The 57,671-nt window shown below is 27.5% G+C and carries 58 protein-coding genes, 2 tRNA genes and 3 pseudogenes (1 of these 63 running past the window's edge); 53 read left to right on the forward strand and 10 right to left on the reverse strand.

Annotated elements, in window-relative coordinates; translation table 11 throughout:
- Positions 1–351 precede the first annotated feature (351 nt).
- Positions 352–2,393: pseudogene (locus tag BN899_RS20765) on the forward strand (urocanate hydratase).
- Between the two features lie 283 nt (positions 2,394–2,676).
- Here BN899_RS20765 and BN899_RS05165 read toward each other — a convergent pair.
- A complete protein-coding gene (locus BN899_RS05165; protein WP_042273471.1) occupies positions 2,677–3,306 on the reverse strand; it encodes a GNAT family N-acetyltransferase in 630 nt (209 codons plus the stop codon).
- 95 nt (positions 3,307–3,401) lie between these two features.
- Here BN899_RS05165 and BN899_RS05170 point away from each other — a divergent pair, with 95 nt between their 5' ends.
- From BN899_RS05170 to BN899_RS05195, 6 genes are all read left to right on the forward strand, one after another.
- Positions 3,402–4,211 carry a MerR family transcriptional regulator gene (locus tag BN899_RS05170; protein WP_242824084.1) on the forward strand — a complete coding sequence of 270 codons (810 nt, stop codon included), beginning with the start codon at positions 3,402–3,404 and terminating at the stop codon, positions 4,209–4,211.
- A gap of 86 nt (positions 4,212–4,297) precedes the next feature.
- The gene (gene htpG, locus BN899_RS05175; protein WP_042273472.1) at positions 4,298–6,151 is read left to right on the forward strand and encodes a molecular chaperone HtpG; all 1,854 of its coding nucleotides are present in this window, start codon (positions 4,298–4,300) and stop codon (positions 6,149–6,151) included.
- Positions 6,152–6,383: 232 nt separating this feature from the next.
- Positions 6,384–7,013 (forward strand): hypothetical protein, encoded by a 630-nt coding sequence (locus tag BN899_RS05180; RefSeq protein WP_042273473.1) that lies wholly within the window; start codon positions 6,384–6,386, stop codon positions 7,011–7,013.
- A 12-nt stretch (positions 7,014–7,025) separates the two neighbouring features.
- Positions 7,026–7,559: a DUF4878 domain-containing protein gene (locus tag BN899_RS05185; protein WP_042273474.1), complete on the forward strand. Its 534-nt coding sequence runs from the start codon at positions 7,026–7,028 to the stop codon at positions 7,557–7,559.
- 175 nt (positions 7,560–7,734) lie between these two features.
- Positions 7,735–7,935 (forward strand): cold-shock protein, encoded by a 201-nt coding sequence (locus BN899_RS05190; RefSeq protein ID WP_042273475.1) that lies wholly within the window; start codon positions 7,735–7,737, stop codon positions 7,933–7,935.
- 138 nt (positions 7,936–8,073) lie between these two features.
- Positions 8,074–8,406 (forward strand): hypothetical protein, encoded by a 333-nt coding sequence (locus BN899_RS05195; protein ID WP_042273476.1) that lies wholly within the window; start codon positions 8,074–8,076, stop codon positions 8,404–8,406.
- A gap of 132 nt (positions 8,407–8,538) precedes the next feature.
- Here the strand turns inward: BN899_RS05195 and BN899_RS05200 are convergent, their stop codons facing one another.
- Positions 8,539–9,906 (reverse strand): MATE family efflux transporter, encoded by a 1,368-nt coding sequence (locus BN899_RS05200; protein ID WP_042273477.1) that lies wholly within the window; start codon positions 9,904–9,906, stop codon positions 8,539–8,541.
- A gap of 298 nt (positions 9,907–10,204) precedes the next feature.
- Here BN899_RS05200 and BN899_RS05205 point away from each other — a divergent pair, with 298 nt between their 5' ends.
- From BN899_RS05205 to BN899_RS05250, 10 genes are all read left to right on the forward strand, one after another.
- On the forward strand, positions 10,205–11,218 hold the full coding sequence (locus BN899_RS05205; RefSeq protein WP_242824085.1) for a LacI family DNA-binding transcriptional regulator: 1,014 nt from the start codon (positions 10,205–10,207) through the stop codon (positions 11,216–11,218).
- Between the two features lie 32 nt (positions 11,219–11,250).
- Positions 11,251–12,162, forward strand: coding sequence for a ribokinase (rbsK, locus tag BN899_RS05210; RefSeq protein WP_042273479.1), 912 nt, complete (start codon positions 11,251–11,253; stop codon positions 12,160–12,162).
- A gap of 3 nt (positions 12,163–12,165) precedes the next feature.
- Positions 12,166–12,561: a D-ribose pyranase gene (gene rbsD / locus BN899_RS05215; RefSeq protein WP_042273480.1), complete on the forward strand. Its 396-nt coding sequence runs from the start codon at positions 12,166–12,168 to the stop codon at positions 12,559–12,561.
- A gap of 21 nt (positions 12,562–12,582) precedes the next feature.
- Positions 12,583–14,067, forward strand: a complete 1,485-nt coding sequence (gene rbsA / locus BN899_RS05220) for a ribose ABC transporter ATP-binding protein RbsA (RefSeq protein ID WP_042273481.1) — start codon at positions 12,583–12,585, stop codon at positions 14,065–14,067.
- 11 nt (positions 14,068–14,078) lie between these two features.
- Positions 14,079–15,050 carry a ribose ABC transporter permease gene (gene rbsC / locus BN899_RS05225; protein ID WP_042273482.1) on the forward strand — a complete coding sequence of 324 codons (972 nt, stop codon included), beginning with the start codon at positions 14,079–14,081 and terminating at the stop codon, positions 15,048–15,050.
- 1 nt (position 15,051) lies between these two features.
- A complete protein-coding gene (gene rbsB, locus BN899_RS05230) occupies positions 15,052–15,948 on the forward strand; it encodes a ribose ABC transporter substrate-binding protein RbsB (protein ID WP_042273483.1) in 897 nt (298 codons plus the stop codon).
- A gap of 221 nt (positions 15,949–16,169) precedes the next feature.
- Positions 16,170–16,406 (forward strand): YgjV family protein, encoded by a 237-nt coding sequence (locus BN899_RS05235; protein ID WP_042273484.1) that lies wholly within the window; start codon positions 16,170–16,172, stop codon positions 16,404–16,406.
- Between the two features lie 118 nt (positions 16,407–16,524).
- On the forward strand, positions 16,525–16,776 hold the full coding sequence (locus tag BN899_RS05240; RefSeq protein WP_042273486.1) for an RING finger protein: 252 nt from the start codon (positions 16,525–16,527) through the stop codon (positions 16,774–16,776).
- Positions 16,777–17,066: 290 nt separating this feature from the next.
- Positions 17,067–17,981 carry an ABC transporter ATP-binding protein gene (locus BN899_RS05245; protein WP_042273487.1) on the forward strand — a complete coding sequence of 305 codons (915 nt, stop codon included), beginning with the start codon at positions 17,067–17,069 and terminating at the stop codon, positions 17,979–17,981.
- Positions 17,981–19,231 (forward strand): ABC transporter permease, encoded by a 1,251-nt coding sequence (locus BN899_RS05250; RefSeq protein WP_042273488.1) that lies wholly within the window; start codon positions 17,981–17,983, stop codon positions 19,229–19,231. Before BN899_RS05245 ends, BN899_RS05250 begins: the two co-directional genes overlap by 1 nt.
- Positions 19,232–19,277: 46 nt before the next feature.
- Here BN899_RS05250 and gltS read toward each other — a convergent pair whose 3' ends face one another.
- Positions 19,278–20,537, reverse strand: coding sequence for a sodium/glutamate symporter (gene gltS / locus BN899_RS05255; RefSeq protein ID WP_330362455.1), 1,260 nt, complete (start codon positions 20,535–20,537; stop codon positions 19,278–19,280).
- A 509-nt stretch (positions 20,538–21,046) separates the two neighbouring features.
- On the opposite strand from gltS, the gene BN899_RS05260 reads away from it, so the two are divergent.
- The 9 genes and pseudogenes from BN899_RS05260 (at position 21,047) to BN899_RS05300 (ending at position 31,321) form a co-directional block, all read left to right on the forward strand.
- Positions 21,047–21,607, forward strand: coding sequence for a TetR-like C-terminal domain-containing protein (locus tag BN899_RS05260; RefSeq protein ID WP_042273489.1), 561 nt, complete (start codon positions 21,047–21,049; stop codon positions 21,605–21,607).
- Between the two features lie 208 nt (positions 21,608–21,815).
- Positions 21,816–23,584: pseudogene (locus BN899_RS05265) on the forward strand (oleate hydratase).
- A gap of 129 nt (positions 23,585–23,713) precedes the next feature.
- On the forward strand, positions 23,714–24,613 hold the full coding sequence (locus tag BN899_RS05270; RefSeq protein ID WP_042273490.1) for an AraC family transcriptional regulator: 900 nt from the start codon (positions 23,714–23,716) through the stop codon (positions 24,611–24,613).
- Between the two features lie 253 nt (positions 24,614–24,866).
- Complete coding sequence (locus BN899_RS05275; protein ID WP_042273491.1) at positions 24,867–27,194, forward strand: FtsX-like permease family protein; 2,328 nt, start codon at positions 24,867–24,869, stop codon at positions 27,192–27,194.
- Positions 27,195–27,205: 11 nt separating this feature from the next.
- On the forward strand, positions 27,206–27,961 hold the full coding sequence (locus tag BN899_RS05280; RefSeq protein ID WP_042273492.1) for an ABC transporter ATP-binding protein: 756 nt from the start codon (positions 27,206–27,208) through the stop codon (positions 27,959–27,961).
- A gap of 28 nt (positions 27,962–27,989) precedes the next feature.
- Positions 27,990–28,676 (forward strand): response regulator transcription factor, encoded by a 687-nt coding sequence (locus BN899_RS05285; RefSeq protein ID WP_042273493.1) that lies wholly within the window; start codon positions 27,990–27,992, stop codon positions 28,674–28,676.
- Positions 28,658–30,064: a HAMP domain-containing sensor histidine kinase gene (locus tag BN899_RS05290; protein WP_042273494.1), complete on the forward strand. Its 1,407-nt coding sequence runs from the start codon at positions 28,658–28,660 to the stop codon at positions 30,062–30,064. The genes BN899_RS05285 and BN899_RS05290 overlap by 19 nt, the downstream gene beginning before the upstream one ends.
- Before the next feature lie 90 nt (positions 30,065–30,154).
- Entirely contained in the window at positions 30,155–30,583 is a 429-nt protein-coding gene (locus BN899_RS05295) for an Rrf2 family transcriptional regulator (protein ID WP_042273496.1), read from the forward strand.
- Between the two features lie 114 nt (positions 30,584–30,697).
- Positions 30,698–31,321: a DsbA family protein gene (locus BN899_RS05300; protein ID WP_042273497.1), complete on the forward strand. Its 624-nt coding sequence runs from the start codon at positions 30,698–30,700 to the stop codon at positions 31,319–31,321.
- A gap of 313 nt (positions 31,322–31,634) precedes the next feature.
- Here the strand turns inward: BN899_RS05300 and spoVAE are convergent, their stop codons facing one another.
- From spoVAE to BN899_RS05325, 5 genes are all read right to left on the reverse strand, one after another.
- Positions 31,635–31,988 carry a stage V sporulation protein AE gene (gene spoVAE, locus BN899_RS05305; protein WP_042273498.1) on the reverse strand — a complete coding sequence of 118 codons (354 nt, stop codon included), beginning with the start codon at positions 31,986–31,988 and terminating at the stop codon, positions 31,635–31,637.
- A 22-nt stretch (positions 31,989–32,010) separates the two neighbouring features.
- The gene (gene spoVAD / locus BN899_RS05310; protein WP_042273500.1) at positions 32,011–33,012 is read right to left on the reverse strand and encodes a stage V sporulation protein AD; all 1,002 of its coding nucleotides are present in this window, start codon (positions 33,010–33,012) and stop codon (positions 32,011–32,013) included.
- On the reverse strand, positions 33,013–33,468 hold the full coding sequence (gene spoVAC, locus BN899_RS05315; RefSeq protein WP_330362458.1) for a stage V sporulation protein AC: 456 nt from the start codon (positions 33,466–33,468) through the stop codon (positions 33,013–33,015).
- Positions 33,469–33,504: 36 nt separating this feature from the next.
- Entirely contained in the window at positions 33,505–34,125 is a 621-nt protein-coding gene (locus BN899_RS05320; protein WP_330362459.1) for a DUF421 domain-containing protein, read from the reverse strand.
- 252 nt (positions 34,126–34,377) lie between these two features.
- Complete coding sequence (locus BN899_RS05325; protein ID WP_042273504.1) at positions 34,378–34,584, reverse strand: DUF1657 domain-containing protein; 207 nt, start codon at positions 34,582–34,584, stop codon at positions 34,378–34,380.
- A 186-nt stretch (positions 34,585–34,770) separates the two neighbouring features.
- Between BN899_RS05325 and BN899_RS05330 the strand changes: the two genes are divergently transcribed.
- From BN899_RS05330 to hydF, 6 genes and pseudogenes are all read left to right on the forward strand, one after another.
- Positions 34,771–34,974, forward strand: a complete 204-nt coding sequence (locus BN899_RS05330; RefSeq protein WP_042273505.1) for a DUF1657 domain-containing protein — start codon at positions 34,771–34,773, stop codon at positions 34,972–34,974.
- Between the two features lie 411 nt (positions 34,975–35,385).
- Positions 35,386–36,189: a hypothetical protein gene (locus BN899_RS05335; protein WP_042273506.1), complete on the forward strand. Its 804-nt coding sequence runs from the start codon at positions 35,386–35,388 to the stop codon at positions 36,187–36,189.
- Between the two features lie 121 nt (positions 36,190–36,310).
- Positions 36,311–37,126, forward strand: a complete 816-nt coding sequence (locus BN899_RS05340; protein WP_042273507.1) for a hypothetical protein — start codon at positions 36,311–36,313, stop codon at positions 37,124–37,126.
- 223 nt (positions 37,127–37,349) lie between these two features.
- Positions 37,350–38,405: a [FeFe] hydrogenase H-cluster radical SAM maturase HydE gene (hydE, locus tag BN899_RS05345; protein WP_042273510.1), complete on the forward strand. Its 1,056-nt coding sequence runs from the start codon at positions 37,350–37,352 to the stop codon at positions 38,403–38,405.
- 3 nt (positions 38,406–38,408) lie between these two features.
- A pseudogene (gene hydG, locus BN899_RS05350) lies at positions 38,409–39,784 on the forward strand ([FeFe] hydrogenase H-cluster radical SAM maturase HydG).
- A gap of 10 nt (positions 39,785–39,794) precedes the next feature.
- Entirely contained in the window at positions 39,795–40,982 is a 1,188-nt protein-coding gene (hydF, locus tag BN899_RS05355) for a [FeFe] hydrogenase H-cluster maturation GTPase HydF (protein ID WP_042273511.1), read from the forward strand.
- 73 nt (positions 40,983–41,055) lie between these two features.
- Here hydF and BN899_RS05360 read toward each other — a convergent pair whose 3' ends face one another.
- Positions 41,056–41,310 (reverse strand): (2Fe-2S)-binding protein, encoded by a 255-nt coding sequence (locus BN899_RS05360; protein ID WP_052356643.1) that lies wholly within the window; start codon positions 41,308–41,310, stop codon positions 41,056–41,058.
- 187 nt (positions 41,311–41,497) lie between these two features.
- On the opposite strand from BN899_RS05360, the gene BN899_RS05365 reads away from it, so the two are divergent.
- The 15 genes from BN899_RS05365 to BN899_RS19615 all read left to right on the forward strand — a co-directional run bounded on the left by BN899_RS05365 (position 41,498) and on the right by BN899_RS19615 (position 54,230).
- Entirely contained in the window at positions 41,498–41,923 is a 426-nt protein-coding gene (locus tag BN899_RS05365) for a hypothetical protein (protein ID WP_042273514.1), read from the forward strand.
- A 164-nt stretch (positions 41,924–42,087) separates the two neighbouring features.
- The gene (locus tag BN899_RS05370; protein ID WP_042273515.1) at positions 42,088–42,699 is read left to right on the forward strand and encodes a hypothetical protein; all 612 of its coding nucleotides are present in this window, start codon (positions 42,088–42,090) and stop codon (positions 42,697–42,699) included.
- A gap of 109 nt (positions 42,700–42,808) precedes the next feature.
- Positions 42,809–43,051: a hypothetical protein gene (locus BN899_RS05375; RefSeq protein ID WP_042273517.1), complete on the forward strand. Its 243-nt coding sequence runs from the start codon at positions 42,809–42,811 to the stop codon at positions 43,049–43,051.
- Between the two features lie 190 nt (positions 43,052–43,241).
- A complete protein-coding gene (locus BN899_RS19605) occupies positions 43,242–43,850 on the forward strand; it encodes a family 20 glycosylhydrolase (RefSeq protein WP_242824086.1) in 609 nt (202 codons plus the stop codon).
- Positions 43,851–43,855: 5 nt separating this feature from the next.
- Positions 43,856–45,127: a hypothetical protein gene (locus tag BN899_RS05380; protein WP_242824087.1), complete on the forward strand. Its 1,272-nt coding sequence runs from the start codon at positions 43,856–43,858 to the stop codon at positions 45,125–45,127.
- 131 nt (positions 45,128–45,258) lie between these two features.
- Entirely contained in the window at positions 45,259–46,020 is a 762-nt protein-coding gene (locus tag BN899_RS05385; protein ID WP_042273518.1) for a hypothetical protein, read from the forward strand.
- Positions 46,020–46,280: a hypothetical protein gene (locus BN899_RS19610; RefSeq protein WP_242824088.1), complete on the forward strand. Its 261-nt coding sequence runs from the start codon at positions 46,020–46,022 to the stop codon at positions 46,278–46,280. Before BN899_RS05385 ends, BN899_RS19610 begins: the two co-directional genes overlap by 1 nt.
- A 23-nt stretch (positions 46,281–46,303) precedes the next feature.
- Positions 46,304–48,130, forward strand: a complete 1,827-nt coding sequence (locus BN899_RS05390) for a family 2 glycosyl transferase (protein ID WP_242824089.1) — start codon at positions 46,304–46,306, stop codon at positions 48,128–48,130.
- Positions 48,131–48,148: 18 nt separating this feature from the next.
- Positions 48,149–49,282, forward strand: coding sequence for a HEAT repeat domain-containing protein (locus tag BN899_RS05395; RefSeq protein WP_042273520.1), 1,134 nt, complete (start codon positions 48,149–48,151; stop codon positions 49,280–49,282).
- Positions 49,283–49,295: 13 nt separating this feature from the next.
- Complete coding sequence (locus BN899_RS05400; RefSeq protein WP_052356644.1) at positions 49,296–50,696, forward strand: glycosyltransferase family 2 protein; 1,401 nt, start codon at positions 49,296–49,298, stop codon at positions 50,694–50,696.
- A 125-nt stretch (positions 50,697–50,821) separates the two neighbouring features.
- On the forward strand, positions 50,822–51,178 hold the full coding sequence (locus tag BN899_RS05405; RefSeq protein WP_042273522.1) for a GntR family transcriptional regulator: 357 nt from the start codon (positions 50,822–50,824) through the stop codon (positions 51,176–51,178).
- An 11-nt stretch (positions 51,179–51,189) separates the two neighbouring features.
- Positions 51,190–51,882: an ABC transporter ATP-binding protein gene (locus tag BN899_RS05410; protein WP_042273525.1), complete on the forward strand. Its 693-nt coding sequence runs from the start codon at positions 51,190–51,192 to the stop codon at positions 51,880–51,882.
- The gene (locus tag BN899_RS05415) at positions 51,875–52,699 is read left to right on the forward strand and encodes a hypothetical protein (protein ID WP_042273527.1); all 825 of its coding nucleotides are present in this window, start codon (positions 51,875–51,877) and stop codon (positions 52,697–52,699) included. Before BN899_RS05410 ends, BN899_RS05415 begins: the two co-directional genes overlap by 8 nt.
- 10 nt (positions 52,700–52,709) lie before the next feature.
- Positions 52,710–53,567 carry a hypothetical protein gene (locus tag BN899_RS05420; RefSeq protein WP_042273530.1) on the forward strand — a complete coding sequence of 286 codons (858 nt, stop codon included), beginning with the start codon at positions 52,710–52,712 and terminating at the stop codon, positions 53,565–53,567.
- Positions 53,568–53,996: 429 nt separating this feature from the next.
- On the forward strand, positions 53,997–54,230 hold the full coding sequence (locus tag BN899_RS19615; RefSeq protein WP_242824090.1) for a hypothetical protein: 234 nt from the start codon (positions 53,997–53,999) through the stop codon (positions 54,228–54,230).
- Positions 54,231–54,387: 157 nt separating this feature from the next.
- Here BN899_RS19615 and BN899_RS19620 read toward each other — a convergent pair whose 3' ends face one another.
- Positions 54,388–54,729, reverse strand: coding sequence for a hypothetical protein (locus BN899_RS19620; protein ID WP_242824091.1), 342 nt, complete (start codon positions 54,727–54,729; stop codon positions 54,388–54,390).
- A 356-nt stretch (positions 54,730–55,085) separates the two neighbouring features.
- On the opposite strand from BN899_RS19620, the gene BN899_RS05430 reads away from it, so the two are divergent.
- The 6 genes from BN899_RS05430 to BN899_RS19265 form a co-directional block, all read left to right on the forward strand.
- Positions 55,086–55,174: transfer RNA gene (locus tag BN899_RS05430), tRNA-Ser, on the forward strand.
- Between the two features lie 3 nt (positions 55,175–55,177).
- A tRNA-Phe gene (locus tag BN899_RS05435) sits at positions 55,178–55,253 on the forward strand.
- A 137-nt stretch (positions 55,254–55,390) separates the two neighbouring features.
- Positions 55,391–56,308, forward strand: coding sequence for a PfkB family carbohydrate kinase (locus BN899_RS05440; RefSeq protein WP_042273531.1), 918 nt, complete (start codon positions 55,391–55,393; stop codon positions 56,306–56,308).
- Positions 56,309–56,506: 198 nt separating this feature from the next.
- On the forward strand, positions 56,507–56,986 hold the full coding sequence (locus BN899_RS05445; protein WP_042273534.1) for an LURP-one-related/scramblase family protein: 480 nt from the start codon (positions 56,507–56,509) through the stop codon (positions 56,984–56,986).
- Positions 56,987–57,086: 100 nt separating this feature from the next.
- Entirely contained in the window at positions 57,087–57,404 is a 318-nt protein-coding gene (gene trxA, locus BN899_RS05450; protein WP_042273535.1) for a thioredoxin, read from the forward strand.
- 160 nt (positions 57,405–57,564) lie between these two features.
- On the forward strand, positions 57,565–57,671 hold the 5' portion of the coding sequence (locus BN899_RS19265) for a hypothetical protein (protein WP_042273536.1). It continues 100 nt past the right edge of the window; 107 of the gene's 207 nt are visible here — the first part of the coding sequence; the start codon lies at positions 57,565–57,567; its stop codon lies beyond the right edge, outside the window.

Here is a 57,671-nt window from a genome sequence, read left to right on the forward strand (position 1 = left end):
AAAAGGATAAAATTTATACATAACTGTATAAAATTTATCCTTTTTTTACGCTCTTATATATTGCTTTTTTTTATTAATGTATTATTTTTTTTACTTATGGAGTATTTTTAATTTCTATATATATATAACATGAGCGAAGAGGGGGATTGTATAAGTTGCACCGATATTTAAGCGACTGTGTCGGCTCTATGAGCAAAGCGAATTTTGCGAATGCCTGGAAGAAAGCTTATATAATTAATCATCGAGCGGCCCATATTATATATAAATTAAAAAACGGAATCTGGCATGAATGTTGCTTATATAAAAGATGTATTAGTTGAATGTAAAATATAAAATTAGGGGGATTTTATTATGGAGATGGTATTAAATAAAATAAACAAAGATATTAAGGAATCAATGAGCATTAAAATAACTCATATTCCAAAAGAAGTACCAAAATTTATAGAAGGAATAAGAAGAGCACCTAAAAGGGATGCAAAATTATCAGAAAGTGATATAAAACTAGCTTTAAAAAATGCTTTAAGATACATACCAGAGGAATACCATGAGGAATTAGCTCCAGAATTTTTAGAAGAATTAATGACTATGGGAAGAATATACGGATATAGATTTAGACCAGAAGGAAATTTAAAAGGAAAAAATTTCGAAGAATATGAAGGTAGATGTACAGAGGGTAAAGCTTTCCAAACAATGATTGATAACAATTTAGATTTTGATATAGCGCTATATCCTTATGAACTTGTTACATACGGTGAAACAGGGCAAGTATTCCAAAACTGGATGCAATATATAGTAGTAAAAGAATATTTAAAAGTACTAACAGAAGATCAAACTTTAGTTATACAATCTGGCCATCCACTAGGATTATTTAAATCAAAGCCTGATGCACCAAGAGTAATAATAACAAATGGATTAATGATAGGAATGTTTGATAATTTAGAAGATTGGAAAAGGGCAGCTGCAATAGGTGTATCTAACTATGGTCAAATGACTGCTGGTGGATGGATGTACATAGGACCTCAAGGTATAGTTCATGGTACTTATTCAACATTATTAAATGCAGGAAGATTAGTTCTTGGAGTTGACCAACACTCAGACTTAAAGGAAAATTATTTGTAACATCAGGACTAGGTGGAATGAGTGGTGCTCAAGGAAAAGCGGCAGAAATAGCAGGTGCAGTTGGTATAATAGCTGAAGTTGATTATTCAAGAATAGAAACTAGACATTCTCAAGGATGGGTAAGTGAGGTAGCTAGAACTTCTGAAGAAGCTTATGCATTAGCTAAAGAATATGTTAAAAAGGGAGAACCTTGTGCAATAGCATACCATGGTAATATTGTAGACTTACTAGATTATGCAGTAGAAAATAATGTTCATATAGATTTATTATCAGATCAAACATCATGCCATGCAGTTTACGATGGAGGATATTGCCCTCAAGGAATTAACTTTGAAGAAAGAACTAGATTATTATCAGAAAACAAAGATGAATTTATAAAATTAGTAGATAAAACTTTAATTAAGCACTTTGACTTAATCAAAGAATTACACAATAGAGGTGTTTACTTCTTTGATTATGGAAACAGCTTTATGAAGGCAGTATACGATGCAGGATGTATGGAAATATCTAAAAATGGTGTAGATGAAAAGGATGGATTTATATTCCCATCGTATGTTGAAGATATATTAGGACCACAATTATTTGACTATGGATATGGACCATTTAGATGGGTTTGCTTATCAGGAAAAGAAGAAGATTTAGAAAAAACAGATAAAGCAGCAATGGAGATAATAGACCCGAATAGAAGATATCAAGATAGAGACAACTGGGCATGGATAAGAGATGCAAAGAAAAATGCTTTAGTAGTTGGAACTCAAGCAAGAATACTTTATCAAGATGCAATGGGAAGAACAAATATAGCTCTTAAATTTAACGATATGGTAAGAAAAGGTGAAATAGGTCCAGTAATGCTAGGAAGAGACCACCATGATGTTTCAGGTACAGATTCTCCATTTAGAGAAACATCAAATATTAAAGATGGAAGTAATATAATGGCTGATATGGCTACTCACTGTTTTGCAGGTAACTGTGCAAGAGGAATGAGTTTAGTAGCTCTTCATAATGGTGGAGGAGTTGGTATAGGGAAATCTATCAATGGAGGCTTTGGTATGGTACTAGATGGCTCTCAAAGAGTAGATGATATACTAAGAACTTCTATGCCATGGGATGTGATGAATGGAGTTGCAAGACGTGCATGGGCAAGAAATGAAAATTCTATAAGTACAGTTATAGAATACAACAAAATGTGCGAAGGTAAAGACCATATAACTCTTCCATATATAGTTGATGAGCAATTATTAAATGAGGTTATGGAAAAAAACATTTCTAAATAAGGCTTACGCAAATTCAAGAAAGATTATAATCCTGGAAGTTGTCCAAGTGAAAATTTACAATTTATAATGCAATTAGGTTAAGTATTAAATTTAGTGATAAAAATAGGAGTTAATTAACTCCTATTTTTATATTGAAGGAAATTATATTTTATCCGGTTTGTGGATAAATATAATTTCCAACCGATAAGCTTGAGCAACGGACCTGATTTGTAGGTCGTTGGAGACATGAAGTGCAGCGCCCACGCAGTGGCTAAAGCAAAGCGAATTTTTTATCACTAATATATTAAAAGTCATATCTATATAAAAACACATTAAGATGGCTTTTTATATTATCAAGATACACAGCTTTTTCATTAACCAATTTATATCCTTGACTATCATAAAATCCATAATTACATCTATCATCAGTATATAAATATAAAGACTTAACATCCATACTTTTCATATACTCATTTAAATATTTAACCAAAGTCTTTCCTACACCAAGACCTCTGCTTTCTTTACTTACAATAAATAAATTAATGCATCCTTGAAATTCATCTTCAAACCCATCTATAAGCTCTTTATAAGCAGATATAACTTTTGAAAACTCATTTAATTCCTTTATATTTTTATAATCAGATAAAATTAAATCTACATCATCAGCATTATCAAATAAATCCTTAGAGTCACATTTTAAATTATTTTTATCAGATTTAGCACCACCTAAGATAAATCCAATAACTTTACTATCCTTTTCACATATCTTACTAAAGGAGCTTTCTAAAATACAATTTTGTAGATAACTACCTAACACAACATCTAATAAATTCTTATCTTCAATAAATTTATCAAATCCAAATGCATTACCTATAAATTCTTTCATGCAATTATAATCTTCTTTTAATATTTCTCTGTAAACAACTTGACTCATAATATTTTTCTCCTTCAAAACTATATTTAAATACCTTATAATAAATGTAAAGTGTGCTCTAAGGGGAGAGTCAATAAAAAAATAAAATATAGGATGTGATTAATATTAAGAATATATTTTCTATTGGTGAGGTTTCTAAAATCAAAGATATAACTATAAAGGCACTGAGATATTATCATAAGGTAGGAATCCTTATTCCAAAGTATATAGATGAAAATAGTGGATACAGGTACTATACAATTGATCAATTTATTTCTATAGATATTATAAAAGGTTGTAGAGAATTAGGTACAAGCATATCAGAATTACAAGAGATATTCAAAGAGTGTGATACTGATAAGTTATTAGAGTTTTTACAGCTTAAAAAACAAGAGGCAAAAGATAATATATGTAAAATGGAAAATATAATTAAACATATTGATGATTTAAGCTTAACTATAAAAGATTCAAAAGAGATTATAAAAGAAAGTGATATAAAAATTAAGTATTTTAATAAGCGTCATATAGTTGCAATAAAATGTGAAGAGGCGGGCAACTTAAATGAGTTAATATATTATTCAGATTTAGATAAAATTATTAGTGATTATAATATAGAAACATCTATAAATAGAGGTATAATATATAAATTAAACTCATCAGAAGAAGTAGAGCCACAGTATGTATTTGATGTAGTAAAAGATATTAGTAAAATAAAAGATAAAAGTAATATAAAGACATTGCCAAGTGGCGATTATATTACATTAATTTATAATAAAGAAAATATTGATGAAAAAAGAAAAGAGTTACTAGATTATATAAAAGAAAATAATATAAAAGTTGAAAATATAATTGAGACAGAAATATTTAATGATATATTCAATACAGATGATTTTAGTTGTCAAATTCAAATTCTTATAAAAAATTAGCACTCGATACTTGACAGTGCTAATAAAATGATTAAAATAATAAATATAGAAAAAATTTATTAAAAATAAACTTAGGAGGAGATAAAATGGAAAATAAAAAAGGCAATATATCAATACATACAGAGAACATATTCCCTATAATAAAGAAATGGTTATACTCTGACAAAGACATATTTTTAAGAGAGCTTATAAGTAATGGATGCGATGCAATAAACAAGCACAAAAAATTAATTTCTTTAGGGGAAATATCAGACAATAAAGATAATGACTACAAAATAAATGTAGTTATAGATAAAGAAAATCAAACACTTATATTTGAAGACAATGGTATAGGTATGACTGAGGAAGAAGTAGAAAAGTATATAAATCAAGTTGCTTTTTCTGGAGCTGAAGATTTTGTAAATAAGTACAAAGAAAAAATAAGTGAAGAAAATGATATAATAGGTCACTTTGGATTAGGTTTCTATTCAGCATTTATGGTATCTAAAAAAGTTCAAATAGATACATTATCATATAAAGAAAATGCTGAGGCTGTAAGATGGATAAGTGAAGGACAAACAGAATATGAAATAAGTCACAGTGATACTAAAACTACAAGAGGTACAACGATAACACTATACTTAGATGATGATAGTAAGGAATTTTTAGAAGAGTATACTGTAAGAAGTATAATTGACAAGTACTGTTCATTCTTACCAGTTGATATATACTTAAAAGTTAGTGGGAAAGAAGAAGAGGATTTAAAACCTATAAATGATACAAAGCCTTTATGGACAAAATCACCAAAGGATTGTACAGATGAGGAATACAAAGAGTTTTACAGAAAAGTATTTAAAACATTTGACGAACCATTATTCTGGATACACTTAAACGTTGATTATCCATTTAACTTAAAGGGAATATTATACTTCCCTAAATTAAAAAATGAGTTTGAACTTATAGAAGGTAAAGTGAAATTATACAACAATCAAGTGTTTGTTGCAGATAATATAAAGGAAGTTATACCAGAGTTTTTATTACTGCTTAAAGGTGTAATAGATTGCCCAGATTTACCTTTAAATGTATCTAGAAGCTTCTTACAAAATGATAAAGATGTAAGCAAAATATCTAAGCATATAGTTAAGAAAGTTTCAGATAAACTAAAATCATTATACAAAAATGAAAAAGAAAACTATGAAAAATTCTGGGATGATATACAAGTATTTATAAAGTTTGGATGCTTAAAAGATGAAGGATTCTACGATAGAATAAAAGATATTATATTATTTAAAAATATTGATGATAAATACTTAACACTTAATGAGTATCTAGAAAGCTGTAGGGAAAAGCATGAAAACAAAGTATTTTATATAAGTGATAAAAATCAACAATCTCAATATATAAAATTATTTAAAGATTATGGGTTAGATGCAATAACTTTAGATACTAGTATAGATAATCACTTTATATCATTTATTGAATATAAAAATCCACAAGTTAAGTTTAAAAGAATAGATGCAGATTTATCAGATGTATTAAAAGATAAAAATGAAGATGAAAATAAAGAAGAAAAAACTGTTATAGAAAATCTATTTAAAAATTTAGTTAGTGATAAAGTAAAAAATTACTCAGTAGAGAGCTTAAAGAGTGAAGATACTACAGCTATAATATTAGTATCAGAAGAATCAAGAAGAATGGCTGAAATGAAATCACAATTTGCAGGAATGGATTTTGGGATGAATTTTGAAGAAGAAAAGACTTTAGTTATAAATAATAATAGTCCAATAGTTAAAAAGTTAGTTGATTTAAAAGATGATGAAAGTAAAAAAGAACAATTATCTTTAATATGTAATCAAATAGTAGATATAGCCCTACTTTCAAATAAAGAATTAGATTCAAAAGAACTAGATGAGTTTATAAAAAGAAACAATAAACTTATAAGTATGGTAATGGATTTATAAAAAAATGTACCCTAGTGTTTATAATATATAAATGCTAGGGTATTTTTTGTATACAAGAAGATTAAATGTAAAAATATGGAATAAAATGTAGAAAAATAACAATATATACCATTTTATATTAAAAATATTTTAAATTAAATAAAAAATACTAAAAATACGCAAGTTTCGACAAAATATTACAAAATGATTATGATATATTACTTAAGGATAAAAGTTGAGGGAGGCATTTAATATGAGCTATCGTAAGAATGATTATGAGATGAATTATGTTAAGGAGGATATTGAGCAGAGTTTTTTTAAAAGGAATAAAAAAGTGATTATAGCAATTATAGTATCATTTTCATTAGGGATTATGGGAGGATCATCTATCGGAATAGATGAAGAAGAACATAACGAAGTTAAGTCTCAATTAGAAAATAAATCTAAAGAATTAGAAACTGCAAATGCTAAAGTATCAGAGTTAGAAATCAAAGTTCAAGAAGCTAAACCATACTTCGATATGAGTAGTGCTGAACAAGAAGCTATGAAAATAGAAGTAGCTAAAAAAGAAGAAGAAAATAAGAAAGAGCAAGAAAGAATAGCTGAAGAAAAAAGATTAGCTGCATTAGAAGCAAGAACAAAAACATTAAAAAATGGAAACTTCGTAGCAGGTAAAGACTTTGACTCAGGCACATATGATATAGTAGCTGTTGCAGGTGGAGGAAATGTATCTGGAGGAAGTATATTCAAGGGTGGAATAAATGCAATAATGGGACCCGCAGATGATGGGTTTTACCAAAAAGAATATAAAAACATAGTATTTAAAGATGGTGAAAGCTTAAAAGTAAGTAATGTTACTATAAAGCTTATACCAGCTGAATAGGAGGATAAATAAATGAAAAATAAATTAAAATTAATGATGATGGCTATGATTACAGTATTTGTAAGTGTGGGATGTTCAAGTGAAACTCCTACTGATGTTGTAAATAATTATTTCGATGAAATAAAAAAAGGATCAAATGCACAGGTTAGTGAATTATTCATGAACTCATTAGATAATGATACAGATGGCAAAGAAAATGAAGAAGAATCTACTGAGATTGCTGAAGCTATGAAGATATATTTCTCTAAAATAAATGTAGATGTATTATCTGAATCAGTTGAAAAAGACAGTGCTAGTGTAGAAGTTGAATTAACTGGATTAAACTTTGCTAAGATCACATTAGCAGTATTTGAAGAAAGTTTATCTAAAATGTTTGAAGTTCAAGAAAATGATGTTGAAAACTTAGATAGCGAATTCTTAGCAAAAACTAAATCAGCTACAGTAGAAACTAGAAAAGGAACTATAAACTTAACAAAATCAGATGATAAGTGGAAGATAAAAGAAGATTTAAGTTTAACTAATTTAATGCTTGGAAGTGTAGAATAATAAAAAACTTGTTAGTTAATTTAAATCATTGGAATATCAGTGTTTAAGCATGTTTTAATATATACATTAAGAAACAATTAAAAATAAAGGTATCTTTTTAAAGTAATAAGGTGTATACTTATAAGTGTAGTAAATAAAAAGAAAGCCTTTTATAAAAGGTATGGAGAATTTTAAAATGAATAATGGAACAGTAAAATGGTTTAACAACGAAAAAGGATTTGGATTTATATCAGTAGAAGGTGGAGATGATGTATTCGCACATTTCTCAGCTATACAAACTGATGGATTTAAATCATTAGAAGAAGGACAAAAAGTAAGCTTTAATATAGTTGAAGGTGCTAGAGGACCTCAAGCTGAAAACATAACTATATTATAATATAGATTAGAAAAAGACCGAATGGTCTTTTTTTAATACCATTATGGCAAATATATTAAGTGTTAAATAAAAATATAAGAGCTAGTTTTATATTTAAATTAGAGATTTGAAATATAGATTAATATAGGAGGTATAAGTATGAAAGTGTTGAAAAGAGGACTAAAAAAAGAAGACATAGTTAACGTTAAAAGATATAATAAATGGTATATAGTAACAGAAGATGATGTAAGAATACTTGTAAATGAAACTTCGAGAACTGATCAAGACGATGACTCAAATAAGGTAGACTGGAAAAATAGCAAGGCGTACATATCTATGGGTAACTTTGAATCTAGTAAAAAATTTTACGAAAAGAATAAAGAATTAGAGCTAAAGTTATATATCAAAGCAGATATTGGAACTTTATACAATGAATACAAAGTAAATGATTGGAGTTTAACTGAAAGAGGAATAGAAGTAGATTTAGTATAAATAAAATAGATGAAAATATTAATACATATAAAACGTTAAGTATAAAATATACTTTATTTTTTTATGCTTACATTTAAGCTAAAAGCTCTTTTAATCAACCTAAGATTAAAAGAGCTTTTATTTTAAATATTATTAAATTTCCTTAGATACACCAATAGAATAACTTCCCTGTGGATCTAACATTGCATTTATTTTCTTTAAATAATCAAGTATTAAAGGAACAGCAGCAGCAATCCAAGCCATTGGACCTGCTAAACAAATACCAGTATAACCTATTAAAGCAGGTAGTGTAAAAGCAACTACAGTTCTAGCAACTAATTCAGCAACACCAGCCATCATAGGAACAAAAGTATGCCCCATTCCTTGTAATGTATTTCTGTATATAAATATTAAACTAAGTGGTATAAAGAAAAATGCCACTGTAGAAAGATATTTCTTAGCATAAGCTATAACATTTGGGTCAGCATCTGATACAAACATGTTAATAAACATTTCACCAAAGAATATAAGTACAAATGCAGCAACAATACCTATAATTATGTTAATTATAGTACATTTTTTAACACCTTCTTTAATACGTTCAATGTTTCCTGCACCAAGGTTTTGTGCTGAATAAGTAGCCATAGTAACACCAAATGTAACACTAGGTTGCATAACAAGTTGTTCAACTCTAGAAGCTGCAGTATGAGCCGCAACAACAGTTGAACCAAATGCATTAACAGCACCTTGTAATATTATTGCACCAATAGCAGTTATTGAAAATTGAAGAGCCATTGGAACTCCTATTCTTAAATGTTGTTTAATATATTCATTTTCAAACTTAAAGTGCTCCTTTTTTAGATGTAGTATAGGGAATTTCTTTGCAGTATATATAAAGCATAATAATCCTGAAACTCCTTGCGATATAACAGTAGCAAAGGCAGCTCCAGAAACTCCCATTTTAAAATTAACGATAAATACTAAGTCTAGCACTATATTTAGAATCGATGAAACTATTAAAAAGTATAAAGGCGTTTTACTATCTCCAAGGGCACGTAAAATACCTGATATCATATTATAGAAAAATGTTGCTGCAGTTCCAGCAAAAATTACTGTAATATAAGTTGCTGCATCATTTATAATATCATTTGGAGTATTCATTAAACGAAGTAGTGGTTTAGCTGCAAATACACTTATAATAGTAATAATAATTGCTAAAACAGTAGATAGTACAATTGAACTAGCTACAGCTTTTTTTAGCCCTTCTTCATCATTAGCACCAAATTTCTGAGAAACTAAAACAGAAAATCCTGAAGCCAACCCTAAAACAAATCCAATTATTAAAAATGTCATTGAACCTGTAGAACCAACTGCAGCAAGTGCTTTTACTCCAAGAAACCTTCCTACGATTATTGTATCAACCATACTGTAAAATTGCTGAAAAATATTCCCTATTAATAAAGGAATTGAAAAAAGTAAAATAAGTTTTACTGGATTTCCAGTAGTCATGTCTTTAGTCATATAATCTCCTTTCTGATAAATAAAATATATCCATCTAAATAGAATAACATGGTTTGTATCTCTATACAACAACTTATGTGTTTCATATTAAAAATGTACGCCTAATATTAAATAAATATATTTTTTTATATTAAAACGATTATTATGATGATTTAAATTAAGCAATTTATATTATAAATTAATAAAATCGAGAAAACGTTTTTTGAAAGTTGTTGATTTAATTTAAAAGCCATGATATTATTTAGGTAACCGGTAAAGTAAAACGGTTTCCTAAACCGGTTACTTTAAAAGAGGAGAGATGAAATTGTCAGTAACAATAAAAGATATCGCAAACTTAGCAGGTGTATCAAAAACAACTGTTTCAAAAGTCATAAATAATAAAGATGAAAGTATAAGTAAAGCTACTAAAGATAAAATATTAAAAATTATGAAAGAGCAAAACTATGTTCCAAATAAACTTGCTCAAGGGTTAGTAACTAAAAGAACAAAAACAATAGGTCTTTTAATACCAGATATTAGAAACCCATTTTTTACAGATATATCAAGAGGGGCAGAAGATTATGCTCGTAAAGAAGGCTACAATATAATATTTTGTAGTACAGATGAAGATTATGAAAGAGAAGTTGAGTGTATAGAAATGATATGTGAAAAAATGGTAGATGGAATAATATTTGCACCATCTTCAAATACATCAAATAAAGATGATAGATATAAAAATTTAAATACACCAATGGTATTAGTAGATAAAAATTTAGATATATCAAATTCAAAAGGATTAGTAAAAGTAGATAATAAAAATGGCACTTATGAGGCTACTAAACACCTTATAAATAAAGGCCACAAAGAAATACTTTATCTTAGTGGTCCTTTGAAAAATGATATAACAAGAGATAGATTAAATGGATATTTAAGAGCTTTAGAAAAAAACAATGTAAACTTAAATGAAGATTATATAGTAGAAGGTAAATACAAGTATGAATGGTCATATGAATTTATAAAAAATATGAAAGAAATAAATTATACTGCAATATGCTGTGCCAATGACTTGATGGCAATAGGTGCTATACAGGCATTAAGAGAAAGAGGACTTAATGTTCCAAATGATATAAGTGTAGTAGGATTTGACGATATTCAAACCGCAAAACTAATAGACCCATCTCTTACTACTGTAAGGCAACCTGCTTATGAAATGGGTGAAAAGGCTAGTGAAATACTTATAGATTATTTAAAAAATAAGGATAAAGATTCTGTTGGCACAATAACATTTAAGCCAGAACTTATAGTAAGAAACTCAACAAAATCAATAGAATAAAATTTTTAATCTAATATAAAGGGGAGACATATATGAAAAAGATATGTGTTATAGGAAGTCTTAATATGGACTTAGTTGTTAATGTAGATGAAATGCCAAAGAAAGGTCAAACATTAATAGGAAGTAGCTTTAGAGAAGTTCCAGGTGGAAAAGGTGCTAACCAAGCAGTAGCTATAGCTAGACTTGGTGGAGATATATGCATGATTGGAAAAATAGGTAATGATAGTTTTGGTAAAATACTATTAAACCAATTAAAAGAAGATAATGTTAAGACTGATTATATAAAAGAAGAAAACTGTTCATCAGGTGTTGCTATTATAACAGTAGATAAAAATGCTGAAAACTCAATAGTAGTAGCACCAGGTGCAAACTTTAAACTTCTAAAAGAAGATATAGATAAATGTATAGATGGTATAAATAATAGCGATATAGTAGTAGTTCAACTTGAAACCCCAATAGATACTATAAGATACTCACTGCAAAAAGCAAAAGAGCTAGAAAAGTATACAATACTTAATCCAGCACCGGCAGTTAAATTAGATGATAGTATAATTAAAAATGTTGATTTACTAACTCCTAATGAAACAGAACTTGAAATATTAAGTGGGATAAGTATAAAAAATGAAGAAGATATAAAAATAGCAGCTAGGACTATGATAGAAAAAGGAGTAAAAGAACTTATAGTAACACTAGGTTCTAAAGGAAGCCTTTATATAAACAAAGATGAATTTAAGTTTAAAAAATCATATAAAGTAAATGCAATAGATACAACAGCAGCAGGAGATAGTTATACAGGAGCATTAGCAGTAGCATTTTCAAAGGATAAAAGTATAGATAAAGCTATGGACTTTGCATCAAAAGTAGGGGCTTTAACTGTTATGAAAAAAGGTGCACAGACATCACTTCCAAAAATAGAAGATGTTATAAATTTCAAGGGGGAATAGCATATGAAAAAAGCAACTTTAATAAATAGTGAAATATCTTATGAAATTTCTAAAATGGGTCATACAGATTCTATAACAATATGTGATAGTGGTCTTCCAATACCCAGTAGAGTAAAAAGAATTGACTTAAGCTTAAAAAAGGGATTACCAACTTTCTTAGATACATTAGATACAGTACTTACTGAATTATGTGTTGAAGAGATTATAATAGCGAAAGAATTAATAAGTGCAAGTAATGATTTGTACTTAGAAATAGTTAAAAGATTTGAAAATACAAAAATAACAATAGTTTCTCATGAAGAGTTTAAAGAAATGACTACTTCATCTAAAGCAATAATTAGAACTGGAGAATATACTCCATATGCAAATATAATACTAAAATCTGGTGTAGTGTTCTAAATTCTAGAAGGAGTGAAGATTATGCAAAAACCAATATTGCAAATGAAAGGTATTGTAAAAGAATTCCCAGGAGTTAAGGCATTAGATGGGGTAAATCTAGAGATTTATGAAGGTAAAATTATGGGGCTTATGGGTGAAAATGGAGCAGGTAAATCTACACTTATGAAAATATTAAGTGGTGTTTATAAAAAAGACGGTGGAGAAATTTATTATAAAGGAAAGCTAGAAGATATAAAAGGAACTAAAGATGCTCAAAACAAGGGAATAGCTATAATACATCAAGAGCTAAACTTAATAAATGACCTTACTATAGGAGAAAATATCTTCTTAGGAAGAGAACCTAGAGGTTCTTTTGGAAGAATAAACTTTCCTAAGTTACATGAAGATGCAGGTAATATTTTAAAAAAATTAAATGTAGAGTGTAGTTCAAGGCAATTATTAGGAGACTTAAGCATAGGTCAACAGCAAATGATTGAAATAGCAAAGGCACTATCTTTAAATGCTAAAATAATAATAATGGATGAACCAACAGATGCACTAACGGACAAAGAAACAGAAAGTTTATTTAAAGTTATAAATGAGCTTAAAGAAGAAGGAAAATCAATAGTTTATATATCACATAGATTAAAAGAAATATTTGAACTTTGTGATTATATAACTGTACTTAGAGACGGAAAATATGCAGGTCAGGAAAATGTTTGCAATATTAATGAAGATAAGATGATAGAAATGATGGTTGGAAGAAAGCTGACAGAACAATTTCCAAAGGTAGAAGTAGATAAGAGTGAAGTAATACTTGAAGTTAAAAATTTAAAAAATAAATATGTAAATGATATAAGTTTTAATGTTAAAGGTGGAGAAATAGTAGGAATATCAGGTCTTATGGGAGCAAAAAGAACTGAACTCGCAAAGACAATATATGGATATTATAAAAAAGAAAGCGGAGAAATTTACGTAAAAGGAAGAAAAATCGAAAATAAGTCGGCTAAAGATGGCCTTAAAAATAAAATTGCATACGTATCAGAAGATAGAAAAGGAGATGGATTAATACTTGGGCTATCTGTAAGAGAAAATATGAGTATATCTTCTTTAGACAAAGTATCATCAAAATTTAGAGTTAATAAAGCAAAAGAATTAGAAGAAGTAAAAAGTTATATAAAGAAAATGAACATAAAAACGCCAAGTGAAAATCAAATAATAAAAAATCTAAGTGGCGGTAATCAGCAAAAGGTAGCAATAGGTAAAGCCTTAATGACAAAACCAGAAGTATTAATACTAGATGAACCTACAAGAGGAGTAGACGTAGGAGCTAAAAAAGAAATCTATGACCTTATAAATGAATTTAAAAAAGAAGGTAAAGCAGTTATTATGATATCTTCTGAGATGCCTGAAATATTAGGTATGAGCGATAGAATATTAGTACTTAGTGAAGGTAATTTAACAGGAGAATTTGATAGAGAAAATGTAACTCAAGAAATGATACTAAAAAGTGCTGTAAATAACTAGGAGGGAAAATTATGCAAAATTCAGTAGTTAAAAATAAAGAGAATAATAACTTTAAAAAATTGCTTGTAGAATATAAGTCGCTTGTTGGACTACTAGTTCTTATATTTATAGTTTCTTTATTTAGTCCATCATTTTTAACAGTAAATAATATTTTAAATGTGCTTAGACAAACATCTATAAATGCAGTAATAGCAGCTGGTATGACTTTTGTTATATTAACGGGAGGAATAGATTTATCAGTTGGTTCTATACTTGGATTTAGTGGAGCAGTAGCGGCTTATTTATTAGCTTCAGGTCAAAATATATTAATAGCAATAATAGCAGCTTTATTAATAGGTGGTGTAGTTGGATTTATAAATGGAATGTTAATAAGTAAAGGAAAACTACAACCATTTATAGCAACACTTGCAAGTATGACAGTGCTTAGAGGAGCTACTTTAGTGTTTACAGATGGAAAACCAATAACTATAGGAACTAATGAAGCAGCATTAGCTTTTGGTAAAATTGGTGGAGGCAGCATATTAGGTATACCTACTCCAGCATTTATAATGATAGTAGTATTTATAGTTTGTTATTATATACTTCATCAAACTAAGGTAGGTAGATATACTTACGCTTTAGGTGGAAATGAAGAAGCAACTAAATTATCAGGTCTTAACACAGATAAAATAAAAGTATTTGCTTATACTGTAAGTGGAGTACTAGCTGCACTTGCAGGGATAATAATAACATCTAGATTATTTTCAGCACAACCAAATGCAGGAACTGGATATGAATTAGATGCAATAGCAGCAGTAGTTTTAGGTGGAACTAGCTTAACTGGTGGTAAAGGGAAAATAAGTGGAACAATAATAGGTGCTTTAATAATCGGAATATTAAGTAACGCACTTAATTTATTAGATGTATCATCATATTTCCAAATGATAGCTAAAGGTATAGTTATATTAATAGCTGTTCTTTTAGATAGAAAAGGGGATAAGTAATATGAAAAAATTATTAAGTATGTCAATGGTATTGATATTAAGTATAACTATGCTAACAGGATGTTCTTCAAGTAATTCAAAGGAAGTTAAAATAGGTTTAATAGTATCAACTCTTAATAATCCATTCTTCGTTAAATTAAAAGAAGGAGCAGAAGCTAAGGCCAAGGAATTAGGATATGAACTTATGATAATGGATTCTCAAAACGATCCAGCTAAAGAAGTTTCAAATATGGAAGATATGACAAGTAAAGGTGCATCAATAGTTTTATTAAATCCTGTTGATTCAGATGCGGCAATTGCAGCAATACAGGTTGCAAATAATTTAAAAACACCAGTTATAACATTAGATAGAATATCAAATGTAGGTAAAGTTGAAACTCATATAGCATCTGATAACATAGCTGGAGGTAAATTAGCAGGAGAATATATAGTTGAAAAATTAGGTAAAGAAGGTAATGTAGTGGAACTTGAAGGAATAGCAGGTTCGTCAGCTGCAAGAGATAGAGGAGAAGGATTTAAGCAAGGTATAAATGGAAGTAAACTTAATGTTGTATCAAGACAATCAGCTGATTTTGATAGAACAAAAGGTTTAACAGTTATGGAAAACATATTACAAGGAAACAAAGATATAAAAGCTGTATTTGCACAAAATGATGAAATGGCTCTAGGAGCTCAAAAAGCTTTAGAAGATGCAAATATGAAAGATGTAATAGTAGTTGGATTTGATGCTACAGATGATGCTGTAAATGCAGTTGAAGAAGGAAAACTAGGAGCAACAGTAGCTCAACAACCAGATATAATAGGATCTTTAGGAGTAGAAACAGCAGTAAAATTATTAAATGGAGAAAAAGTTGATGAGTTTATACCTGTAGACTTACAATTAATAACTAAAAAATAGATTAGTATAAATAATATATTATTACTAAAAGTGCCTCAAAATGATTTTTATCATTATTTGAGGCACTTTTTTGTTAATTTAACTATTAAAAGTACTTTATAGTTTATACCATACGTATTTATTATAAAAATTAACATATATTAGTATATAAATACATAAATAAAATATAGCTATAATTGTCAAAACTAGATATGTAAAAAAATATAAAAGGAGAATTTACTATGTTTAGTGTTAATCCTGTTGAATGGATCGGATATGCTGCATCTATATTAATTGTAATATCATTAATGATGACATCAATTATAAAGCTGAGAATAATAAACTCTTTAGGATGCTTTTTCTTTGTTGTATATGGGATGTATGTAAAAGCATATCCTGTTGCAATATCTAATGCAGTTATTATTTTAATAAATATATACAGTTTATATAATTTGAAAAAAGAAGGTAATAAAAAATAAACTAATGACATCTATTTAATATAGGTGTCATTAGTTTGTGAGTCTAAATAGATTATATAGATTTTATATAAGTTTATATGTATAATAAGTAGATAAGACATAAATTTAAGGAGAACAAATGATAAAAAGAGAATTTGAGATAAATGATATAGCATACCTTGCTAAAGATAGAAGAATAAAGGTACATGTAGATGGAAGTGATACTTACACTAAAAATATATCTTTAAAAGCTGGAGATGCTGTTAAAATACTAGACTTTTATGAAATAGAGAAGTACGGATATTCATATGAAGCGGAATTTAAAAAAGATGGGACATCATACATTATAAGAAAACACTTAAGTCAATCAGATTTAAGACCTAAAAAATAAATGTAATGAAACTATAAGGCTAGATAGAAGTTATAAAAACTCTATCTAGCCTATTTACGTTAGATATTAGTGAAGCACAAACTTACCTCAATTATTTTGACATAAAAAATGATTATATTGATATTCTATGTTTTAATAACGCTATTAGAATAGAAAAACATTAGATTTACTAGAAGATGATTTGATAAATCTAATAAGTAGTATGATAAAAGAATGTGATGTGAAATAGTTGAAATATAAATGTTGTTAATGTACTATATAATAGATAAATTAAAAAAAAGGGGAAAAATATGAGGTTAGAAGTAAAGGGTTTAAGAAAAAGTTTTTCAGGAAATGAAGTATTACATGGAATATCTTTTTCAGTTGAAAGCGGAAAGGCGCTTGGATTATTAGGAAGAAATGGAGCAGGAAAAACTACAACAATTCGTATATTAATGGATGTTTTTAAAGCTGATTCAGGAGAAATTCTAATCAATGGAAAGAGGTTTGAACCAAGAGATTATCAAATAGGGTATCTACCAGAAGAGAGAGGTTTATACCCTAAGAAGAAAGTTACAGAACAGATAGTTTATTTGGCACAGTTAAGAGGCGTACCAACTAAGAAGGCAAAAGAAAGTACAAAGATATGGCTTGAAAAGTTAGGTATAGAGGAATATGCAAATAGAACATTAGATAGTTTATCAAAAGGAAATCAGCAAAAGGTCCAATTAGCACAAACCTTAGTATGTGATCCAGAAATAGTTATACTTGATGAACCATTTAGTGGGCTAGACCCAGTTAATGCACAAATGCTTAAAGATACTGTCAGAGAATTAATAAGTCAAAATAAACTAGTTATATTCTCTAGCCATCAAATGAGTTATGTTGAAGAATTTTGTGAGGAAATAGCTATAGTAAATAAGGGTGAGATTGTATTAAGTGGAAATCTTAAAGAAATAAAAAAAGAATTTGGTGACAATAGATTAATATTAAGTGCAAATAACTTAACATTAAATGATTTAGAATCTATATGCAAAGAGAAGTTTAATGATTTAGTAATTGTAAATGAAGTTAAAAAGGATTATTTAATATTAGAGTTATTTAATAATGCAACGAAAAATCAATTATTAGAAAACATATTAAAAGAAAATATAGATATAGAAAAGTTTTCTATATATGAACCTGACTTAACAGACATATTTGTAAAGAAAGTAGGTGAAGAATAATGAAAAAATTTCTTACTGTATTAAAATTTGAGCTTGGGAATTATTTTCAAAAAAAATCTTTTATAATTAGCACTGTAATAATTGCATTAGTAACTATTATTGGTTTATCATTACCTAACTTTATAGATATGTCATCTATATTACCAGGCCAAGATAAAAATGAAACTAAAGTAGAAGCGTTTACAGAAGAAGATAAAACTAAGTTTGCAATATATGATGAAAAGAATATTATTTCTAGTAAAGAAAAGTTAAACGCTTATTTTCCAAACTCAACTTGGGAAGTGGTAAAAAATCAAGATGAATTAAATAAGTTAGTTGAAAACCAAGATGTAGAAGCAGGTTTCAATATTAAAAGTTTAACTGAGTATGATTATGTTGTTCAAAATACTAAGTTTAATGATGAAAATAAATACATATTTGATGAACTTTTGAAAAAAGAGTATAGAGAAAATAAAATTACTAGTGAAGGAATAGATTTCAATAAGGTAGATACAATTTATAATACTCAAATATCTTCCAATGTTGAAATACTAGGCAAAGATAGTGCAAATAATTATTTTTATGCGTATATATTGATTTTCATTATATATATGATGATTATAATGTATGGTCAATTAATTGCTATGGGGATAACAGCAGAAAAAAGCAATAGAGCAATAGAAGTATTAGTTACAAGCACGAGTACGAATAATTTAATATTTGGTAAAGTTATTGCAGGTGCAATAGCAAGTATAGCACAAGTTGCAGTAATAATGTCATCAGCACTTATTGCATATAAGGTAAATAGTGAAGCATGGAATGGAATGTTAGATAATATATTTAAAATTCCTTCAGAATTAATAGTTACATTTGCTATATTTGGAATATTAGGTTACCTATTCTATTCATTCATATTTGGAGCATTAGGAGCTCTAGTATCAAAAACAGAAGAAATAGGAACAAGTGTTGGTCCTATAATGATGATATTTATGGTAGTATTCTTTATTAGTATGTATGGATTAACTAATGGAGATAGTACACTAATAAAGGTTTGTTCATATATACCTTTTGCATCTCCAATGACAATGATAGTAAGAGTTGCAACAGGAACTGTTACATCAATGGAATTCATAATATCTGCATTAATTTTAATAGTATCAACAGTATTATCAGGAATGGGTGGTGCTAAGATATACAGAATGGCTACGTTAATGTATGGCAATCCTATAAAATTGAGAAATGCGTTAAAATGGCTTAAAAGAGAAAAGTAAGAAAAAACTAAACTCACGATAGTTATTATCGTGAGTTTTTATATATTTACAATAGATTCATAAAGGTTGTTATAACTGCTGAGTTGAAAAATTCTATAAATAATGCTCCAACTAGTGGTAATATGAAGAATGCACTAGGGGCTGGACCATATTTAGAAGCTACAGATTCCATATTTGCTATTCCATTTGGAGTAGCTCCCATACCAAATCCACAGTGCCCTGATGCAAGTACTGCTGCTGTATAATCTTTTCCCATAACTCTAAATGTAATAAAGGAAGCAAACAGTATCATTAATAATGTTTGTAAAGTTAGTAGTATTAATATAGGTATAGCTAGGTCTACAAGCTCCCATAACTTTAAGCTACACATAGCCATTGATAAAAATAATGATAAACATATTGAACCTAAGCTTTCTAATTCATTGCTCGCTATTGGCCATATTCCTTTTGAATCTGAAATATTTCTCATAATAGCAGCTACTATCATAGCACCTATATAAGATGGCATTGTTATACCTATGCCTGAAAATAAGCTTGATACTATAGTACCAAGTCCCATAGCTATTATTATTTGCATAACTGAACTTGTTAATTTACTTTCTGAAAGTTTTCCTATAGATATCTCATCATATGATATCTCATCACATGATACTTCTTCATATGTATCTGTTGACATTATCTCTTCTTTTATTTTTATTTCCTCTGGTTGAAGTTTATATTTTTGAACTAATCTATTTGCAAGAGGACCACCTATAATACTTCCAGATACTAATCCGAATGTAGCACAAGCCATAGCTATACTAAGAGCACCTTCGAGTCCATTTGCTTCCATAAGAGGTCCAAATGCACCAGAAGCTCCATGGCCGCCTGTCATAGAAACAGAACCTGCAATCAATCCTAGTAGTGGGTCTACACCTATTGCCTTAGCAGATAAAATGCCTACTATATTTTGAGCTAATACCAACATTACTGCTACAATTAAAAACTTAATTACTTGTGTTCCGCCTTTCTTTAAAACTTGCAGACTTGCAGTAAATCCAACTGTTGTAAAGAAGGCTGTCATTAATATATTTTGTAAAGTTGTATCAAATATTATAGTAATTATTCCTGTTTGCCTTAATATAAATGCTATTATTGCAAAAGAAAACCCTCCTACAACTGGAGCTGGTATACAGTACTTATTTAATACATAAATTTTATTTTTTATAAAAGATCCTATTAAAAGCACAATGGTAGTAAATGCGATGCTTTGAATTATGTCTAAATTTAGTGTTATCATTTCTAATTCGCTTGAAAATTGCAACATAAATTTATTCCTCCTTAATATGATTTTAAATTTTATAATGAATAATATTTATATTTCGTTTCTTTTAAAAAAATTTTCTGATAATTTAAAATAAAAAAATATTATTTTATAAATATATAGTTTGCTAAAATAGTCTCATATAATTTCACACTTATAGTCTGATTTAGCGGACGATTGCTTGCTTTTATAAATAAAGTTGTTGCCATTTTCTTTTCCTCCTGTTTATTATACTTATATTTTTATATGATAGATAGTTTATTATAACTATTATTCTATTTTACGAATTTTATATATTTAATAATAAAAGCAACATAGTCAATTTGATTAAGCATATTCCCTATACTACAATAGAATTTTAACAAAGTCAACCTAAGTTATTTTTACGCTAGGATATTTTATAGGTGAATCTATAGGTTAGCGCATAATACCATATTGGAAAATATGATATAATAATATTATTGTAATAGTTGAGTCAAAGAAGATATTTTTAAAGTAATGGGGGGATACATATGTCTCAAATGACTAAAAAATCATTTGCTGCTTCGCTGAAAAAAATGCTAGCACAAAAACCGTTAGAAAAAATAAAAGTTATAGACATCACAGAAGATTGTGAAGTAAATAGACAGACATTTTATTATCATTTCAAGGATATTTATGATTTACTAGAGTGGGTTTATACAAATGAAGCAACAAGAGCTTTGGACGGTAAAAAGACATATGACACTTGGCAACAGGGATTCACACAAATATTTGACTATATATTAGAGAATAAATCTTTTGTATTAAATACATTCAATTCTGTAAGTAGAGAATATCTAGAACGTTACTTATATAATGAAACACATTTGCTTTTAATGGGAGTAGTAGAAGAAAAGGCAAAAGGTATACCGGTTAGGGAAAAGGATAAAGAATTTATCGCAGATTTTTATAAGTATGCATTTGTAGGGCTTTTGCTTGATTGGATTAAAAAAGGAATGAAAGAAAAGCCGGCAGATATTATTAGTAGATTGAATACATTGATTTGTGGAAACATTGAACAGGCTTTAGAGCAATATAGGACAGATAAATAGAGATATTATAAAAATAAATAGAAAATATAAATTAGACAAATATTATTATTTGTCTAATTTTTTTACACATTTATAGTTATGCTTAAAATTTTTACATAGTTTAAACATTGTCTATATAAGAAAGTATTAAATCGGAATATGATATTAATAAATAAATTACTAAAGCTTTTATAATAACTAAGCTTTAAAGTATAGGGGATGATTTTACATGTATTATAGTAATGGGAATTATGAAGCATTTGCACGTCCACAAAAGCCTGAAGGTGTAGATAGAAAATCAGCATACATAGTTGGAGCTGGTTTAGCATCTTTATCTGCTGCATGCTTTTTAGTTCGTGATGGACAAATGAAAGGCGAACACATTCATATCTTAGAAGAAATGGATATAGCAGGTGGTGCTTGTGATGGAATTAATGACCCTCAAAAAGGATTTATTATTCGTGGTGGGCGTGAAATGGAAAATCATTTTGAATGCTTATGGGATTTATTTAGATCAATACCTTCAATAGAGACTGAAGGAGTTTCTGTATTAGATGAATATTATTGGTTAAATAAAAAAGATCCAAATTATTCTTTAATGAGAGCTACAGTTAACCGTGGAGAAGATGCTCACACAGACGGAAAGTTTACATTAACAGATAAAGCATCTATGGAAATAGTAAAATTATTTATGACAAGAGATGAAGATTTATATGATAAAAAAATTGAAGATGTATTTACAGAAGAATTCTTTGAATCAAACTTCTGGCTATATTGGAGAACTATGTTTGCTTTTGAAGAGTGGCATAGTGCACTTGAAATGAAGCTTTATATTCAAAGATTTATTCATCATATTGGTGGACTTCCTGATTTTTCAGCTTTAAAATTTACAAAATACAACCAATATGAATCATTGATTTTACCAATGATTAAATATCTAGAGTCTAATGGCGTTGACTTTCAGTATAATACAACTGTTACCAATGTAATTTTTGAAATAACAGAAGATAAAAAAGTAGCAAAACAAATTATTTGTACCAAAGATGGAAAAGAAGAAACTATTGATTTAGTAGAAGATGATTTAGTATTTGTTACAAATGGTAGCTGTACAGAAAATTCAACTTTAGGTGATGATAATCATGCACCAGCTTTAAACACTAGTGAAGGAGGTTGTTGGAGACTCTGGAGAAATATAGCAGCACAAGATCCTTCTTTTGGTAGACCTGATAAATTCTGTACTAATATAAATAAAACTAATTGGGAATCTGCTACTGTAACTACTTTAGATAACAGAATTCCTCCATATATAGAAAAAGTATGTAAACGTAATCCATTTAGTGGAAAAGTTGTTACAGGAGGTATTATTACAGCTAAAGACTCATCTTGGTTAATGAGTTATACTTTAAATAGACAACCACACTTTAAAGAGCAACCAGATAATCAACTTGTTGTATGGGTTTATGGATTATTTACTGATGTAGATGGAGATTTTATAAAAAACCAATGAGAGAGTGTACGGGTTATGAAATCACTCAAGAATGGCTGTATCATTTAGGAGTTCCAGTAGATCAAATTCCTGATATGGCAAAGAATTCTGCTCGTTGTATTCCTTGTATGATGCCATATATTACTTCATTCTTTATGCCGAGAACATCTGGAGATAGACCAAAAGTAGTACCAGAGAAATGTGTTAACTTTGCATTTATAGGTCAATTTGCAGATACTGTTCGTGATACTGTATTTACAACAGAGTATTCTGTAAGAACAGCTATGGAATCTGTATATACATTACTTGATATTGACCGTGGAGTTCCTGAAGTATTTGGTTCTTGCTATGATATTAGAGTGTTGCTTGATTCAACTTCTAAGATGATGGATGGTAAAAAATTAACAGATGTTAAACTACCATTAGCAACTAGAGTTAAATTAAAATCAGCTATGAAAGAAATTTCAGGAACTATAGTTGAGGAATTATTAGAAAGATATAATTTAATATAATTTAATGTAAAAGATTTAGCTTATTAAATTAAGCTAAATCTTTTTTTATTACTTAGCAATTTAGGAACAATATAACGTTAATTTAGTTGATATACTTTAATTATCACGTGATGAAAGTAGGGATATAAATTGAATTATAGTAAAGTGATATCACAATGTATTGAATTTATTGAAGAAAATATAAAAAGCGATTTGACCCCAGAATTAATAGCTAGTGAATGTGGATATTCAACTTTTCATTTTTGTAGAATGTTTAATGTTCATCAAGGTATAAGTTTGATGGAGTATGTAAAGAAAAGACGGTTATCACTTGCAACTACAAGGCTATTTGAGGGATACAAAATAATAGATATAGCTTTGGAGTATGGATTTGATACACATAATGGATTTTCAAAAGCGTTTAAAAAAGAGTATGGATTTAGCCCAACACAATATATAAAGCGTATGGAAGGCTATTACTCTAAAGAATCAATATATAAAATTGGAGGTTATATTATGAATCCTGTTATTGTAAAAAAACCTGCATTTAAAGTTGCAGGATATGGTATAAAGACTAATATTTCTAATGGAAATTACACTAAAGATGTTGCTTCATTTTGGAGTAATTATAATGGGGAAAATTTAGAAAGTAAAATGTATAAAGGTTTAGAACCTAAAAAGCATGGTGAAGTTGGATTGTGCATACCATCTAACAATGAAAATGGAGAAACTATATATCTTCTTGGGGTAATAGTTGATGATTTTGAATGTGTTACAGATGATATGATGACAGTAGATGTACCTGAAGCGACTTACGCAGTATTTACAACTTTACCAGTAGATACTACAAATGATTTAGAACAAAAGGAGTTTGTTAATATAATAAAGGAAACTTGGAAATATATATTTGAAGAGTGGTTTAAAGATAGTAAATATATATATGATGAAAGTAAAATGGATTTTGAGTTTTATGATGAAAGATGCCACTCAAGAAAAGATACTGTTATGGAGATTTATATTCCAGTATTAGAAAAGGAAATTGATAAATAAAAATACTTTTCTTAGAGTAAGTTATAAAGAACTATACAATAAGTAAGGGATAAAAATGTATGTAAAAAAGCACTAATCTTTATAAGATTGAGTGCTTTTTTATTTTTAATAATTAAACTAATAGAAATAATTAAAAAATTAATTTACAATAAAAATAATTTAGTGTTAAATAAAAATGTAAGAATTCATTAAGAATTTGAAAAAAATATATTAACAATTAATCTGTACTATATAAAGTAAGGAGGAGATGAAAATGTGGAAAAAGAAAATCAAACAAAAAAAGATTCAATTTATTTTGGTAGCCATTATTTTAATGGTGTCATCATCGATATTTGCAATATCTATAAGCCTTACAAGTACAGTTGAAAAATATACAAATGAATATTACAAAGGAGAAAATATAAAAGATATTGTAGTTCAAACATACAACAAAGATATAATTTCAAAAATAGAAGACTTTATAAAAGAAAAAGAACCTAATGAAAAGGATGTAAGATATTCAAGTTGCTTAATAGTAGATAGGCAAGTATTTTTAGGAAGTAAAAACCTTGATTTAAGTATGGCAAGTTTGCTAACTTTTGAGGATAATAAAAAACATCCTTGGGATGTAGTAATAACAGAAGGTGAAAAAAAATCTAAACCAAGCAAGGGAACTGTGTGGGTACCTAATTTAATAGCAGATTCTAAGAACTTAAAAATAGGAGATAAATTAAGAATAAAAGATGGCAATGATTATAAGTCTTTAACAATATCAGCACTAGTAAATGAGTCTTTAATTCCAAACTCAATGGTTGGAGCTACTAATTTATATATAAACAAAGATGATTATAAGAACTTTAACAATCTTGTAAAATCTGAGTTTATTGGATATAACTCATCAAAAGAAGAAGATGATGCAACTAAAGAATTAAGTACTTACCTAGGAGATTCATTTGAGGGTGTAATGTACGATAAGTGGGTAATTAATTTTGTAGCAAATTCTACAAGTATGATTACCGGTGGAATAGGAATGAGCACGGCACTTTTAATATTTATCATATCAATAGTAATAATAAGATTTGTTTTATGGAACAACATACTAAAGGAGTATAAATCCATAGGAGTATATAAATCTCTAGGATTTACTTCAAAGCAAATAAGAAATATATACTTAAAAAGCTATGGAATAGTTGGTGTTTTAGCTATTACAATTGGAAGTTTTCTAAGTATAGGTTTTGTAAACTACATGGTAAAGCTATCAGTTAAGTATATTGGTATATATGAAGGTAATGTAAATAACCTTCCATTTATATTCTTAACAATATCTATAATGAGTTTGATATTAATATTAAATATATACTTACTACTTAGAAGAATAAATAAGATAAAACCAGTAGAAGCATTTAGAGTGGGAGTAACTTCATCTAAGGAAAAGTTTAAAAAGTCAGTTATTAAAGATGCTTCAGTACCATTTACTATGGCTATAAATGATATTTTCAAATATAAAAAGCAAAACTTAATTATGGGAACTGTACTTTCTCTTGTAATGTATTTATCAGCTTTTATAGTTAGTGGAAATTACTCAATGGAAAATGTAGCCTATAATTCATGGAATGTATTTGGAACAATTCAAGGAGATATGGCACTGGATTTCCCAACAGGAGATGAGTCTTATAGTAAAGCATTAGAAGAACTAAAAAAAGACTCTAGGATATTAGGAGTAAGAGAATGTTCATTTGATGTAGGTAAGGTTGTATACTTAGACATAGCTAAATATAATATAAAAAATGCTCAAGCCATTACTACATTAGTAGACAATTATGATAATGATGAAGACTTTAATGTATCAATTAAAGAAGGAAGAAATCCAAAATCGAAAAATGAGATTGCTCTAACAGACCAAATATTAAAAGATGCTAACTTAGATGTTGGAGATTATATAAATGTAAAAGTATTAGGTGAAGAAAAGCCATTACTAATAACAGGAAGCTATACAAGTATGATGTCAAATAACTATTCTATGAGAATGACTTTAGACATAGTGCCTAATGATTTGAGAAATAGTCTTGTTAACTTAAATCTTAATGTAACTTTAAAAAATAAAAATGATTATGAAAGTGTTAAAAAAGACTATAAGGAAAAGTATGAAGTAGCAAGCATAGACATAGCGCCTAGTTTAATTATTCAAACTGCTAAATCAGTTGTTGAGACTATTACTCCAGTAACTAAGGTTATTCTTTGTGGGATACTGATATTTAGTGTTTTAAATATAGTAAATCTTATAATGATGAACAATGCTGATAACAGAAGAAATAATGCTATTATGAAATCCCTAGGATTTTCAAATAAATACATTATAAATAGAACTCTATATAGAGTTATTATACTTACAGCTATATCATCACTAGTTGGGTTTACATTAAATTTAGCTATATCAAAGAGTATATTTAAGGTAGCTATGTCAGGACTAGATGGATTAATGATTCCATATAATTTAGTTTCAATTACAATAATAGTTATTGCAACAATAACTATTTTAACAACAATAATATCAATGCTTAGTATAAAAAATATATCCACAATAGAGCTTATGGAAGAATAGGAGGAAAGGTTATGGAAAGCATTATAAAAGCAAGAGGACTTTGCAAATCATTTATTTTAGGTAAAACAGCAAACAATGTGTTAAAAAATATAAATTTAGATATATATGAAGGTGATTTTACTGTAATAATGGGAAGTTCTGGTTCTGGAAAATCAACACTTTTATATTCTATAAGTACTATGGATAATCCAAGTTCAGGTAGTGTAGAGCTTTTAGGCAAGGATATAACCAATTTAAGTGAAAAAGAAGCAACTAGTATTAGAAATAAAGATATATCATTTGTATTCCAGAGTATAAACCTACTTCATGACTTAACTGTAAAAGAAAATATTACTTACACAGGTTTTCTAAATAATAAGGATAAGAAAAGTGTAAATAAAAAGGCAGATGAGTTAATAAATAGATTAGAATTAAAAGATATAGAAAATAAATATCCTTCAGAAATATCAGGAGGACAACAGCAAAGAGTTGCAATTGCAAGATCTTTAATAAACAATCCAAAGGTAATCTTTGGAGATGAACCAACAGGAGCACTTAACTCTTCAACCGGTAAAAAGGTACTTGATATTCTTACAGAGTTAAATAATGAAGGTCAATCAATAGTAATGGTAACTCATGATTTAAAGGCAGCATCAAGAGCAAGTAGATTAATTTACTTAAAAGACGGAAGAATTGATGGAGATTTAGATCTTGGAAAGTTCAATGAAAAAGATTTAGAAGGTAGAGAAGAAAAAATATTTGAATTTATAAGAGAAAGAGGCTGGTAATGATATAATCAAAGTGGGGGTGGAAAAAGTGAGTGATAAAATTTTAGTAATTGAAGATGACATTGATTTAGGAAATTTAATAAAAGATTATTTAGAAATAAATGGATTTGAAGTAGTAATAGCTAATGATGGTTTAAAAGGATTAGAATTGGCTTATGATCCTATGATAAAACTCATTATTTTAGACATTATGCTCCCACTTTTAGATGGTGTTGAAGTTTGCAAAAGAATTAGAACAATATCGAAAACGCCAATACTTATGCTATCGGCAAAAAGTGGAGAAATGGATAAAATTTTAACATTAGGAGTAGGAGCAGACGACTATATGACAAAGCCCTTTTCTCCTATGGAATTAGTAGCAAGGGTTAAGGCACATATAAGAAGGTACACTTCATTTTCAAGCGATAAGAAATCAGATATAAAACAATTTGGAGATTTAATAATAGATTCAAAAGGATACAAGGCTATGTTAAATGGAAATGAAGTATCATTTACTTCTAAGGAATTTCAAATATTAGATTTCTTCACATCCAATCCATCTCAAGTATTCTCAAAATCTCAAGTGTACGAAAATGTATGGGGATATAGTGAGTATATGGACGAAAACACTATAGCTGTATACGTTAAAAGAATAAGAGAAAAGCTTGGAGAATACGGAGAAAAATCAATTAAAACAATATGGGGAGTAGGATATAAGTGGGAAATATTAGAGTAAAAGATAATTATATTGGTAAGAAAATCAGTATATTTACAGGATTAATATGTCTTTTTATTATAGTCTCATTTATATACTCCATTATAATATTAAAAGATGATAGTAAGAAAGAAGGAAAGACTAACCTATTAAGAGTAGAAACTTCAACTCAAAGAGAAAAGATTAAGGAAATGTATAAAAACAATAACTTTTATATGGAAGAATCATTTTATGACTATTGTGTTATAAACTTAAGAGGAGAAGTTATTTTCTCTATATTAAAAGATTTTAAAAAAGGAGATAAAGTAAACCTTGAAGCTGATATAGGTTATGATAATTCCTTTAGTAAAAGAAATAAAAGTAATAATTCAAATGAGTTAGTTAGATATAGTACTCCTTTAGTAAATAATAATGTTCAAGAAGGAACAATAATCATAGATTTACCAAAAGCAGTTACAGAAAATGGTGATAAGTATGAAAAATTTATTCCTTTATGGACACTTTTATTTTTAATTGGAATTCTTACCTTTATGATAAATAGATTTGTAAAAGTTGATATAATAAATCCGATAAAAGAGCTACATAAAAGTGCAAAAAACATACTTCGTGGCAACTATGATTGCAAAATAAGATATGATTATCATGGAGAAGTAGGAGAGTTTTGCCATGATTTTGAAGATATGAGAGATGAAATAATAGTATCAAAAGAAAAGGAAGAAAGATTAAAGAAAAGTGAAAAAGAGCTGTTAGCATGTATTTCTCATGATTTAAAAACACCTCTTTCTTCTATCCTAGGGTATGTTGAAGGTATAAGAGATGGTATTGTCCATGATGAAGAAGGTATAAAAAGATACTCAAATATTATAATTAAAAAGTCAAAGGAACTTTCAAAGTTAATAGATGATATACTAGAACAATCAAAGGCAGAGTTAAATGAAATGACAATTGAAAGAAAAGAAATGTATTCTTATGATTATCTAACTGAAACTTTAATGGATTTGTCTATTGATGTGGCAAATAAGAATATGAAGTTAAATATCATTGGAGATATACCAAACTCTTTAATTTCTATAGATGAGAAGAGGATGAATCAAGTTATAAGTAATATTATTTCGAATTCTATAAAGTATTCAGAATTAGGAAAAATAATAGATGTTTGGGTAGATAATGATATAAATAGCATTACTGTAAATATTAAGGATTATGGTAGTGGAATTAGTATTGGTGATATACCTTTTGTTTTTAATAAATTTTACAGAGGAGAAAAGTATAGAAACACCAACATATCAGGATCAGGGCTTGGTCTTTCTATATCAAAGTATATAGTTGAAAGTCATGGTGGTGTTATTAAGTGCTTATCATCACTTAAAGAAGGCACTACTATTAGTTTTACTATACCTAAAATATAGAAAAAAAGCTATGGGAATAATATAAGATAATTTATAACTTGACAAATTTTCCAGTTGTAATTAAAATAGTTACAACAGGAGGTTGTAAGTATGAAAATAAGCAGTAGATTTTCTGTAGCAGTTCATATATTATCTATATTATCTATGGAAAAACATAATTTATGTACTTCAGAATGGATTGCTAGCAGTGTAAATACAAATCCGGTAATTATTAGAAGAATTACTGGTATGTTAAAAAAAGCTGGTATGGTTAATGTTAACTCGGGAAGTGGAGGAGCATATCTTTTAAAGCCTATAGAAGATATTATTTTATTAGATATATATAAGGCAGTTGATGTAGTTGAAGAAGGGCAGCTTTTTCAAATACATGAAAAACCAAACCCAAAATGCCCTATAGGTGCTAATATTCAATTTGTATTAGAGATTATATTAGTTAAAGCTCAAGAAGCAATGGAAGATGTACTAAAGAGCGTTACAATGAAAGATATTGTTGAAGGATTAATAGAAAGAACTAGATAGAATTTTATTTATTTTTTTTAATTTTGTTGTAACCATTACAGTTACAATTAAAAAATAATAAAATTTATTAAATAAAGATCACAGTAAACTAAATTTATATAGAAGAAAGAAGTTATGAAAACAAAACTATATTATATCATGGATACTATGTGTGGGTGGTGCTATGGATTTAGTGATGTTATAAATAAAATACAAGAAAAATATAAAGATGATTATGATTTTAGTATTTTACCTGGGGGAATGTGGGTAGGTGAAAATGTTAAAATCATAAATGATAGCTTAGGTGAATATATAAAAGGACATAATGTAAAGATAGAAGAGTTAACAGGTAAAAAGTTTGGAGAAGGATTTAATAAAAATATATTAGGAAACAATAATGTGGTTTTAGATAGCCTTCCAGGGGCAAAAGCAGTAATACTTATTCAAAGATTAAAAAAGGATATAATTTTTGATTTTCTTAAAAAAATTCAAGAAGCCTTTTTTATAGAAGGTAAAGACCCTAATAATTTAGAAATATATACTGAAATAGCTGAAAGTTTTGGTATATCTAAAGAATTATTTAATAAGGAATTTTTATCACAAGACTTAACAAAAGAAACATCTGAATTTTTTAATATGGTTGCATTAATGGGAGCATTAAGCTTTCCAACAGTTATATTAGTTGATGGAGATAAAGGAAGAGTAATTTCACAAGGTTATAGTAGCTTTGAGGAACTAGATAAAATTTTATCTTCTTAAGGATATAATACGAATAATTATTAAAAATGATAAATTATATAGCGTATCTTACTAAAGATAGAAGAATAAAGGTACATGTAGATGGAAGTGACACTTATACTAAAAATATATCTTTAAAGTCAGAAGATGCTGTTAAATAAAAAAGCACCTAAGCCAATTAGATTTAAGACCTAAAAAATAATAATATATAGGAGCTAGATGCGGTTCGATTTCATTATAAAACCCACGGCAATACAGAAATGTGTTGTGTGGGTTATTTTAGTTTGTACAGGTAAACTGTATCATAAATGATGTAGACTATTTTTTTATATACTTAACCTTTTGGTTTAAATATTATGGCAGAAATAAATCCAAATATTATTGCTGCAGAAACTCCTGCACTTACTGTCTTTAAAACACCAGTAAATATTCCTATAAAACCCGTTTGCTCAGCATCAGTTATAGCCGCCGTTACAAGGGCATTTCCAAAGCTACTTATAGGTACAAATGCTCCCGCACCTGCGAACTTAACCAAAGGATCATATAGACCAAGTCCGCCTAAAATTGCACCAATTACAACTAGTGTGCAAGTTGTGTGTGCAGGGGTAATCTTTAAAGTATCCATTATAAGTTGACCAATAACACAAATTAAGCCACCTATTATAAATGCAAAAATAAATTTTTCCATAACTTAACTCACACCTTCTTTTTTACATTTCTATAGAAACAGCATGGGCAATGCTAGGTATGCTTTCCTTTTGTTGATAGGAGATAGGAGACATTAAGGCGCCTGTTGCAACAATTAATATTCTCTTTAATTCTCCTTTTCGCATACGATTAAGTAAATGTCCATAAGTTACAGTAGCAGAACAACCACAGCCACTTCCACCAGCAAAGCTTGGTTGATCTTTTTTATATATTAAAAGTCCGCAATCTGTAAATATATGTTTTGGCATATTTATGCCATGTTTTTCTAGTAAAGTATTAGCAAGTTCATGACCAACTTTTCCTAAATCACCAGTAGCAATAAGATCATAATGAGAAGCATCAATATTCAAATCCCTAAAATGAGCTTCAATGGTATCTACAGCTGCTGGTGCCATAGCTGCTCCAACATTATAGGGATCTGAAATTCCCATATCTACTACTCTTCCTATGGTAGCAGAAGTTATTTTAGGTCCATTTCCATTTTGTCCAAGAACTACAGCTCCAGCTCCAGTTACTGTCCACTGAGCAGTAGGTGGCCTTTGCACACCATATTCTGTAGGATATCTAAATTGTTTTTCAGCAGCTGCATTATGACTACTTGCAGCTGCTATAACATATTTAGCTGCTTTACTTTCTATTAATTGAGCTGCTAATGATAAACCTTCCATGGAGCTAGAGCAAGCACCAAAGATTCCTAAATAAGGTATTCCTAAAGTTCTTGCAGCAAAGCTACTAGAAATGATTTGATTCATTAAGTCTCCACTTAAAAAAAAGTTAATACTTTCTTTTTGTATATTTGATTTTTGTATTGCTCTTTCACAAGCATGCTCAAGTAGAGCCTTTTCTGCTTTTTCATAGCTATCTTGCCCAAGCCATAAATCCTCATAAAGTATATCAAAGTCATCAGCTAAAGCGCCATTACCTTCAAAAGGGCCACCAACAGCTGCAGAAGCTAATATTGTAGGTTTAGAATCAAAAACCCAGGATTGATGTCCTTTAAGCATTTACATCACCCCCAACCATGTTATTGTCATTTTTATTGTAGCAACTACAAAAGCAGCAAAAACTCCATAAACAATAATCGCGCCTGCAAGACTGAACATATTTCCAGCTACTCCAAGTACAAATCCTTCACTTTTATGTTCAATTGAAGCAGAAGCTATAGAATTGGCAAAGCCTGTAATAGGAACAGCAGATCCACATCCAGCCCATTGACTAAGATGATCATAAATTCCAAGGCCAGTAAATAAAACTGCAAAAAAGATTAAAACTATAGAAGTAGGAGCTACTGATGTCTTTTCATTAAAATTAAAATAGTTAATAAAAATCCACTGTAATCCTTGACCAATTGTACATATTATACCACCTACTAGAAAGGCTCTAATACAATTAGTTAAAATAGGTCTTTTAGGTTCTATATTATTTACTAATTCATCATATTGCTGCTGAGCTGTGGTCATTCTTTTCTTTTTCATATTTGACATTTATTTCACCTTCTAACGTAATAAATATGGTTCTAATTTTTTCATGACACTTTCTAATTTTTCAGCATTTTGTGAGTACATAGCCTTTGCATCTTTATTGTTACAGTCTAAAGAAAATGATATAAGATCTGATTGACTTTTTTGAATGCAAGCATATAGCATTTCTTTAACCTGTGTTTTAGGGACTTGTATCATATCATCAAAAATATCTATATATAAGTCTCCAGAAGAATCTACTTGACCAAGAAAAACATTTTCAAGGGAAACGCCTTTGATTTCTAGCTGGGTTGTAAGCCATCCTCGATTTAATCCAGCATTAGTAAGACCTTCATTTAATATATTTCCATCTAAAATAACTGTTTGCGGTTCAGTTTTAGGTGCTACTTGTTTTCCTAAATCATATGAGGTAACAGGTTTCTTATCAGCTTTTAAACTAACATTTATATCTCCGGTTGTTTCCATTATAGCAAATTCAACATCGGCTAAATTAAATGCTTTTTTTGAACGCATTTCTTGTAGAAATTCTTGTCCTGTAATTCTCTCTTTAGATAAGTTATCTTCCATGACTTTGCCGTTTTTAACTAGTACTCTTTCCTTACCATGTACTAAGTTATAAATTGACTTGCTTTTCATTGAAGCGTAATCTAAGATAAGAGGCATCAGTGCCCAAACAGACAGTGTAATTAGTCCAAAGTAAATATTATCAACTATATTTAAAGAAATTAAAGAAATTATAATCGCAATGACAGCATAAGAAATAAAGTCAAAGGGAGTAGCCCTAGACAAAGTCTTCTTCTTCATATATTTTGTTATAACTAATGCTAAAAAAAATAAAACTATTGAATTAAATAATATTATTAACCAAGAATCCATATGCCACCTCGCTTAGTTACCTTTGTACTGGGGTTCTTCAAACTCCATAAATCCTATTCTTTTTTCTAAATCTGTTTTAATTTTACTTATTTCTTTAGATGCGTGATTATAAATAGCTCTAGATTCTTTATCACGTTCTTGTAATGAGTACATTTCTAAAGTGGCCTCGGCCCCTTTTAGTGTAGCCAATGTTTGTTTTACCTTTGAAATCGCAGTCATATAAAAGTCTCCTTTATATTTACTAAATTATTTCTTAACTTACTTTAACCAATAAGCTTAATTTCAATTCATTTATTAATGATTACTTATTAAAATTATTTATAAATAAATCGAATATTTAAATTAATTATGAACAAAATATAGTTGCGACAAAAAAACATAAAAAATTATAAAGGAGGAGTTCTTATGCCAACAGGAACTAAACTTGAAACAGCATTAGCTAGTGCTAAAGGATTAGCTGCAGATATGAAGACATTTTCTTTAGATACAGATAATCAAGAAGCAAAACAAATGTTTAATCAACTTGCAAATACAATGGAAACTGTACAACAAACGATTCAATCAAGAGTTGACTTTATAAAACAAGAAGAACCTCAATATGATAAATAATTAATTAATATACTCTCATATCTAGTTAAATATGGGAGTATATTTATATACTTAAAGAAAAATTAATATATACCGAGGAAATCCAAAATGTCCTATAGGTGCTAATATAATAAAGAAAAATTGGAGATATATATTTGACGAAGAGAAAATATATTTTGAATTTTATGATGAGAGGTGCCATTTCAGAAAAGATACTGTTATGGAGATTTACGTTCCAGTAATAGAAAAATAAATAAAAAACACTTTATAAAACCGTATCATTAGTAAGTGATACGGTTTTATATTGCAAAAATCGTCATAAAGTTACAAATTTGTCTTTAAAATCTATTTTATTTACAATAAAAATATTAAATGATAAAATTAATATAAATTAAAATAATATATAGATTTAAAATTAAGAAGGAGACGAAAGTGAAGAAAATATTAAAATTCTGCTTAGGTTTAGTTTTATTTTCAGCAATAATAGCTTTAGGAATATTTGTAGTTTGGGCAATTGCATCAGTATTAGTAGTAAAGTATCTATTTAAACTAAGAGGGAAGTATGAAAATCCTAAAGATTGTCTAAAAGAAGGTAAAAATATAATAGCAATAGTAGCAGGAATTATACTATTAATTGTAGTGCCTATAAATTTTATTAAAACATCGAAAGAATATGACAAAGAGCAAAAAATAAAACAAGAGCAACAAGCTATATTAGAGCAAGAAGAAAAGATAGAATATGAAATAAAAAAGAAAGAAAAAGAGATAAAAAAAGAAAGAGCTAAGGTATTAAATGCTAAGGCTAGAGTTGAAAAAGAAATAAAAAGTGAAAAAGATTATAATAAAGTAATTGCATTAACAAAAGAGGAAATAGAAAAACACAATATAACAGAAGAAGAAATAGAAAAGTTTAATGAAGATGTAGAAAATGCAATAATAAAGCTTAAAGATGATAAAATGGCAGCTCCATATGAAAAAGCAGCGAGGAAATACGTTTCAGGGAATACAAGCTATGTTTCACCTAAGTTAGGAAGTTCTAATTATAGCTTTAATGAAGATAAGTCAGTATGTACCATAACGGGAACATATAGAAGTAAAAATTCATATGGATTGGATGTAAGGGGGCGTTATAGCATTGAATTTGATACATCTTCTGGAGAGATGATTAATGAGTTTATTGGAGATGAAAAAATAACAAATCAAAACATCAACAAGCAAAGTAAAAATGTAAATTAGTTATAATAAAATCAATATCTATAATGTACATATTTATAAAACATAAATTTTAAAAAATAATTAAAACGTTTTAATTAAAATTAATGTCTAATAAATAGAAAACATTCAAAGGAGATAAAATATGAAAAAGACAATAAAACTAATAAGCATAATAGTAATTACACTATTTGCACTAAGTGCATGCAACAAAGAAAATCCACAAAATGCTGTAAATGAATATGTAAACTTAAATAAAGAAGGCAAGTCAACAAGTATAAATGAATATGCCCTAGATTTAATGTACCCTACACATAGACCTGAAGGTGGAGTGCCTAAAGAAGTAATAAACACAATAGATAACTTTATAGCAAACATAGATACTGAAATATTATCAGAAGAAATAAATAAAGATAATGCAAAAGTAGAGCTACAAGTAAAAGGAGTAAACTTTATTAAAGAGGGAATAAAGATAAATAAAGAAAGATTAGATGCTATTAATAAAGGAATTTATAATCCAACAGAAGATATTACAATTACATTTAAAAAAGCAATAGAAAACGGAGAAATAGAAACTAGAAAAAGAATAATAAACTTAACTAAGGTAGATAAAGGGTGGAAAGTAAATGAAGATGATATAAACAAAGTAATACTAGGTGTAGATAAAACTATGGAAATGAAATTATATTTATCTGAAGCGTCTCAGGGGGGAGAATTGGAAGTAAAAGAATTATCAATCGAAGATTCATTAAAATATGTTAAAGAAATTCTGGGAGATAATATAGAAGAAGTAAATAGAGTATACGAAGAAGAAGTAGGGGTTGATGAAGTCACATATAAAGTAGGCAAGCACTTGATTAATGTAAGATATATGTACCCATATAAAACTCAAGGAAATGAAACTTTAAATGAATATGATAAAACTAAAACTTATGGTATTTACTTTAGTTTAGAAAAATAAAAATTATATAACATTAAATTATGCAAAAAGAGTGAACTTTTAATTAGAAGTACACTCTTTTTATTAGTTTATATGTTGTATAATATATATAAGAAAAATTATCTACTTTATTTATCCTTAATTTTAATATTCTAAAAAATAATTCAAAATCATAATATATTTATAGTAATTAATAAGAAGTAGACAAGCAAGCCAATATTCAAACTACAATAGAGGTGAGTTAATGAATACTAAAAGTATAATAGAAAAACTATATCAAACTAATAATGCATCTAAAGAGGAATTACTATATCTAATAAATAATATCAATTACAATTCAAAAGGACTACTTATTCAAAAAGCAAATGAAACAAGACAAATACATTTTAAAAATAAAGTTTATATGAGAGGACTTATAGAACTTACAAGTTATTGTAAAAAAGACTGTATGTACTGTGGTCTTAGAAAGAGTAATAAAAACTTAAGTAGATATAGACTAACTAAAGAAGAAGTCCTAGAGTGTGCAATAAAAGGGGACAAACTAGGATACAAAACCTTTGTACTACAAGGAGGAGAAGATTCTTATTTTACAGATGAAAAAATAATAGAAATTGTAAAGTCTATAAAATCTAAATTTCCACAAAATGCAATAACGCTATCTTTAGGAGAAAGAAGCTATGAATCTTACCAAAAAATATTTGATGCAGGAGCAGATAGATATTTATTAAGGCATGAAAGTGCATCTAAAAAACTATACGAAGACATACACCCAAAAGAAAATTTTGAAAATAGAAGAAATTGTTTAAGAGATTTAAAAGAAATAGGTTATCAAGTAGGAGCAGGATTTATGGTTGGAATACCGAATCAAACTAATGAAGACTTGGTTAATGATTTGCTATTTGTTAAAGAGTTAAATCCAGCAATGTGTGGAATAGGACCATTTATACCTCATAAAGACACACCATTTAGAGATTACAATCATGGAAGCTTAGAAAAAACAATAATAATGTTAGCAATAGTAAGGCTTTTACTTCCAAAAGTATTACTACCAGCAACTACTGCACTATCAAGCATTGACAAAAATGGTAGAGAAATGGGACTTAAGGCAGGAGGCAATGTTATTATGCCAAACTTATCTCCTATGGAAGTTAGAAAGAAGTACTCACTATATAACAATAAAGCATATATATTAGATGAAGATGCGGAGTATAGAAAAATAATAGAAGAAAAAATAAAAATGTCTGGATTTGAGTTAGAAGTAAGTAGAGGGGATAATCCTGACTGGGAAATAGGGGAATAGATAATGTTTATAAATCATGAATACATATATAAAATATTAGATGAGACTAAAAATCCATCAAATGAAGAAATAAAAGAAATTTTAGAAAAAGCTAAAAAAGACTTGGTTTATCTTATAAAGATATAGCAATATTACTTCAAGCTGAGGATGAAAAAGATTTAGATGAAATTTATTCTTTAGCTGGGGAAATTAAAAAAGACATATATGGAAAAAGAATAGTAGTATTTGCACCTTTATATGTAAGCGATCACTGTGTAAATAATTGTGTTTATTGTGGATACAAAAGAGATAATAGCTTTAACAGAAGAAGACTTACAATGAAAGAAGTAGAAGAAGAAGTAAGAATACTAGAGAAAATGGGACATAAAAGATTAGCATTAGAACTTGGAGAAGATCCAGTTAATGCTCCAATTGATTATGTTCTTGAATGTTTAGATACAATTTATAAAACTCAAAATGAAAATGGTCAAATAAGAAGAGTCAATGTAAATATAGCAGCCACTACAGCCCAAAACTACAAATTGTTACAAGAAAAAGGAATCGGTACATATATATTATTTCAAGAAACTTATCACAAACCTACTTATGAAAAAATGCATCCAAAATCATTAAAAGGAGATTATGAATATCATTTAACTGCTTTTGATAGAGCAATGGAAGGTGGTATCGATGATGTTGGCGCAGGTGTTTTATTTGGATTATCTGATCCGAGATTTGAAGTATTAGCTCTTATGATGCATAATGCTCATTTAGAAGAAAAATATGGAGTAGGATTTCATACAATATCAGTTCCAAGACTTCAACCTGCAAATGGTGTAACACTAGAAAATTATCCAAATCTATTAACTGATAAAATGTTTACAAAAGTTGTAACAATACTAAGACTAGCAGTACCTTTTACAGGTCTTATACTTTCAACTAGAGAAAGTGCTTCTATGAGAAGAGAATTATTAAAATATGGAGTATCTCAAATAAGTGCAGGTTCATCAACTGGAGTTGGTGGATATAAAGAAAGAGAAGAAGGAAAAGAAGTACAGCAATTTAAGACTAACGATGAAAGAAGTCCAATAGAAATTTTAAAAGAATTATTAGATGATGGTTATATACCAAGTTATTGCACAGCTTGCTATAGAAAAGGAAGAACAGGGGATAGATTTATGAGCCTAGCAAAATCAGGTAATATAAAATACGTTTGTGAACCTAATGCATTAATGACATTACTAGAATTTTCCCTAGATTATTCAGACGAAGAATTATATGAAAAAGCATTACAAGTAATAAATAAAGAAGTTGAAAATATAGAAAGAGAAGATATTAAAAAACTTACTAAAGAGAATATAAAAAAGATGAAAAACGGGGAAAGAGATTTTTATTTATAAGGAGGATAAAATGAACAATACTCCAAATTCAAATAGAAAACATATAGGAATATACGGAAATACTAATAGTGGTAAATCATCATTAATGAATAGAATACTTAATCAAGAGATATCACTAGTTTCAAATATTGAAGGGACAACAACAGACCCAGTCCAAAAGGCTATGGAACTTATACCCTTTGGGCCAGTTCTTTTAATAGATACAGCAGGACTTGAAGATAAAAGTGAGTTAGGTACAATAAGAATAAAGAAAAGCTTTGAATTTTTAAAAAGACTAGACTTTGCAATATACGTAGTTGATGGAGAGAACTTAGATATAGATACTTATAAAATATGGAAAAAAGAAGCTAGTAAATACAACATATCTCATATGGTTGTTGTAAACAAACTAGATAAATTAAATAAAGATGAAATAGAAAATGCAAATAAACTATTTAATAATCCTCTATTTATATCTGCAAGTAATAACGACAATATAGATAAATTAAAAGATAATTTAATAAAACACTTAGAAATAGAAGAAGATGAAAAAACAATACTTGGAGATGTACTTCCATATGGTTCAAAAGTTGTTTTGGTAGTTCCAATAGATTCAGAAGCACCAAAGGGTAGAATAATACTTCCTCAAGTTCAAGTTATAAGAGACTGCTTAGACCATGGTATAAAAATTTATGTAGTAAGAGATACAGAACTTAATGAAGCTATAAATGAATTAGATAATATTGATTTAGTTGTAACAGACTCACAAGCATTTAAAGAAGTAGAAAATATCATACCAAAAGATATGAATTTGACTAGCTTTTCAATATTATTCGCAAGACAAAAAGGAGAGCTTAAAGAGTTTTTAAAAGGGTGTGAAAAATTAAAAGATTTAAAATTAGGGGATAAAGTATTAATATGTGAAAGCTGTACTCATAATGTATCTCATGAAGATATAGGAAGAGTAAAAATACCAAGAATGCTTAAAAAATTAGTAGGTGGAGATTTAGATATTGAATATAAGGTAGGTTATGACTTTAAGGAAGATGTAGAAAAATATGACCTCATAATTCATTGCGGTGCTTGTATGGTAAATAGAAAAAGTATAATAAATAAGATAAATATATGTAGAGAAAAAAATGTAGCTATAACTAACTATGGAATGGTAATAGCATATTTTACAAATATACTTGATAGATCGGTAAATATATTTAAATAAAAACCATTAATTGAAAAAGTGTGCATCATTATGAAAATAAGATGTACACTTTTTCAATAATAAAATTAATTTATTATTTATCCTTATACTTATTGAATACATAAACAATATCAGAATAGCAACAAGTTCCTTTTGGGTTATTTACAGCACAATTACTATCTTTCATTGCACCAGTTATTTTTATAACTTCTTTTACAGTTAAAGCCCCCTGTGAAATAGCATTCTTAATGTCAGATTCACTTACATGATTGCAGTAACATACATATTCTCCAATAGTAACGTCTTGATTAATATTAGAATCGCAACAACAACATTTTTCTTCCATCATTTTGTCATCCTCCTAAGTATATTAACAATTATATGATTGTTATATTTTGGTATATTAAATTATACCATGAATTCTAATTAGACTATATATTTTACCTATATAAACCAAGAATATAAATAAATATGTAGAAATATGCTTTATTAAAGCATATAATTTAAGTGTAGGTTTTAATGAATAGGGGGATTTTATGGAAGAATTTAAATTGTACCAATCAGGAATTCATTATAGTAACGTATACATAGGCGAATATGAAGTATTACATGAAAGATTAAATTTAGATAATAATAAATTTAATTTTAAAAGTGTACTAAGTGAAAAAGGTAATGAACTATACATAGAAAATTTCAAAATAAATATTTTAGAAATAAAAAATAAAATTTCAAATTATAAAAAGGTATTTGAAAAAAATTATGAAATAAACGAAAAAATTATTACTGAATATAATGAAGAGTATTCAAAACTAGATGAATATACTTATGTTCAAAGAAAAAAGAAATTTCCATTAGATATTATTGTAGTCAATAATGAATTAGTAGGATTTATATGCATATCAGAGGAAAGTGCTACAGTATTAGTAAAAGAAGGTTATGAAGACTATAGTCCATTAAAATAGCGACTTCAAGATGTTTATTTGCAAAAATTTACAATACACAAGAAAACGTTTGTTTATAAAATAAAAACGCCACCTAACGAAATGGAAGGTGGTGTTTTTATTATATATGAAAAAATAGGAAATTTGTATATAATAAAATTATAATTAACGTAAGGGGAGAAGCTATGAAAGAAGAAACTATTGGGATTATAGTTCAAAACTATCATTATGGAATACTTCTTAACTACATAGTAGGGGATGTAGTTAAAGAAGATGAAAAAATTAATGATACAATAGAAAGAATGATTAAGAAAAGCTTTAATACGTATTTATTTAGAAAAGTAAAAAAATATAAAGAAAAATTAAAATACGGGGATAAAGAAATAACAATGTATCTAGTAGAACTTGTAGGATATAACGAAGAGATAAATGAAAAGTTTAAATTTATAGATAGAGATGAAATATTAGATGAATTACCAAATTCGAATTATAAAGACTTTTTGAGAAGAAACATAATAAAGTATGAAGAATACGATAATTCTATTTGTAATTTATTCAATATAATAATACTAGAGCGTATAGTAACTATATTAGGTACAATAGATAGGGAACTTAAAATAGATTTACTTTGGATTAATATTAGTGCTTTAATAATAAGTTTTATAATATTAAGAATATATATAAATCCTAAACTAGCAAGATATTTAGCTAAGTTTGATACAAATACTAAAATTAAAATATTAAATTGGGTAGCACCTATTATAGGGATATTGTATATTGTAAGCTCAGTAATGTAGAATATAAGCTTAATAAACTAATAAAATATAAATAATTATATAAGTTAAAATAGATAATTTATAAAATAATAGTATAATAAGATATAGATTAAAAAACAAGGAGAGAAAAATGAAATACACTCAAGAAGAAATAGATATAATGCAAGCTAAAATAATAGAGATATTAAAAGAAAAAGGCGAAATGAGATTTGGTAAAATAGCAAAAGTTTTAATACATGCAGGAATGGCAGAGTCAAGTTTTGTAGTACTTACAATACTTCAAGGTGGATGCAAAGATCATAAAGACTTTAAGGGAGAGGACTTATTTACAAGTCCTAAAACAGGAGTATGGAGATTGTCAGAAAGTAACTAAATAGATACAGACCACCCACCGAACGAAACGTTAGGTAGTGTTAAGATAATAAAAAAAATGAGCATCTCAAATTAGAGATTGCTCATTTTTTATTATTAAAGTTTAAAATGTTATTTTGAGATACTATACTTTTTAGTATAATATCAGTTAGATATATTAAAAAAATTTTTATAAAATAAGGGGGATGAATATGGACTTAAATTTACTGGGAATAGATAGCAGTTTATTAAAAGATATTGAAGAAATAAAAAAAGTAATTAATATAAACTTTAGTGAAACTGGGGAAAAAATTCAAATAATAAAATTAGATGAAAATGAAGAATATGTTATACAAATAAGTAAAGGAACTATTAAATATAAAAACAAAAATCACTTATTTAGAGCTATATCGCTATATATACAATCAAGAGATAAAGAAAATTTCTTTATAGAAGAAAAATCATATATTAAACATATAGGACCAATGATAGATGCATCAAGAAACTCAGTTTATAAACCTGATAAAATAAAAGAACTTATGGTGAATATGGCAATACTAGGTTTAAATAGAATGATGCTATATACAGAAGATACCTATGAAATTGAAAACTATAAATACTTTGGGTATCTAAGAGGAAAATATTCAAAAGAAGAGCTTAAAGAAATAGATGATTATGGATACAAGTTAGGAATAGAAGTTATACCATGCATACAAACATTAGCTCATTTAAAACAAACCTTAAAGTGGAGCTATGGAAACGAAATAAAAGATACAGAAGATGTTCTCCTGGTAGGAAAAAAGAAACCTACAAATTTATAGAATCAATGATAAAAAACTTAAAAGAATGCTTTAGAAGTAAAAATATACATATAGGAATGGATGAAGCCTTTGATTTAGGAAGGGGAGAATATCTAAATCAAAATGGATACGTTCATCATTATGATATTATGATAGAACATTTAAACCAAGTATGTGATATATGCAATAATTATAATTTTAAACCTATGATGTGGGATGATATGTTTTTTAGAACAGGATCACCAAATGGATTTTATTATAATCAAGACACAGTAATAAGTAAAGAAGTAGCAAACTCCATTCCGAGTAATTTATCATTAGTTTATTGGGATTACTATCATAAAGATAAAAATATTTATAGAAAATTCTTTGATATAAGAAAAGTATTTAATAATAACTTAATCTTTGCAGGGGGTATTTGGAAATGGTCGGGAATTACACCTTGCTATGATCAAACATTCAAATCTAGCAAAGAAGCTTTAATGGTTTGTAAAGAAGAAAATATCCAAGAAGTAATAATAACAGCTTGGGGTGATGACGGTGATGAAACTCCAATAGATACTATAATACCAGGACTTATTTTATTCGCTGAACATGCATATAACGATGAGGTAAATATTAAGTGGATAAATGAAAGATGTAAATTTATAACTAATTTAGATTTAGAAGAATTCTTTAGTCTGCAAGAATTAGACAAACTTGAAGATGGAGATAAAGAAAATTTAAGATTTGTAAATCCGTCTAAATACTTATTATATCAAGATTTATTACTAGGAGCATTTGATAAGCATATAGAAAATATAGAGAATATAGAAAATCACTATGAATGTTTATCAAATAGATACCTAGAAATAGCAAATAGTAATGAAAAATATTTTAATATGTTTAAAATGTATTCTGATTTAGCTAAGGTACTTTCTATAAAATCTAATATAGGAATTAAGTTAAGAAAAGCTTATAAAAATAACGACCTAGAAAAGTTAAGTTATATATGTGAAAATACATTAAAAGATTTAAAAGAAAATATTAAAAACCTTCAAAACTCTTATAGAAATTTATGGTATAAAGACTGTAAAGGACAAGGATTTGAAGTAATAGATATAAGGCTTGGTGGAGTTAGCTCAAGAATAGACTCAACTATTTATAGGGTAAAGAGTTATATAAATAAAGAAATAAATGTAATTGAAGAATTAGAAGAAGAAATATTATATTTCAATGAAGAATTTACAAAAGATTCACATCAAATAAATATTAATAGATACAAAGATATAGCAACTCAAAACATAATAAGCTGGTAAAATAATAGGATTTATACAAAAATTAGATATTATTGTTTTATTAATAGTAATTTTTAGGGGGGATTGTAATTAAAAAAAATAGAATTTTATTAATTATAGCGGTTATATTAATACTTTTATATCAATGGAGTATGAAAAATGAAATAGAATATAGTATTTTTTCCTGGGACCCAGAAATATTATCCAGTGTCTATTTAGAAGATTATTATGATATAATAAATGACTTAAAGATAAGAAAAATTTATCAAAATATTGATGGACTAAGTCATTCTAAAGTAGAAGAAACTATTAAATCCTTAAAAGATAACACTAATGCAGACGTGTACAGTCTTACAGGGGATCCTACTTGGTATAGTAGTTCTAAAAATGTAATATCGATTTTGGATAATATCAATAATTATAATATGTATGTAAATAAGAAACATCAAATTAATGGAATTGTTTTAGATATAGAACCATGGTCTTTATATAAAGATTGGGATAGAGAAGTGTACATAAAAACTATTGAAGATATATACTCTTATGCAAAGAGTGTAAATATAAAAATAATAAACATAATTCCAACATGGCTAGATATAAAAGATATTGAGACAATAGTCAAAAATAGTGATGAGATAGCTGTTATGAATTATAATATATCAAGTCCTATAGAAAATATAAAAGAAGAAATAGATATTTCAAAGAGATATAATAAAGAAATTAATGTAATTGCAGAAACACAGGCAGAGAATAAAAAATATGGAGTAGATAAAAATACAACATACTATTATCTAGGAAAAGATAGGCTAGATAAAGATTGGGAGAGTATAATTGATACTTATAAATACAAAAGAATAAGTTTCTCATACCATGACCTAAATAATATTATAAACTTTTTAGAGGGAGATGAATAATGAAAAAATACTTATCATTTTGTACTGTTATATTAATATTAATACTTGGAATTTATAATTATTCATATTTATTAAGAAATAAACTAAATACTAATTTAGATACAGAACTAAATATAAAACAAGTATCTAGAACTAATAATGAGAACATTGAAATTTATAAAAATGGAAAATGGGAAAAAACTTTTTTAAAAGGTGTTAACATAGGAGCTAGTAAACCTGGATACTTCCCTGGCGAATTTGGAATAACAAAGACTATTTAAGATGGTTTAAGCATATAAAAGAAATGAACTCAAATGTAATAAGGGTATATACTTTACAGATGCCAGAATTTTATGAAGCTTTATATGAATTTAACAGATATGAAAAAGAGCCTTTATATATAATGCATGGAGTTTGGATAGATGAAGAGTTAATGTTAAAAAAAATGAATGCATTTGACAAAAGTGTAATAGAAAGTTTTAAACATGAAATAACTCAGGTTATAGATGTTATTCATGGAAATGCAAAAATAGAAAAAAAATCAGGTAGAGGATTTGGAGATTATAAGTATGATATATCTCCGTATTTAGTTGGATACATTTTAGGTATAGAGTGGGATTCAAGCTTTGTAGAAGAAACAAACAATAAAAATAAGAATATGAAAGATTATAATGGTATGTATGTATATACTGAAAATGCTAATCCAATAGAAATATTCTTTGCAGATGTTGCTGAAAATACTATAAAATATGAAGAAACTAATTATAATATGCAAAAACCAATAGCATTTACTAACTGGTTAACAACTGATGTAATAGAACATAAAAATGATATGGATGAAGCAAATCGTATAGGAGATATAGACACTGATAAGATAAAGCAAACAAATAGATATAAAAGTGGGTTGTTTGCATCATACCATGTATATCCATATTACCCAGACTTTTTAAACTATGACTCTAAATATGCAGATTTTGTAGATGAAAATGGTAAAAAAAATTCATATAAAGCATATTTAAAAGATTTAAAAAAATATCATAATGTTCCAGTTATAGTTTCGGAATTTGGTGTTCCAGAATCTAGAGGTATAACTCATGAAGACTTAAGTAGAGGATTTAACCAAGGACTAATAAATGAAAATCAGCAAGGCCAAATGAATAAGGAAATGCTTAATGACATAGTTGATGAAGGTTATGCAGGAGCAATAGTATTTTCATGGCAAGATGAGTGGTTTAAAAGAACTTGGAATACCATGGATATAGATGACAGTAATTCTAGAGCTTATTGGGCAGATAAAATGACAAATGAGCAATTCTTTGGGCTTTTATCATTTGATCCAGGTAAAAATAAGCAAACAGTATATATAGATGGAAAAGTAAACGATTGGTCAAAACGTAATATAATATCAGAAAATAATGATATTAAGTTGTATGCTAAAAGTGATGAACAATATTTATACTTAAGAATAAATAAAAAAGATCTAGATTTATTTAAAGAAGATATAATAATACCTTTAGATATAACACCTAACTCAGGTAGTTATACTATAAATAACTATAATACTAAATTTAATAAAAAGGCAGATTTTGTAATAGAAATAAAAAATAAAGAAGATGCAAAAATTGTAGTAAATGATTACTACAATGTAAATGACTTTTTATTTAGAAATGATATAAAAGACAATAAAAATGAAAATAGATTTGATACTGTAAAACAAGTTATTTTAGGAGAATCTGAAATACCAAATACTAACCAAGTTATAGACGTTAAAGAAGTTGAAGTTGGAAATTTAACTTATGGAAACTCGAATCCAAAGTCTAAAGACTATAATTCTTTAGCTGACTTTATTGTAAGTAAAGATGATATTGAAATTAGAATACCATGGTTAATGCTGAATATATCTAATCCAGCAAAAAAATTAATTATTGATGATTTTAATGAAAAAAGAGAAATAAAACATATAGAAATAGATGGAATAAATTCAGGGGCTTATATAATTAGCAACAATAAACTTATAAATAGTGTAGAGATGAAAAAATATAACTGGAATAAGTGGGACATGCCTAGATACCATGAAAGATTAAAACAATCATATTACATTATGAAAGACGCTTTTAAAGAAATTAAATAAAAATGAGGAGATATTTAAGTGATAGATATATTATTTTATACAATATTCATATTTATATATTATATTTTATGCATATACATGTATATACTATATGACTACAATAAAGATAAATTTATAAATTTAAAAGTAAAAAAATTAGATAAAAAGTTAAAGATACTAATTATAAATGAATTAAAGTTCTATAAAGAAGAGAAATTGATAAATGAAGAAAATATAAAAAAAATAAAAAATAAAATGAATAGAGAAGTAAATAGAAAATATATAGTAAATTTGTTAAAAGATGAATTGTTAAAAGATAAAAATAATGTAGTAGATTTTCTAGAAAAATCTAAACTAAGTGATGAAATTTTAAAAGTAACAGATAAAGATGAATTTACTAGGGTAGAAAAGATAAGAACTATAGGAGATTTTTGTATTAAGGATAAAGACAGATATTTATTAGAATGTTGTAAATCTCAGTCAATTTATATTCAAATAAATGCCCTAGATAGTTTAAGACAAACTGGTAACTTAAAAAGTTATATAATAGGTTTAAGATATATAATTGGTTCTGATACATTGATAAATGAAAGAGTTTTAATAGACAATATAAATAAATACAGTGAAACAAATAAAGAAATTAATAATTATTTAATAGAAGAGATGAAAAATAAAGATGTTAACTTAAATAAAATAATAATGACTCACTTTACAAGTATAAAGTATGATGAGGCTAAAGATGAAGTTTTTAATTTGCTTAATGAAGAATTTTTATCAAAAGAGATAAAGTTATCTTGTATAAAATATTTCATAAGAATAAAGTACAATAAATCGAAAAAGTTACTACTGAATTTATTATTTGACAAAGAGTGGGAAGTAAGAAATTTAAGTGCAATAGCTTTAAAAAATTATAAAAATAAAGAGGTTATAGATAGTTTAAAAAAATCTATAAAAGATGAAAACTGGTACGTAAGACAAAGTAGTGCAAGAAGTTTATATTTATTAAATGATGATGATAAAAATCTTTTAGATATTATAAAAGGAAATGATAAATATGCTTCAGACTCTATATTAAATGTTTTATCAGAGGAAAATAAATTAGATGAGTATATTTTAGACTTAAAACTAGATGAAAATAAAGTAAAAGAAAGTTTAGAATTAAGCATTAGCTAGGGGGATATTAAATATGATATTTGAAAACGTAATAATTATAACTGATTATATAGCTTTAGTATACTCGCTTATGATGTATATAGTATTCTTTATATTTGTTATTTCATCAGCGTTAAGCTTTAGTAAATATATAAAATCTAGAGAAGCAATAAGCCAGTTAAATCTAGATGACTCATCTGAATATATACCAGTATCATTAATAGTACCATCATACAATGAGGAAGTTACTATAGTAAGTACAATTGAGTCTTTAATATCACTTAATTATGAAGAGTATGAAATAATAATAGTTAATGATGGGTCTACTGATAACACTTTAGAGATTTTAAAAAAAGAATATAATTTAAACTTAATATATAAGCCCATGAAGAAAATAATAGACACAAAAGATATAAAAGGTGTTTATAAAGGTAGAATACGAAATAAAGACATAATTCTTATAGACAAAGAAAATGGAGGAAAAGCAGATGCTTTAAATGTTGGAATAAACTACTCTAAATATCCAGTATTTGTCTCAATAGATGCAGATTCATTGTTAGAAAAAAATGCAATACAAAAGATAATTATACCTTTTATGGAAAATAAAAAGACCGTTGCAGTCGGTGGAAATATAAAAATTTCTAATTTTATTGAAATAATAGATGGAGAAGTTATAAATCACAATAAATTAAAAGGAATATTAATACCATTTCAAATTATTGAGTATTTAAGGGCTTTTTTAACCAATCGTATGGCTTGGAATTCATTAAATATGAATTTAATAATATCAGGTGCATTTGGAGCATTTAACAAGAAAATAGTAACTGAAGTTGGAGGGTATAAAACTAACACTGTTGGTGAAGATATGGAGTTAGTAATGAGAATTCATAAATATTTTTTAAATAAAAAAGAAAAATATTACATAGCATTTGCTCCAGATGCTAACTGTTATACTCAAACACCAGACACTTTAAAAGGTTTAAAAACCCAAAGAAGAAGGTGGCAAATGGGACTTATACAAAGTATAAATAATCATAAAGATATGTTTATAGATAAAAAATGGTTTTTAGCAAAGTCCTATTTTATATTCTTTGAATTAATTACTCCGATATTAGAGTTGTTTGGAATGGTAATAATAACAATTTCATTTTTCATAGGGTTAATCAATTTAGATTTCTTATTAATATATTATTTAACAATAATGATATATTCAACATTAGTATCTATATCAGCGATATTATTAGATATATATGTATTTAAAGAAAATATAAATATTAAAATTACTACAAAGTTAATTGTATTATCTATATTTGAAAGTATTGGATATAGGCAATTAATAAGCTTATACAGAATATCTGCTTTCATAGGATATAGCAAGAATAAGCATAAATGGGGAAGTATAAAAAGAAAAGTTCAAAACAAAACTACGGCATAATAAAAAAGAAGGAGATAACTCCTTCTTTTTTATTTAAAAAAATACTTGCATTACAACCGTACTATTAATATAATACAGTTATAAGCTGTACTACTGAACTAGTACGGTAATACGGAGGTGATTGCATGAACTTTAAAGCTAATGACAGAGAACCAGTTTATATTCAAATTATAAGATTCATAAAACAAAAGATTGTAAGAGGTGAATTAAACCCAGGAGATATTATACCTTCAAGAAGGGAAATGGCAGTAAACATAAAGGTAAATCCAAATACAGTACAAAAATCATACAAGGAGATGGAAGAAATGGGGATTATAGATACAGTTAAAAGTTATCAAAGTAGTATAACTACTAACACAGAAATTATAAACAAGATAAAATATGATCTTATAGACGAATCTATGGAAGTTTTTATAGAAAATATGAAAGCAATAAATGTAAATAAGGAAGAAATTTTAAAAATAATAAATGATAGATACTAGGGGGAAGTATTGTGATAGAAATTAAAAATATATATAAAAAGTATAAAAAGGTTAAAGCCCTTGATGGTGTATCTTTTAATATACACGAAGGGAAAATAACTTGCTTACTTGGAATAAATGGGGTAGGAAAATCAACTACATTAAAAGCTATAGCTGGTCTTATCAATATAGATAGTGGAGAAATACTTATAGATGGAGAAAAATTAAACCACAATACATATAACAAAATATCCTTTGTGCCAGATGTAGATAATCACTTTGCACAGTTTACAATAAAAGAGAGTTTTGAATTTATGAAAGAATTTTATAAAAATTGGGATGATAATAAAGCTTATGAAATGCTTGAGTTATTCAATTTAAGTGATGATAAAGAAATATCAAAACTTTCAAAAGGAAATATTGCAAGAGTTAAAATAATAATAGGATTTGCACAAAATGCAAAATATACCTTACTTGACGAACCTTTTTCTGGAATCGATATATTTAAAAGAGAAGAATTTTTAGGGGTAATGACAAAATATATAAGCGATGAACAAAGTATAGTATTAACTACTCATGAAATATCAGAAATTGAAATGTTAGCAGATGATGTAGTACTTATAGATGAGGGGAAAGTACAGCTAATATTTAATGCAGAAGAAACTCGTGAAGAAGAAGGAAAGTCTATAATAGATAAAATGAGGGAGGTATATCAAGGTGAGTAATATATTAACTTTATATAATATGGAATTTAAACGAATATACAAATTATATTTTGGTCTAATAGTTGTACTATTTCTAGGAAATATAGTAAGTATAGGCTTAGGTATTTATGATACTATGAGGCATATGAATAGAAATCAAATGATACCGGTAGATTTTAATATATTTAAAACTTATATAAATGAAGATTACGTAAAAGGATTTGCGATTGATCAAATACATGTTTTTAGTAGCGTTGTTCTTGGTATTGCAGTTTTAAGCTGTTTAATATATGCACTTGTTATATGGTATAGAGATTACTACTCAAGAAGTAAGACTATATGTGCATTACTTACATTACCTCAAAAGCGATTTAACATTTATTTAGCAAAACTTTTAACAATACTTGTTATGATTTATGGAATAATAGTTAGCCAAGTGTTATTTTGGTATATTGATACTATTATACTAAAAATAATTACAGTAGCTAATATAGATGGGTTTACAAATATATTCTCAAATATGATGAATAATAATTCAGGATTAAACTTAATACCACCATATATTATTGACTTCTTAATGATAAATATATTTGGAGTATTACTTTCAGTAGTAGTTATATTTACAGGAGTACTTATTGAAAGGTCATATAAAAGAAAAGGAATAGTATTTGGGATATTATACATATTTTTATCATTAATAGTATATGGATACTTGCTAATAAAGTATGTAAGTTACTCAGACCAAGCATTACAAATTAGTTTAATATATTACATAGCACTATTTGTTTTATCAATATTTATATCTTATAAATTGATAAATTCAAAAATATCTTTATAGGGGGTATGATATGAAGAAAAACTTATCAAAAATAACTTTAGGAGTAGTATTATCTTCCTTAATATTAATAGGAATAATAATAGTCTCTAATGATACTAATATGAAAATAGAAGATTTACAAGGAAATAAAAGTGAGCTAGGTGATGTTTCTATAATATATCAAGAAGGAAAAGGATTATATAATATTAAGGAAGCTGTATTATCAAAAGATGAATTTAAAGTTAAAAAAATTGCAAAGGGATTACCTGGAGTAAGTAAATATTCTAAAAATATAGTTGAGAATAGAAATTTATTTAGTTCTGTATATGATTCAAACTTAATATATGAAGATAAAGAAAGTATAGGATATATGGACTATGTATCAAATAATTACTATTCAAATGAAGAAGTTAGATTTAATACTAAAATTACTGATAAAAACCTAAAAACTAATAAGATAACTGAATTTGATATAGAGATAATAAGTTCTTCTAAAGAAAATGCAGATGCAAATAGAAGTTGCCTAGTCACAAAGTATAAAAATGAAATATATTTAGCAATAGGAATAACAAATGATATTAATTATGATAAAAATGGAAATATTATAGATAATGGAAATAGTGGTATATCTATTTATAAAATAGACTTAGAAAATCAAAAAGCACAATTATTTGATGAAATAAAAATAAAAGAAAATGTAGATATATCAAATGGAGTGAGTTTTGTAAATAATAACAAAATCTATTTTATGGCTCAGACATATAAAGACTCAGGTGAACAATATTTAGTTTATTATGATCTAGAAAATAATAAGTTTGATTATATAAAAGACTATATAAATATAAAAGAAAAAATCATTCAAATAATAATGACAAAGCCTATAGTATAGATGATAATAAGTTAAATATAATTTATAATGATGGCACGACAGATAAAAAATCTACAATTATACACCAATATAGTATAGATTTAGAAAAAGAAGAAATTATAGAGAATGATAAAGTATACAAATTTAATAAAATAAATGAACAATCAGAATTAAGTAAATTTAGATTAATAGACAATAAATTATACATACTATTAAATTCATATAAAGAAGAACGAAGTAAATCCTATATATCTAGAAAAGAAAATTCAAATAATATTATAGTATTAGATGAAAAAACTAAAAAAGTACTATATATTGGGCAGTCAAGACAAGAAGAAAACCACCGTGCAACTAATTATATAGTAAAAAATGAAGAATTATAATAAAAAGTGCTATGAAATTTCATAGCACTTTTTTTGTTTAAAATATAATTATGCTTGCAACTGAACAATGCTTATAGACGCTAAAGTTGCATTTGGTTCACTTAGAGAGAATGTGTTTGAAGATGATAATCTCAGTGCAGTACCATTAGCTCCAACAGTAAATATTGCTTGCCCATATGCGATATATGGAGTAGTTGTATCTGTTTTTACAACCTTGCATACTGAACCCGAAACGTTAGCATTATTTACTTGTAATGTTAAAGTAGTATTGGCAGTTGAATTAGCAGGAAAATATACATAATAATCAAGCTTATAAACACCTTTAAGTAAGACTGATATTATTCCTGAGTCATTTAATATTCTAGGACTATTAATGCCAGTTGGATCATTAAATTTTAATCCTCCACCTAAAGATGTAGCATTTAAAGTATTACTTTGTGAGAAGAAGGCATATTGACCTACAAATTGAGGACCTTCAGGACCTTCAAATCCTCTAGGACCAGCGGGACCTTGATCGCCTTGAGGGCCAGCGGGACCTTGCTCACCTTGAGGCCCAGCGGGACCTTGTTCACCTTGAGGGCCAGCGGGACCTTGCTCACCTTGAGGGCCAGCAGAACCTTGCTCACCTTGAGGACCAGGTGCACCTTGTTCACCTTGAGGCCCAGCGGGACCTTGTTCACCCTGAGGGCCAGCGGGACCTTGCTCACCTTGAGGGCCAGCGGGACCTTGCTCACCTTGAGGACCAGCGGGACCTTGCTTACCTTGAGGACCAGCGGGACCTTGTTCCCCTTGAGGACCATCAGGATCTTGAGAGTTTATGCAATTAGAGCAACAGTATTTGAAACAATATTCATTGCAGTTACAGCAACTATGACAACAATTTTTATTGCATTTATTTTTAGAATGAAAATTGAACATATTGATATAAGCACCTCTTATATTAGTTTGAAATCTTAAAGTTAGAAAAAATAACTAACTGATATTAATATATTTAAAAAGCAATAATAATGTTACCTTATAACATAAAATATTAAGAAAAAATAAAAAATATGGACTAATATCTTTTAATTTAAAACTAAATTAAACTAAATTAATTATAAAAGAAAGTATTGTCAAAATATGCAATATGTGGTATATTATATACAGTAAAGATTACGGAGAGGTGTCCGAGTGGTTTAAGGAGCTGGTCTTGAAAACCAGTGATGCTTAACGGCACCGTGGGTTCGAATCCCACCCTCTCCGCCAGATGCCCAGATAGCTCAGTCGGTAGAGCAGGGGACTGAAAATCCCCGTGTCGGTGGTTCGATTCCGCCTCTGGGCACCAATAGTAAAAAAAGACACCTAAAGTTAGGTGTTTTTTTATGTGCAAAAATAAAAGAAATTAATTATCGAAAGGAAAAGTATAGATTATATTGAATTTAATATAAATCAATAAGTAATAACTTAACAGGGGGAAGTAAGATGAAGACTTTGATAATTGGTAATGTATATGTAGATGTGATAATAAATGTAGATTCGTTACCAAAAACAAATGATGATATTTTATGTAAAAAGCAAGTTATTTCAATGGGAGGATGTGCTTATAATGTAGCTACAATATTAAATAACTTTGGTGTAGAACATGATTTAATATCTCCAGTTGGAAAGGGTATATATGCAAGTTTAATAGAAAGGGAACTTATAGAAAATAATTATAAGATACACATAAAAGAAGAGGAAGAAGATAATGGTTATTGTTTATGTTTAGTAGAGGAAGATGGCGAAAGAACATTCATAACTATAAAAGGAATAGAATATAAGTATAAAATGGATTGGTTAGATAAAATAGATAGTTGTGATTATGAAAATATATACATATCAGGCTATGAAATGGAAGGACATAATGGTCGTATTATATCTAGATGGCTAGAAAATCAAAAAAATAAAAAATTATTCTTTGGGCCAGGTCCAAGAATTAATTTTATAGAAAAAGACACTTTGAATAAAATATTTAAATTAAATCCAATACTTCATCTTAACGAAGAAGAAGCTATAAAGTTTACTAATGAAAAGGATATATTAAATGCAGCTAGATACTTAAATAATATAACAGATAATACTGTATTTATAACTCTTGGGGAAAATGGAGTGCTTTATTTTAATAAAGATAGTTATAAATTTATAGATGCTGTAAAAACTAAAGTAGTAAACACAATAGGAGCAGGAGACAGCCATATAGGCGCAATAATTTCATCACACTCTTTAGGCTATGAATTTGAAGAGTGTTGTTATATTGCGAATAAAGTATCCTCTAAGGTTGTTAATAGTGACAAAAGTAGATTAGAAAAAGATATGTTTAATAAAAATGAATATATATTAGATAATAAAGTTATAGTATAAGCTTTTATAAATGTAAAAACACCTATCAAAGATAGGTGTTTTTTTGGGCTAGCGTCGACTTATACCCGCTGGTACAAGTTTTCCCTAAAGACATTATAATATAAAATTAAAAATATGTAAATATAAAAGTCAAAACTTATAACTATATATGATAAAATTAAATTAATAATAAAGAATATTAATTTTAAGGGGTAAAATATGAAATATTATATGAAATCTAAATTATTTAAAATTAAAGAGGACTTTTGGATTAGGAATGAATATGAGGAAGATGTATTTTTTATAGATAAAAAATTTTTAACTCTAGGGCTACAATTTGATATTATTAAAAATAATTCAATAATTTATAGTGTGAAGGAAAAGCTATTAACATTTATGAGTAATTACGAAATCTTTGAAAATAATAAATCAGTAGCAAAGGTAGATCAGAAGCTAACTTTTCTTAAAGATAGTATAAAAATAAATAGTAAGCATGGAGAATTGATTGTAAAAGGAGATATTTTTGGAATAGACTATAAAATATTTCAAGGTAATAAAGTTATAGCAACAGCTAGTAAAGAACTTTTTGCCTTTACTGATAACTATAGTGTCGATATAAATTTTGAAGATGAAGCATTTATATTATGTTTAGTTGTTATAATAGACGATATAAAAGATAAGAGGAAAAATAATCAATAGATTTAGTTTGTATAAAATAATATATAAAATAAGAAGTAAAATAATAAAAAAAGCTAATAATAACTATGATATATAAATTTATAATTAAAGGAGAATAGTTATGGCAAATGTATTAAGTACAAATGAATTTATAGCAGAAGTAGAAGGTGGAGACGGAGTATACGTAGTAGATTTTTTTGCTACTTGGTGTGGTCCATGTAAAATGCTAGCTCCAGTATTTGAAGAAGTAGCAAGTGATATGGGTGCTCAAATTGGCTTTGGTAAAATAGATATAGACCAAAGTTTAGATATAGCAAGAAAATATAATGTAAGCACAGTGCCAACAATAATAATTTTTAAAGGTGGAGAGCCTGTAGAAACAATGGTTGGATTTATGCCAAAAGAAAGTCTAATAACTAAACTAAAAGCATATGTATAAAAAATAAAAACTAGAGGATATCCTCTAGTTTTTTTTATAATCTACCTAAGGAATGATTATTTTATATACAACCATTTTGTAACAAATAAAATATATGCGCATAAAATGTATTAAAGGGTAGATTTTTGTAATAAGTTTATATATATTGGAGATGTGATATATGGCACAAACACCTAGAGAGCAAGGAAAAGTTGAAAAAACTATTAAGAAAGTGGTAGACCCAGTAGAACAAATAGGAAAAGAAGTTATAAATGGAGTAGGATCTGT

It is taken from the genome of Faecalimicrobium dakarense (genome assembly GCF_000499525.1).
Classification (GTDB): Bacteria; Bacillota; Clostridia; order Peptostreptococcales; family Peptostreptococcaceae; genus Faecalimicrobium; species Faecalimicrobium dakarense.

Coding starts and splice junctions, on each gene's coding strand:
- BN899_RS05235 (WP_042273484.1), top strand. CDS start 16,170: ATGTTTAGTGTTAATCCTGTTGAATGGATCGGATATGCTGCATCTATA.
- BN899_RS05165 (WP_042273471.1), bottom strand. CDS start 3,306: ATGAGTCAAGTTGTTTACAGAGAAATATTAAAAGAAGATTATAATTGC.
- rbsD (WP_042273480.1), top strand. CDS start 12,166: ATGAAAAAAGCAACTTTAATAAATAGTGAAATATCTTATGAAATTTCT.
- BN899_RS05190 (WP_042273475.1), top strand. CDS start 7,735: ATGAATAATGGAACAGTAAAATGGTTTAACAACGAAAAAGGATTTGGA.
- BN899_RS05440 (WP_042273531.1), top strand. CDS start 55,391: ATGAAGACTTTGATAATTGGTAATGTATATGTAGATGTGATAATAAAT.
- BN899_RS05205 (WP_242824085.1), top strand. CDS start 10,205: ATGAAATTGTCAGTAACAATAAAAGATATCGCAAACTTAGCAGGTGTA.
- BN899_RS05260 (WP_042273489.1), top strand. CDS start 21,047: ATGTCTCAAATGACTAAAAAATCATTTGCTGCTTCGCTGAAAAAAATG.
- BN899_RS05380 (WP_242824087.1), top strand. CDS start 43,856: ATGATAAAAAACTTAAAAGAATGCTTTAGAAGTAAAAATATACATATA.
- BN899_RS05245 (WP_042273487.1), top strand. CDS start 17,067: ATGAGGTTAGAAGTAAAGGGTTTAAGAAAAAGTTTTTCAGGAAATGAA.
- BN899_RS05360 (WP_052356643.1), bottom strand. CDS start 41,310: ATGATGGAAGAAAAATGTTGTTGTTGCGATTCTAATATTAATCAAGAC.
- BN899_RS05185 (WP_042273474.1), top strand. CDS start 7,026: ATGAAAAATAAATTAAAATTAATGATGATGGCTATGATTACAGTATTT.
- gltS (WP_330362455.1), bottom strand. CDS start 20,537: ATGTTGCAATTTTCAAGCGAATTAGAAATGATAACACTAAATTTAGAC.
- BN899_RS05250 (WP_042273488.1), top strand. CDS start 17,981: ATGAAAAAATTTCTTACTGTATTAAAATTTGAGCTTGGGAATTATTTT.
- BN899_RS05390 (WP_242824089.1), top strand. CDS start 46,304: ATGAACTCAAATGTAATAAGGGTATATACTTTACAGATGCCAGAATTT.
- BN899_RS19620 (WP_242824091.1), bottom strand. CDS start 54,729: ATGGTCCTCAAGGGGAACAAGGTCCCGCTGGTCCTCAAGGTAAGCAAG.
- BN899_RS05340 (WP_042273507.1), top strand. CDS start 36,311: ATGAAAAAGACAATAAAACTAATAAGCATAATAGTAATTACACTATTT.
- BN899_RS05325 (WP_042273504.1), bottom strand. CDS start 34,584: ATGACTGCGATTTCAAAGGTAAAACAAACATTGGCTACACTAAAAGGG.
- BN899_RS05370 (WP_042273515.1), top strand. CDS start 42,088: ATGAAAGAAGAAACTATTGGGATTATAGTTCAAAACTATCATTATGGA.
- hydE (WP_042273510.1), top strand. CDS start 37,350: ATGAATACTAAAAGTATAATAGAAAAACTATATCAAACTAATAATGCA.
- BN899_RS05330 (WP_042273505.1), top strand. CDS start 34,771: ATGCCAACAGGAACTAAACTTGAAACAGCATTAGCTAGTGCTAAAGGA.
- BN899_RS05420 (WP_042273530.1), top strand. CDS start 52,710: ATGAAGAAAAACTTATCAAAAATAACTTTAGGAGTAGTATTATCTTCC.
- BN899_RS19610 (WP_242824088.1), top strand. CDS start 46,020: ATGAAAAAATACTTATCATTTTGTACTGTTATATTAATATTAATACTT.
- spoVAE (WP_042273498.1), bottom strand. CDS start 31,988: ATGGAAAAATTTATTTTTGCATTTATAATAGGTGGCTTAATTTGTGTT.
- BN899_RS05295 (WP_042273496.1), top strand. CDS start 30,155: ATGAAAATAAGCAGTAGATTTTCTGTAGCAGTTCATATATTATCTATA.
- trxA (WP_042273535.1), top strand. CDS start 57,087: ATGGCAAATGTATTAAGTACAAATGAATTTATAGCAGAAGTAGAAGGT.
- BN899_RS05200 (WP_042273477.1), bottom strand. CDS start 9,906: ATGACTAAAGACATGACTACTGGAAATCCAGTAAAACTTATTTTACTT.
- spoVAC (WP_330362458.1), bottom strand. CDS start 33,468: ATGACCACAGCTCAGCAGCAATATGATGAATTAGTAAATAATATAGAA.
- BN899_RS05445 (WP_042273534.1), top strand. CDS start 56,507: ATGAAATATTATATGAAATCTAAATTATTTAAAATTAAAGAGGACTTT.
- htpG (WP_042273472.1), top strand. CDS start 4,298: ATGGAAAATAAAAAAGGCAATATATCAATACATACAGAGAACATATTC.
- rbsA (WP_042273481.1), top strand. CDS start 12,583: ATGCAAAAACCAATATTGCAAATGAAAGGTATTGTAAAAGAATTCCCA.
- BN899_RS05385 (WP_042273518.1), top strand. CDS start 45,259: ATGAAAAATGAAATAGAATATAGTATTTTTTCCTGGGACCCAGAAATA.
- BN899_RS05240 (WP_042273486.1), top strand. CDS start 16,525: ATGATAAAAAGAGAATTTGAGATAAATGATATAGCATACCTTGCTAAA.
- spoVAD (WP_042273500.1), bottom strand. CDS start 33,012: ATGCTTAAAGGACATCAATCCTGGGTTTTTGATTCTAAACCTACAATA.
- BN899_RS19605 (WP_242824086.1), top strand. CDS start 43,242: ATGGACTTAAATTTACTGGGAATAGATAGCAGTTTATTAAAAGATATT.
- BN899_RS05275 (WP_042273491.1), top strand. CDS start 24,867: ATGTGGAAAAAGAAAATCAAACAAAAAAAGATTCAATTTATTTTGGTA.
- BN899_RS19615 (WP_242824090.1), top strand. CDS start 53,997: ATGCTTATAGACGCTAAAGTTGCATTTGGTTCACTTAGAGAGAATGTG.
- BN899_RS05320 (WP_330362459.1), bottom strand. CDS start 34,125: ATGAAAAGCAAGTCAATTTATAACTTAGTACATGGTAAGGAAAGAGTA.
- BN899_RS05400 (WP_052356644.1), top strand. CDS start 49,296: ATGATATTTGAAAACGTAATAATTATAACTGATTATATAGCTTTAGTA.
- BN899_RS05280 (WP_042273492.1), top strand. CDS start 27,206: ATGGAAAGCATTATAAAAGCAAGAGGACTTTGCAAATCATTTATTTTA.
- BN899_RS05375 (WP_042273517.1), top strand. CDS start 42,809: ATGAAATACACTCAAGAAGAAATAGATATAATGCAAGCTAAAATAATA.
- hydF (WP_042273511.1), top strand. CDS start 39,795: ATGAACAATACTCCAAATTCAAATAGAAAACATATAGGAATATACGGA.
- rbsB (WP_042273483.1), top strand. CDS start 15,052: ATGAAAAAATTATTAAGTATGTCAATGGTATTGATATTAAGTATAACT.
- BN899_RS05405 (WP_042273522.1), top strand. CDS start 50,822: ATGAACTTTAAAGCTAATGACAGAGAACCAGTTTATATTCAAATTATA.
- rbsC (WP_042273482.1), top strand. CDS start 14,079: ATGCAAAATTCAGTAGTTAAAAATAAAGAGAATAATAACTTTAAAAAA.
- BN899_RS05180 (WP_042273473.1), top strand. CDS start 6,384: ATGAGCTATCGTAAGAATGATTATGAGATGAATTATGTTAAGGAGGAT.
- rbsK (WP_042273479.1), top strand. CDS start 11,251: ATGAAAAAGATATGTGTTATAGGAAGTCTTAATATGGACTTAGTTGTT.
- BN899_RS05365 (WP_042273514.1), top strand. CDS start 41,498: ATGGAAGAATTTAAATTGTACCAATCAGGAATTCATTATAGTAACGTA.
- BN899_RS05300 (WP_042273497.1), top strand. CDS start 30,698: ATGAAAACAAAACTATATTATATCATGGATACTATGTGTGGGTGGTGC.
- BN899_RS05195 (WP_042273476.1), top strand. CDS start 8,074: ATGAAAGTGTTGAAAAGAGGACTAAAAAAAGAAGACATAGTTAACGTT.